At 74.0% G+C, this 40,513-nt stretch carries 35 protein-coding genes and 1 tRNA gene; 19 read left to right on the plus strand and 17 right to left on the minus strand.

Annotated features, from left to right (window positions below):
* Window positions 1-116 precede the first annotated feature (116 nt).
* From DT057_RS19390 to ubiG, 4 genes are all read right to left on the minus strand, one after another.
* Window positions 117-284: a YqaE/Pmp3 family membrane protein gene (locus DT057_RS19390; RefSeq protein WP_128563746.1), complete on the minus strand. Its 168-nt coding sequence runs from the start codon at window positions 282-284 to the stop codon at window positions 117-119.
* A gap of 159 nt (window positions 285-443) precedes the next feature.
* Window positions 444-1,418: an NADPH:quinone oxidoreductase family protein gene (locus DT057_RS19395; RefSeq protein WP_128563747.1), complete on the minus strand. Its 975-nt coding sequence runs from the start codon at window positions 1,416-1,418 to the stop codon at window positions 444-446.
* 87 nt (window positions 1,419-1,505) lie between these two features.
* On the minus strand, window positions 1,506-2,078 hold the full coding sequence (locus tag DT057_RS19400; RefSeq protein WP_128563748.1) for a YbhB/YbcL family Raf kinase inhibitor-like protein: 573 nt from the start codon (window positions 2,076-2,078) through the stop codon (window positions 1,506-1,508).
* 67 nt (window positions 2,079-2,145) lie between these two features.
* A complete protein-coding gene (ubiG, locus tag DT057_RS19405; protein WP_128563749.1) occupies window positions 2,146-2,913 on the minus strand; it encodes a bifunctional 2-polyprenyl-6-hydroxyphenol methylase/3-demethylubiquinol 3-O-methyltransferase UbiG in 768 nt (255 codons plus the stop codon).
* A gap of 252 nt (window positions 2,914-3,165) precedes the next feature.
* On the opposite strand from ubiG, the gene DT057_RS19410 reads away from it, so the two are divergent.
* From DT057_RS19410 to solA, 6 genes are all read left to right on the plus strand, one after another.
* Window positions 3,166-4,401 (plus strand): aspartate kinase, encoded by a 1,236-nt coding sequence (locus DT057_RS19410; RefSeq protein WP_128563750.1) that lies wholly within the window; start codon window positions 3,166-3,168, stop codon window positions 4,399-4,401.
* Between the two features lie 196 nt (window positions 4,402-4,597).
* Window positions 4,598-6,859, plus strand: coding sequence for a phosphoenolpyruvate--protein phosphotransferase (ptsP, locus tag DT057_RS19415; protein ID WP_128563751.1), 2,262 nt, complete (start codon window positions 4,598-4,600; stop codon window positions 6,857-6,859).
* 197 nt (window positions 6,860-7,056) lie between these two features.
* The gene (gene prfA, locus DT057_RS19420; protein ID WP_128563752.1) at window positions 7,057-8,136 is read left to right on the plus strand and encodes a peptide chain release factor 1; all 1,080 of its coding nucleotides are present in this window, start codon (window positions 7,057-7,059) and stop codon (window positions 8,134-8,136) included.
* Entirely contained in the window at window positions 8,133-9,035 is a 903-nt protein-coding gene (prmC, locus tag DT057_RS19425) for a peptide chain release factor N(5)-glutamine methyltransferase (protein ID WP_128563753.1), read from the plus strand. The genes prfA and prmC overlap by 4 nt, the downstream gene beginning before the upstream one ends.
* Before the next feature lie 399 nt (window positions 9,036-9,434).
* Window positions 9,435-10,478, plus strand: coding sequence for a DUF4167 domain-containing protein (locus tag DT057_RS19430; RefSeq protein WP_128563754.1), 1,044 nt, complete (start codon window positions 9,435-9,437; stop codon window positions 10,476-10,478).
* A gap of 69 nt (window positions 10,479-10,547) precedes the next feature.
* A complete protein-coding gene (solA, locus tag DT057_RS19435) occupies window positions 10,548-11,684 on the plus strand; it encodes an N-methyl-L-tryptophan oxidase (protein ID WP_128563755.1) in 1,137 nt (378 codons plus the stop codon).
* Between the two features lie 49 nt (window positions 11,685-11,733).
* On the opposite strand, the gene DT057_RS19440 is transcribed toward solA, so the two are convergent.
* A complete protein-coding gene (locus DT057_RS19440; RefSeq protein WP_128563756.1) occupies window positions 11,734-12,573 on the minus strand; it encodes a 3'(2'),5'-bisphosphate nucleotidase CysQ family protein in 840 nt (279 codons plus the stop codon).
* 163 nt (window positions 12,574-12,736) lie between these two features.
* On the opposite strand from DT057_RS19440, the gene chpT reads away from it, so the two are divergent.
* From chpT to DT057_RS19470, 6 genes are all read left to right on the plus strand, one after another.
* Window positions 12,737-13,396: a histidine phosphotransferase ChpT gene (gene chpT / locus DT057_RS19445; protein WP_128563757.1), complete on the plus strand. Its 660-nt coding sequence runs from the start codon at window positions 12,737-12,739 to the stop codon at window positions 13,394-13,396.
* A 328-nt stretch (window positions 13,397-13,724) separates the two neighbouring features.
* Window positions 13,725-16,478, plus strand: coding sequence for a hybrid sensor histidine kinase/response regulator (locus tag DT057_RS19450; protein ID WP_128563758.1), 2,754 nt, complete (start codon window positions 13,725-13,727; stop codon window positions 16,476-16,478).
* 34 nt (window positions 16,479-16,512) lie between these two features.
* Window positions 16,513-17,010 carry a chemotaxis protein CheW gene (locus DT057_RS19455; protein ID WP_128563759.1) on the plus strand — a complete coding sequence of 166 codons (498 nt, stop codon included), beginning with the start codon at window positions 16,513-16,515 and terminating at the stop codon, window positions 17,008-17,010.
* 13 nt (window positions 17,011-17,023) lie between these two features.
* Window positions 17,024-17,389, plus strand: coding sequence for a response regulator (locus DT057_RS19460; protein WP_128563760.1), 366 nt, complete (start codon window positions 17,024-17,026; stop codon window positions 17,387-17,389).
* A gap of 108 nt (window positions 17,390-17,497) precedes the next feature.
* Window positions 17,498-18,664, plus strand: coding sequence for a protein-glutamate methylesterase/protein-glutamine glutaminase (locus tag DT057_RS19465; protein ID WP_128563761.1), 1,167 nt, complete (start codon window positions 17,498-17,500; stop codon window positions 18,662-18,664).
* A 40-nt stretch (window positions 18,665-18,704) separates the two neighbouring features.
* On the plus strand, window positions 18,705-19,580 hold the full coding sequence (locus tag DT057_RS19470; protein WP_128563762.1) for a CheR family methyltransferase: 876 nt from the start codon (window positions 18,705-18,707) through the stop codon (window positions 19,578-19,580).
* Between the two features lie 262 nt (window positions 19,581-19,842).
* On the opposite strand, the gene DT057_RS19475 is transcribed toward DT057_RS19470, so the two are convergent.
* Together DT057_RS19475 and DT057_RS19480 are read right to left on the minus strand one after the other, a co-directional pair.
* A tRNA-Leu gene (locus tag DT057_RS19475) sits at window positions 19,843-19,927 on the minus strand.
* 132 nt (window positions 19,928-20,059) lie between these two features.
* Window positions 20,060-20,365, minus strand: coding sequence for a FliM/FliN family flagellar motor switch protein (locus tag DT057_RS19480; RefSeq protein ID WP_128563763.1), 306 nt, complete (start codon window positions 20,363-20,365; stop codon window positions 20,060-20,062).
* A gap of 96 nt (window positions 20,366-20,461) precedes the next feature.
* Here DT057_RS19480 and lipB point away from each other — a divergent pair, with 96 nt between their 5' ends.
* The 3 genes from lipB (at window position 20,462) to DT057_RS19495 (ending at window position 23,651) form a co-directional block, all read left to right on the plus strand.
* The gene (gene lipB, locus DT057_RS19485) at window positions 20,462-21,199 is read left to right on the plus strand and encodes a lipoyl(octanoyl) transferase LipB (protein ID WP_128563764.1); all 738 of its coding nucleotides are present in this window, start codon (window positions 20,462-20,464) and stop codon (window positions 21,197-21,199) included.
* Between the two features lie 162 nt (window positions 21,200-21,361).
* Complete coding sequence (locus DT057_RS19490) at window positions 21,362-22,519, plus strand: ATP-binding protein (protein WP_128563765.1); 1,158 nt, start codon at window positions 21,362-21,364, stop codon at window positions 22,517-22,519.
* Between the two features lie 184 nt (window positions 22,520-22,703).
* On the plus strand, window positions 22,704-23,651 hold the full coding sequence (locus DT057_RS19495) for a TIM44-like domain-containing protein (protein WP_128563766.1): 948 nt from the start codon (window positions 22,704-22,706) through the stop codon (window positions 23,649-23,651).
* A 108-nt stretch (window positions 23,652-23,759) separates the two neighbouring features.
* Here the strand turns inward: DT057_RS19495 and rsmA are convergent, their stop codons facing one another.
* From rsmA to lptF, 5 genes are all read right to left on the minus strand, one after another.
* Window positions 23,760-24,596: a 16S rRNA (adenine(1518)-N(6)/adenine(1519)-N(6))-dimethyltransferase RsmA gene (gene rsmA, locus DT057_RS19500; RefSeq protein WP_128563767.1), complete on the minus strand. Its 837-nt coding sequence runs from the start codon at window positions 24,594-24,596 to the stop codon at window positions 23,760-23,762.
* The gene (pdxA, locus tag DT057_RS19505; protein WP_128563768.1) at window positions 24,593-25,606 is read right to left on the minus strand and encodes a 4-hydroxythreonine-4-phosphate dehydrogenase PdxA; all 1,014 of its coding nucleotides are present in this window, start codon (window positions 25,604-25,606) and stop codon (window positions 24,593-24,595) included. The genes rsmA and pdxA overlap by 4 nt, the downstream gene beginning before the upstream one ends.
* A gap of 172 nt (window positions 25,607-25,778) precedes the next feature.
* Complete coding sequence (locus DT057_RS19510) at window positions 25,779-28,385, minus strand: LPS-assembly protein LptD (protein WP_238312704.1); 2,607 nt, start codon at window positions 28,383-28,385, stop codon at window positions 25,779-25,781.
* A gap of 44 nt (window positions 28,386-28,429) precedes the next feature.
* Window positions 28,430-29,518 carry an LPS export ABC transporter permease LptG gene (lptG, locus tag DT057_RS19515; RefSeq protein ID WP_128563770.1) on the minus strand — a complete coding sequence of 363 codons (1,089 nt, stop codon included), beginning with the start codon at window positions 29,516-29,518 and terminating at the stop codon, window positions 28,430-28,432.
* Between the two features lie 20 nt (window positions 29,519-29,538).
* Window positions 29,539-30,711, minus strand: a complete 1,173-nt coding sequence (gene lptF / locus DT057_RS19520) for an LPS export ABC transporter permease LptF (RefSeq protein WP_128563771.1) — start codon at window positions 30,709-30,711, stop codon at window positions 29,539-29,541.
* A gap of 265 nt (window positions 30,712-30,976) precedes the next feature.
* Here lptF and DT057_RS19525 point away from each other — a divergent pair, with 265 nt between their 5' ends.
* The 3 genes from DT057_RS19525 to DT057_RS19535 all read left to right on the plus strand — a co-directional run bounded on the left by DT057_RS19525 (window position 30,977) and on the right by DT057_RS19535 (window position 35,024).
* Window positions 30,977-32,488 carry a leucyl aminopeptidase gene (locus tag DT057_RS19525; RefSeq protein ID WP_128563772.1) on the plus strand — a complete coding sequence of 504 codons (1,512 nt, stop codon included), beginning with the start codon at window positions 30,977-30,979 and terminating at the stop codon, window positions 32,486-32,488.
* Window positions 32,485-33,216: a hypothetical protein gene (locus tag DT057_RS19530; protein ID WP_128563773.1), complete on the plus strand. Its 732-nt coding sequence runs from the start codon at window positions 32,485-32,487 to the stop codon at window positions 33,214-33,216. Before DT057_RS19525 ends, DT057_RS19530 begins: the two co-directional genes overlap by 4 nt.
* Before the next feature lie 95 nt (window positions 33,217-33,311).
* Window positions 33,312-35,024: an AMP-binding protein gene (locus tag DT057_RS19535; protein WP_128563774.1), complete on the plus strand. Its 1,713-nt coding sequence runs from the start codon at window positions 33,312-33,314 to the stop codon at window positions 35,022-35,024.
* 90 nt (window positions 35,025-35,114) lie between these two features.
* Here DT057_RS19535 and DT057_RS19540 read toward each other — a convergent pair whose 3' ends face one another.
* A complete protein-coding gene (locus DT057_RS19540) occupies window positions 35,115-35,351 on the minus strand; it encodes a hypothetical protein (RefSeq protein ID WP_128563775.1) in 237 nt (78 codons plus the stop codon).
* A 272-nt stretch (window positions 35,352-35,623) separates the two neighbouring features.
* On the opposite strand from DT057_RS19540, the gene msrP reads away from it, so the two are divergent.
* Window positions 35,624-36,598, plus strand: coding sequence for a protein-methionine-sulfoxide reductase catalytic subunit MsrP (msrP, locus tag DT057_RS19545; protein WP_128563776.1), 975 nt, complete (start codon window positions 35,624-35,626; stop codon window positions 36,596-36,598).
* Window positions 36,599-36,861: 263 nt separating this feature from the next.
* On the opposite strand, the gene DT057_RS19550 is transcribed toward msrP, so the two are convergent.
* The 4 genes from DT057_RS19550 to DT057_RS19565 form a co-directional block, all read right to left on the minus strand.
* On the minus strand, window positions 36,862-37,344 hold the full coding sequence (locus DT057_RS19550) for a nucleoside deaminase (protein WP_128563777.1): 483 nt from the start codon (window positions 37,342-37,344) through the stop codon (window positions 36,862-36,864).
* A 211-nt stretch (window positions 37,345-37,555) separates the two neighbouring features.
* Window positions 37,556-38,446, minus strand: coding sequence for a LysR family transcriptional regulator (locus DT057_RS19555; RefSeq protein WP_128563778.1), 891 nt, complete (start codon window positions 38,444-38,446; stop codon window positions 37,556-37,558).
* Between the two features lie 122 nt (window positions 38,447-38,568).
* The gene (trxB, locus tag DT057_RS19560; RefSeq protein ID WP_128563779.1) at window positions 38,569-39,573 is read right to left on the minus strand and encodes a thioredoxin-disulfide reductase; all 1,005 of its coding nucleotides are present in this window, start codon (window positions 39,571-39,573) and stop codon (window positions 38,569-38,571) included.
* Window positions 39,574-39,604: 31 nt separating this feature from the next.
* Window positions 39,605-40,513 (minus strand): mitochondrial fission ELM1 family protein (locus tag DT057_RS19565; protein WP_128563780.1); only part of this gene is annotated, 909 nt, incomplete at its 5' end.

The following is a 40,513-nucleotide window of genomic DNA, read 5'->3' on the forward strand; positions in this document are numbered from 1 at the left end:
TCACAGGTTCAAATCCTGTCCCCGCAACCACCGTCACGACAACGCCGCCGCCCGGACCCCGGGCGGCGGCGTTGTCGTGTCCGGTTCTCTTCGCCGGCTCCCTTGGCCCCGGCCCCTCAGTAGCCGCGGCGCGTGACCACCCAGACCGCGTGGATCAGGCCCGGGACGTAGCCGAACACGGTCAGCAGCACGTTCAGGAAGAACTGCAGCCCGAGCCCGACCGTGAACAGCACCCCGACCGGCGGGATGATGACGAGCAGGATGATGCGGATGAGGTCGCCCACGGGATCTCCGTTCTGCCGTGCGGGAAGAGGCTGCGCTTGGAACGGCGCAGCGCGGGATCTGTTCCCGCAGCGTCAGCGCGGCGGCCGGGGAGGGCCCCGTCCCGGCGGGACCGGGACGGGGTTCCTCCGCGGCGCCTCCGAGCCCCGGCCGGCGAGGTGTCAGGGCCGCAGCAGCACCTTTCCCATCGCCTCCCGTCGCGCCAGGATGCCGAGGGCCGCGGCGGCCTCCGCCAGCGGGTAGACGCCGTGCACCTTCGCCGACAGCTTGCCGTCGGCCACGAGGGCGAGCAGGCGGGCCTGGTTCGCCGCGTGCGCGCCGGGCTCGCGCTTGATGAAGGCGCCCCAGAACACGCCCTGGATGTCGATGCCCTTCAGGAGGGCGAGGTTGAGGGGGATCCGCGGGATCGGGCCGGCCGCGAAGCCGATCACCAGGAAGCGCCCCTTCCAGTTGAGCGAGCGCAGGGCCGGCTCCGAGTAGTCGCCGCCGACGGGATCGTAGACGACGTCGATCCCGGCCTCCCCGCCGAGGCGGCGCAGGCCGTCCCGCAGCGGCTCCTGGCTGTAGTCGAGGGTCAGGTCGGCGCCGTGGGCGCGGGCCACCTCGAGCTTCTCGGCCGAGGACGCGCAGGCGATGACCCGCGCCCCCATGGCGTGGCCGAGCTCCACCGCCGCGAGCCCGACGCCGCCCGTCGCCCCGAGCACCGCCAGGGTCTCGCCCGGCTTCAGGGCCGCGCGGTCCTGGAGCCCGTGCAGCGAGGTGCCGTAGGTGACGCTCAGGCCCGCCGCCTGCTCGTCACCGACGCCCTCGGGCACCCGCGTCAGGCCGGCGATGCCGACCACCACGCGCTCCCGGCAGGCGCCGTGCCCGAGATGCGCGATGACCCGCTCGCCGACCCGGAAGCCCTCGACCCCCGGACCCAGCGCCTCGATCACCCCGCAGGCCTCCGCCCCCGGCGAGAACGGCAGTTCCGGCTTCACCTGGTAGCGGCCGGCGATGATCAGCGTGTCGAAGAAGTTCAGGGCCGCCACCGTCACCCGCACCAGGGCCTCGCCGGGCCCCGGCACCGGATCGGGCAACTCCTCGATCACCAGGTCCTCGGGCCCGCCGAGCGTCTTGCACAGGAGCGCCTTCATGCCTCGTCCTCCCTCGCCGCCTCTGCCCCGGCGGCCCTCGCGCTCTCCTGGGACAGGCCGGGACGGCTGGCAAGCCGGGCCGGGGCGTCAGGGCCGCTCGTAGGTCCCGGTCAGCAATCCCTTCGCCAGGACGTGCCCGTGCATGGCCGCCAGCAGGGCGCCCCGGCCCGGCGCGCCGTCGAGGCCGAGATGCCGGTTGAGGGCGTAGAGCTGGAACAGGTAGCGGTGCGGGCCGTGGCCCGTCGGCGGGTCCGGCGGCAGGTAGCCGGCCTTGAGGAAGGTGTTCCTGCCGAGGTCGTAGCCGTCCCCGTCCGAGCCCGGCCCCGCCAGCGCGCCCTCGGCGAGGCCCGGCCCGTCCGCCGGCAGGTCCCAGGCGATCGCGTGCACGAACGGCTTCGGGGTCGGGCTGTCGGCGTCCTCGACCAGCAGCACCAGGGCCGCGGTGCCCGCCGGCACCCCGCTCCAGGCCAGGGGCGGCGACAGCCTGGCGCCGTCCTGCGTGAAGCGCGCCGGCAGCGGCGCCCCGTCCGCGAAGGCCGTGCTGGTGACGCTGAGGCCGGCCGGGACCGTGTCGAACTCGGCGTGGAAGGCCGTCTTCTCGACCCCGGCCTTGAGGCCCGACAGGGCCTCGCCGATCGCGTGCGGGATCTTCTCCAGCATGGGCTTCTCCTGGCTCGCTCATCCATCCCGGCCGCCCGCGGCCGGCCCGCCGGCGACGCGACCGGTCTCAGGCGTCCCGGGCGCCGGCCGGGCCGGGGCGCTCGGCCGCGATCATGTAGTTCACGGCCGTGTCGCGGGCCGCGCGCCAGCGGTCGGTGAGCGGGTTGTAGACCACGCCGGTGACGTCGGCGACGCTGAGGCCGCCGCCCTCCACCGCCCGGGTGAGCTCGCCCGGGGTGACGAACCTCTCCCAGTCGTGGGTGCCCCGGGGGAGCCAGCCCAGGACGTACTCGGCCCCCACGATCGCGAGGGCGAAGGAGCGCATCGTCCGGTTGATGGTCGCGGCGAACAGGAGGCCGCCGGGCTTCACCGCCCCGCAGGCCGCCCGCACGAAGGCCGGCATGTCGGTGACGTGCTCGACGACCTCCATGGCCAGCACCACGTCGAAGCGCGCGGACCCCGCCGCCACCGCCTCGATCGTCTCCGCCCGGTAGGTGACCGGCACGCCCGCCGCCTCGGCGTGCGCCCGCGCCACCCGGATGTTGGCCGGGGCCGGATCGAGCCCCGTGACCTCGGCGCCGAGGCGCGCCAGGGGCTCGGACAGGACCCCGCCGCCGCAGCCGACGTCGACGATCGTGAGCCCGTCGAGCGGCCGGGGCCCGAGGGGGTCGCGGCCGAGACGGCGGCAGGCGGCGTCGCGGATGTAGGCCAGGCGCACCGGGTTGAAGCGGTGCAGCACCCGCATGGGCCCGGCCTCGTCCCACCAGGTCGCGGCGAGGCGCTCGAAGCGCGCGACCTCGTCGCGGTCGATCGAGGGTCCGGTCGGTTCGCTCATCGGCGCGGATCTCTTCCGGTTCGGGGACGCGCGGGCGGCTCCGGGCGCGCCCGCCGGAGGACGTAGCGCACTCCGCCGGCCCGGCCAAATCCGGGCGGGGCCCGCGCCCGCCCGCCCGGGGGCGCGGGTCCCGGCCGGGGGGCGCGCCCCGCATTGACACCGCCCCGCCCCGCGGGTACCCGCCAGGCGGTTCGCGACGCCGCCGCCGCCGTCACCGGCGCGGCGCGGGCCACCCTGTCCGATCGGATCCCCATGCCCCGCCTGGTGATGAAATTCGGCGGCACCTCCGTCGCCACGGTCGAGCGCATCCGCAACGTCGCCCGCCACGTCGCCCGCGAGGTGCGCGCCGGCTACGAGGTCGCGGTCGTGGTCTCGGCGATGTCGGGAAAGACCAACGAGCTCGTGGCCTGGTGCCGGGACGCCTCGCCCCTCTACGCCCAGTCCGAGTACGACGCCGTGGTGGCCTCCGGCGAGCAGGTGACCTCGGGGCTCCTCGCCATCGTGCTCTCCGAGATGGGCATCCGGGCCCGCTCCTGGCAGGGCTGGCAGATCCCCATCGAGACCACCGACCAGCACGGCTCGGCCCGCATCCAGGGCATCGACGGGGCGCGCCTCGACGCCGGCTTCCGGCGCGGCGAGGTCGCCGTGGTGGCGGGGTTCCAGGGCATCCACCCGGCGAGCGGGCGCCTCACGACCCTCGGGCGCGGCGGCTCGGACACGAGCGCGGTCGCGGTCGCGGCAGCGATCGGGGCCGAGCGCTGCGACATCTACACGGACGTCGACGGCGTCTACACCACCGACCCGCGGGTGGTGACCCGGGCCCGGCGCCTCGAGCGGGTGGCCTTCGAGGAGATGCTCGAGATGGCCTCCCTCGGCGCCAAGGTGCTGCAGGTGCGCTCCGTCGAGCTCGCCATGGTGCACCGGGTGCCCACCACCGTGCGCTCCTCCTTCGACGATCCCGACGACGCCCGCCCCGGCACCCTCATCTGCGACGAGGACGACATCGTGGAACAGCAGATCATCACGGGCATCGCCTTCTCGAAGGACGAGGCCCAGATCACGCTTCGCCGGGTCAAGGACAAGCCCGGCATCGCGGCGGCGATCTTCGGTCCGCTCGCCGACGCCAACATCAACGTGGACATGATCATCCAGGTCGTGTCCGGCGACGCCTCGACCACCGACATGACCTTCACGGTCCCGGCCGGCGACTACGAGCGGGCCCGCGCGATCCTCGACGCGCAGGCCGGGATCGTCGAGTTCGAGCGCATCGAGGGCGCCACCGACGTGGTCAAGATCTCGGCCATCGGCGTCGGCATGCGCAGCCACGCCGGCGTCGCCGCCAAGGCGTTCCGGGCCCTCGCCGAGAAGGGCATCAACATCCGGGCCATCACGACCTCGGAGATCAAGTTCTCGGTCCTGATCGACGCGGCCTACACCGAGCTCGCGGTGCGCACGCTCCACTCGCTCTACGGGCTCGACAAGGCCTGAGGCGGCCCCCGCCCGCGGGGTGCCTCGGCCCCGGGGCCCCGAAGGGCCGGGGCCCGCGCGGCAGACGGTGCTTGCCCGGCGGGCACCCGACTCGCTATACGGCCTAAGAGGCTGATGCGTCGAAGGCCCGTCGCCGAAGCGCATCCCCGGTTGCGCCGCTCCGGGTCCGGCTCGCCACAGGGTGGAAGACGACACGATGCCCGCAGCGCCTGGAGGCCCGCGCCTGCTACTGCGCCGCCTCCGCGAGGCCATGGCGGAGCCCGTCGGCGCGCAGGTGCGCCTCGACCGCATCGTCGTCATCATCGCGGCCAACATGGTCGCGGAGGTCTGCTCCGTCTACGTCCTGCGGGACGACGGCATGCTGGAGCTCTTCGCCACCGAGGGCCTCAACCGCGAGGCGGTGCACCTCACCACCATGCGGGCCGGCGAGGGCCTCGTCGGCCTGATCGCCACCACCGCCGAGCCCCTCTCGCTCTCGGACGCCCAGTCGCACCCGGCCTTCTCCTACCGGCCGGAGACCGGCGAGGAGGCCTACCACGCCTTCCTGGGCGTGCCGCTCCTGCGCGCCGGCAACACGCTCGGCGTCCTGGTGGTGCAGAACCGGACCTACCGGGTCTATTCCGAGGAGGAGATCGAGGCGCTCCAGACCACCGCCATGGTGCTGGCGGAGATGATCGCCTCGGGCGAGCTCCAGGCCCTCTCGCCCGGCACGGTGAGCGCCTCGCGCCGCACCCTGTGCCAGGCCGGCGTGCCGCTGGCGGACGGCGTCGGCCTCGGCCACGTCGTGCTCCACGAGCCCCGCATCGTGGTCAAGAACCTCATCGCCGAGAACGTCGAGCGCGAGGTCGGCCGCCTGGAGACCGCCATCGCGGAGGTGCGCTCGGCCATCGACGACCTCGTCGAGCGCGGCGACGTCGCGGGCGTCGGCGAGCACCGCGAGGTGCTGGAGACCGTGCGGATGTTCGCCCACGACCAGGGCTGGCTGCGCCGGATGCGGGAGGCGGTGCTCTCGGGCCTCACCGCCGAGGCGGCGGTGGAGCGGGTCCAGTCGGACAACCGCGCCCGCATGCTGCGCCAGAGCGATCCCTACCTGCGCGAGCGCCTGCACGACCTCGACGACCTCGCCAACCGGCTGCTGCGCCAGCTCGTCGGCCGCGAGGGGCTCGGGCCCTCCGCGATGCCCGAGAACGCCATCCTGGTGGCCCGCTCCATGGGGCCGGCGGCGCTCCTCGACTACGACCGCGCCCGCCTGCGCGGCGTGGTGCTGGAGGAGGGCGGGCCCACCAGCCACATCGCCATCGTGGCCCGGGCGCTGGGCATCCCGGCGGTGGGCGAGGTCGCCAACGCCACCGCCCTCGTCGAGTCCGGGGACGCCATCATCGTCGACGGCGGCACCGGCGAGGTCCAGATCCGCCCCGGCCCCGAGGTCGAGGCCGCCTACGCCGAGAAGGCGCGCCTGCGCGCCCGGCGCCAGGAGCAGTACCGCTCCCTGCGCGACCTGCCGGCGCTGACCCGCGACGGCGTGGAGATCGGGCTCCACCTCAACGCCGGCCTCCTCGTCGACCTGTCCCACCTGCACGAGACCGGCGCCGAGGGCATCGGCCTGTTCCGGACCGAGCTCCAGTTCATGATCGCCGAGCGCATGCCCTCGGCGGCCGAGCAGCAGGTGCTCTACGAGGCGGTCTTCACCGCGGCCGGCGACCTGCCGGTGACGATCCGGACCCTCGACATCGGCGGCGACAAGGTGCTGCCCTACATGAAGGCGCCCGAGGAGGAGAACCCGGCGCTGGGCTGGCGGGCGATCCGCATCGGCCTCGACCGGCCGGGGCTCCTGCGCATGCAGGTGCGCGCGCTCCTCAAGGCCGCCGGCGGCCGGCCCCTGAAGATCATGTTCCCGATGGTCGCCACCGTGGACGAGTTCGTCCGCGCCCGGGCGATCGCGGAGCGCGAGAAGGCCCACCTCGCCCGCCACGGCTACCCGCTGCCCTCCGAGTGCCGCCTCGGCGTCATGGTGGAGGTGCCCTCGCTCCTGTTCCAGATCGACGAGATCGCCGCCGAGGCCGATTTCCTCTCGGTGGGCTCCAACGACCTGATGCAGTTCCTGTTCGCGGTCGACCGCGAGAACCGCCGGGTCGCCGACCGCTTCGACCCGCTCTGCGCCCCGGCGCTCCGGGCCTTCCGGCTCATCGCCGACCGGGCCAGCGCCGCCGGCACCCCCGCGACGGTCTGCGGCGAGATCGGCGGCCGGCCCCTCGAGGCCATGGCGCTGATCGGCCTCGGCTTCCGCACCCTGTCGATGTCCCCGGCCGCGATCGGCCCCGTGAAGGCGATGGTGCTCGGCCTCGACGCGGGCGCGATCCGGGCCTTCCTGGAGGCCGAGCTCGCCCGCACGAGCGACGGCGCGTCCCTGCGCCCGGCGCTCGCCGCCTTCGCGGAGGCGCAGGGCGTCCCGATCTGAATCCCCCGGACGGGCCCCGACGGCCGGCCCGCCCGGCCGGGCGGGCCGCCGGCGCGGCCCGGCGCCCGGTGCAGGGCGCCCCTCGCCCCGGGGCGACTCGTCACCGGCGGCAGACCTGCTATACGCGGGCCCGTCTCCGGCACCGGGCGCGGGCCGCCCCGGCTGAACCCGACCCCGCGCAAGCCCATATCCCGGTCATGATCGCGATCCCCTCCGACCGTCTCGACGCCATCCTGGCCCGCCACGACATCGTCACCGCCACCCTGAGCGCCGGCGAGGCCGATGCCGAGAGCTTCGTCCAGCTCTCCCGCGAGCTCTCCGACCTCGACGCCGTGGTGGAATCCATCCGGGCCTACCGGGCCGCCGAGGCGGAGGTGCGCGGCGTCGAGGCGATGCTGGAGGAGGGCGACCCCGAGATGCGGGCGCTCGCCGCCGACGAGAAGCCGGAGGCCGAGGCCGCCCGCGACGCGGCCGCGCGGGCGCTCCAGCTCATGCTCCTGCCCAAGGATTCCGCCGACGAGAAGAGCGCCATCCTGGAGGTCCGCGCCGGCACGGGCGGCGACGAGGCCGCGCTGTTCGCCGGCGACCTCTTCCGCATGTACGCCCGCTACGCCGATCTGAAGGGCTGGCGCGTCGAGATCATCTCGGAGAGCCCCGGCACGGTCGGGGGCTACCGCGAGGTCGTGGCCGAGGTGAAGGGGCGCGGCGTCTTCGCCCGCCTGAAGTTCGAGAGCGGCGCGCACCGGGTCCAGCGCGTGCCCGACACCGAGGCGCAGGGGCGCATCCACACCTCGGCCGCGACCGTGGCGGTGCTGCCGGAGGCCGAGGAGGTCGACGTCCAGATCAACGACGCCGACCTGAAGATCGACACCATGCGGGCGCAGGGCGCCGGCGGCCAGCACGTCAACAAGACGGAATCCGCCATCCGCATCACCCACGTGCCGAGCGGCATCGTGGTCTTCGTCCAGGAGGAGCGCTCCCAGCACAAGAACCGCGCCCGCGCCCTCGCGGTGCTGCGCGCCCGCCTCTACGAGCAGGAGCGCGGCCAGAAGGACGCCGCCCGGGCCGCCGACCGCCGGGCGCAGGTGGGCAGCGGCGACCGCTCGGAGCGCATCCGCACCTACAACTTCCCGCAGGCCCGCGTCACCGACCACCGCATCAACCTCACCCTCTACCGCCTCGAGGAGGTGATGGCTGGCACGGCCCTCGACGAGGTGATCGACGCCCTCGTCACCGAGCACCAGGCCGCCCTGCTCGCCGCCGAGGGCATGGCGTGACCGCCTCCCCCGGGCCGGTCGACGGCGCGACCACCCGCGCCGAGGCCCGGGCCCGCGCCGCCGCGATCCTGGCCCGGCACGGCATCGGGACCGCGGCCCTCGACGCCCGCCTCCTGCTCGAGGAGTGCCTCGGCCTGCGCCCCACCGACCTCGTCCTCGGCGCGGAGCGGCCGATCGGCGCGGAGGGCGCGCGGCGCCTCGCGCAAGGACTGGCGCGGCGCTGCGCCGGCGAGCCGGTCGCCCGCATCGCGGGCGCCTGGGAGTTCTGGGGCCTGCCGTTCCGGCTCTGCCCCGCCACGCTGGTGCCGCGGCCGGACACCGAGACGCTCGTCGAGGCGGCCCTCGCCCTCGCGCGGCCGGGCCCTCTGCGCCTGCTCGACCTCGGCACCGGCTCGGGCTGCCTCCTCGTCGCCCTCCTGAGCGAGTGGCCCCGCGCCACCGGCCTCGGGATCGACCGCTCGCCCGCGGCCCTCGCCACCGCCCGCGCCAACGCGGCCCGCAACGGCGTCGCGGCCCGGGCCGCCTTCGCGGCGGGGGATTGGGGCGCGGCCCTCGCCGGCGGGCGCTACGACGTCGTCGTGGCCAACCCCCCCTACATCGCGACGGCGCGGATCGACGACCTCGCCGAGGAGGTGCGCGCCCACGACCCGCACCTCGCCCTCGACGGCGGACCGGACGGCCTGGCGGCCTACCGGGTCATCCTGGCGCAGGCCGCCGGCGGCCCGGACGGGCCCGGGCTGCTCGCGCCGGAGGGCCGGCTCCTGGTCGAGATCGGCTACGACCAGGAGGACGCCCTGCGGGCCCTCGCACCGGCCGCCGGTCTGCGCGTCGAGGCGGTCCGCCGCGATCTCGCGGGCCATCCCCGGGTCGTCGCGATGGCCCGCGCGGAGGCCGGATGAGGCGGATTGTCGAGGTTTCTGATGCCGTTGCGTTCGATTTTACTTGGCTCGTCCGGCCAAACCCGCTAACGTCCCCCGGCAGATCGTGAACGGTCCGGAAAGACAACCAGGCTAGGTTCTCGGGCGCGACCCCAGCGTGGACCTTGGACGATCTCCCACCACCGGGCGGACCAATGAGCGCGCAGGCGGTCCGGTGACCTGAATCTGTGAATCGATGGGCGACTTGAACGCGAGAGAGCCCGCGGTTGCACAGGGCACGACGAACAGTGTCGCGGAGGCGGGACGGCCCGAACGGGCCGCCCGATGCCGGCGACCGGTTCGCTCCGCGCGTGAAGTCCGCCCTTCAAGTCGTCGAACGAGGGTCAGTCGAGACCGATGAGACCAAACCAGAACAGGCGTATGCGTGGCCGTAACCGGAGCAAGGGCCCGAACCCACTCACCCGGGCCTACGAATCGAACGGCCCCGACGTGAAGATCCGTGGAACGGCCCAGCACATCGCCGAGAAGTACGCCCAGCTGGCGCGAGATGCCCAGGCGAACGGCGATCCGGTCATGGCCGAGAACTATTTCCAGCACGGCGAGCACTACCAGCGCATCATCGCCGCCGCCAACGAGCAGTACCGCCAGCAATACGGCGGCACCTACGGCCGTCAGGCCTTCGACGACGAGGGCGACGAGGACGACGACGGCCCGCAGCAGAACGGCTACCCGGCCGGCCAGGACGGCCGCGGCGTCAACGGCTACGCCCAGAACGGCTACGGCCACGCCGACGACTACGCGGATCCCGGCCAGCAGCCCCAGCCCTACGAGAGCCGCGTCGAGTCCGAGCGCTCGGCACGCTTCGACCGCCAGGATCGCCAGGATCGCCGCGAGCCGCAGGATCGCCGCGAACGCTTCCAGGCCCGGAGCGACCGGCCGCAGCGGCCGGACCGCCCCGAGCGCCAGGATCGGCCGGAGCGCGTCGAGCGCCAGGAGCGCGTCGAGCGTCCCGAGCGCCAGGACCGGCCCGAGCGCGTCGAGCGTCAGGACCGCCCCGAGCGGCAGGACCGCCCCGAGCGGCAGGATCGTCCCGAGCGGCAGGACTTCGCGCGCAGCGAGCAGCCCCGGCAGGACGGATACCGCGAGGGCACCACCCGCCCGGACGCCGGCGGCCGGGCCGAGTTCCGCCGCGAGCGCCGCCGCGAGGAGCCCCGCGCCGAGCCGTCCCGCGTCGACGAGGAGCCCGGCGGCCTGCCGGCCTTCCTGACGACCCCGGTGCGCCCCCCGGCCGCGGTCGAGGAGGCCCCGCCGCCCGCGATCCCGGTCGACGCGGAGGCCGAGGCGCCCGCGCCCCGTCCCCGCCGCCGCCGCCGCACCCGCTTCGAGGGCACGGCCGGCGAGGCCGGGACCGACGCGGCGGGCGAGCTGTTCCCGACCTCGTCGGACACGCCCTCGGCGGAGTGAGGCGGACCGGCGGGGCGGGATCCGGCGCGCGAGCCCGGATCCCGCCCCGCCCGTGCCCGGGAGACGCGTGTGGCGCCCATCTACGACGTGATCGTGCTCGGTGTCGGCGGCATGGGCTCCGCCGCCTGCTGGCATCTGGCCCGGCGCGGACAGCGCGTCCTCGGCCTCGAGCGGTTCGACATACCGCACGCCATGGGCTCGTCCCACGGCGTCAACCGCATCATCCGCCTCGCGTATTTCGAGGACCCGTCCTACGTGCCGCTCCTGCGGCGCGCCTACGAGAACTGGCGCGACCTCGAGACCCGGTTCGGCGAGCCGCTGCTCCACGTCACCGGCTCGGTCGATGCCGGACCGGAGGGCAGCCGCGTCGTCGAGGGCGCGCGGGCGGCCTGCCGGGCCCACGACCTGCCCCACGAGGTCCTCTCCGCCCGCGACCTCAACGCCCGCTTTCCCGGCTACGGCCTGCCGCCGGGGCACACGGCCCTGCTCCAGCAGGAGGGCGGGTTCGTCGCCTCCGAGCGCGCGATCGTCGCCCACGTCGCCATGGCGCAGCACGCGGGCGCCGAGATCCGGGCCCGCGAGCGGGCGCTCGCCTGGGAGCCGACCCCGGACGGGGTCCGGGTGCGCACCGAGCGGGGCACCTACGAGGCCGGCCGGCTGATCCTCTCGGCCGGGGCCTGGATGCAGGACCTCGTGCCGGCGCTGGCCGGGCGGGCCGTCCCCGAGCGCCAGGTGCTGGGCTGGTTCCAGCCGCGGGAGCCGGACGCGTTCCGGCCCCGGGCCTTCCCGGTCTTCAACGCCCTCTTCGACGAGGGGCACTTCTACGGATTCCCCGTCTGGGGCCAGCCCGGGTTCAAGCTCGGCCTCTACCACCACCTGCGGGAGACCGGGCCGGCCGAGACCATCGACCGCGAGGTCCATCCTCGCGACGAGGCGGCGCTCCGCGGCGCCCTCGCGCGCTACTTCCCGAAGGCGGACGGGCCCACCATGGCGCTCCGGTCCTGCCTGTTCACCAACACGCCCGACGAGCACTTCGTGCTCGACGCGCTGCCGGGCCTGCCCCAGGTCATCGCGGCCTCGCCCTGCTCCGGCCACGGCTACAAGTTCTGCAGCGTCATCGGCGAGATCCTGGCCGACCTCGCCACCGAGGGGCGCACGCGCTTCGACATCGCCCTCCACGGGCTCGGCCGCTTCGCGGGCGCCTGACGTCCGGCCCCGGGGCGCCCGCGTCCTCCCGGGGCGCCCGCGTCCTGCGTCAGGCCGTCGCCCGCAGCACCAGCCTGTCGGCGAAGGCCGGGTCGCCCAGGGCCGCGAAGGGGCCGTTCAGGTAGCGGCCGGGATTGCGCCCGTAGGTGAACGGGCGGCCCTTCGGGCAGACGACGCAGCCGCCGGCCCGGGTCAGGATGTGGTCGCCCGCGGCCGTGTCCCACTCCATCGTCGGGCCGCCGCGCACGTAGAGGTCGGCCTCCCCGGAGGCGATGAGCCCGAACTTCAGGGCCGAGGAGGCGGGCCGGCGCCGGCCCACCGGCAGCGCCGCGAGGCAGGTCTCGTCGGCGGCCTCGCCGTGCCGGCGGCTGACCAGGGCCGTCATGCCCTCCCGGGGCGTCGGCCGGACCGCGATGGCGGCCGACGCGCCCGGCCGGCCCTCGACGATCGGCGCCTCGCGGGCGGCGGCGCCGGCGCTCCAGACCCGGCCGAGCGCCGGCGCCGCCAGGGCCGCCGCGACCGGGCGCCCCTGCGCCACGAGGGCGATGTTCACGCTGTACTCGCCCGTGCCCTTGAGGAAGTCCCGGGTCCCGTCGAGGGGATCCACGAGGAAGAACAGCGCCGCGGGCGCGGCCGTGGCGGCGGTCTCCTCGGCGATGACCGGGATCGCCGGCCAGTGCCGGGCGAGCTCGGCCACGATGTGCGCCTCGGCGGCGAGGTCGGCCTGGCTCGTCGGCGAGCCGTCCGCCTTGAGGTGGTGCTGGCAGGTGCCGCGCTCGAAGTGCCGCAGGATGACCCCGGCCGAGCAGGCGATCTCGGCCAGCATGCCGGCGACGGCGTCGCGCTCGGTCGGATCCGGGACGCGGTCCTGCGAGAGAGGAACTGTCATTCCCCCGTCATGCCGTGCCGCCGCGGGTTTGTCGATGCGGGCCCGCGCCGTTTCCCCGGCCGCCGGGACCGCCTTTCCAAACCCGCGGCGGGTCGCTATCCGTGCCGCTTCGACCGTGGCGGGTGCCGCCGCGACCCCGCCCGCCGGTTCCGCGGAGTGCGCCATGACCACCGTGACCCTCGATGCCCTCGACCTCTCGGCGCTGCTCTGCTCGCGGGTCTGCCACGACGTGATCAGCCCGGTGGGCGCCATCGTGAACGGCCTCGAGGTGCTGGAGGACGAGGACGACGCCGGGATGCGCGACTTCGCCCTCGACCTGATCCGCAAGAGCGCCAAGCAGGCCTCGGCCCGGCTGCAATTCGCCCGCATCGCCTTCGGGGCCGCCGGCTCGGCCGGGTCCAGCATCGATCTGGCGGACGCCGAGGGCGTGGCGCGCGGCATGTTCGGGGACGAGAAGACCCAGCTCACCTGGAGCGCGCCGCGGGCCCTGTTTCCCAAGAACAAGGTGAAGCTGCTCCTGAACCTGGTCGTGGTCGCCGCCACCACGATCCCGCGGGGCGGCGTCATCGACGTCGTGGTGTCGGGCGCCGCCGAGGCGCCGGACTTCGTCCTGACCATGAAGGGCAGCCACGCCCGCATCCCGCCCCACCTCGAGGCCCTCCTGGCCGGCGCGCCCGAGAGCGGCTCGGTCGACGCCCACGCCATCCAGCCGTTCTACGCCGGCCTCGTGGCCCGGGCGGCCGAGATGCGGGTGCACCTCTCGATCGACGGCGACACCGTGACGATCCGGGCCGAGCCGGCCCCCGCCGGCGCGGCCGCCTGAGGCGCCGGCCCCGCGCCGCGCCGGTTGCCGGCACGCGCCCAGCGTTGAGCCGCCGGCCCGGAGCGGCGCTCCGGCGGCCTGACGCAGGGTTCGCGGGCCGGAGAATCCGCGCCGGCCGGGGTTTCGACAGCATCGCACGGCGCCTCATCGGCTCGCGCGGCCCGGACGGATTCGGCGGCATCCTGGTTCACGTCCGCTGGACTCTCGCCCGACCGCGATCAAGCGGGGATCGCGCGGGATCTCGAGTCGATCCGGCAACGGATCTTAAAGGCTCCGGTGGCACCTTGGGGCCGCGCAGAGATCCTGCGTGGATCGACGGGTGCCCGCGATGGACGATTTGCTGCGTGAATTCCTGACCGAAACCGGCGAGCATCTCGACACGGTCGATCTGGAACTCGTCCGGTTCGAGCAGGATCCGAACAACCAGACCATCCTGCGCAACATCTTCCGCCTGGTACACACCATCAAGGGCACCTGCGGCTTCCTCGGCCTGCCGCGCCTTGAGGCGCTGGCCCACGCGGCCGAGACCCTGATGGGCAAGTTCCGCGACGGCCTGCCGGTGACGACGCCGGCCGTGAGCCTGATCCTGCAGACCCTCGACCGCATCAAGCTGATCGTGGCCGAGCTCGAGCGCACCGCCGCCGAGCCGGCCGGCGTCGACGACGACCTCATCGGCAGCCTCGAGCGGATGTCCGAGGCGCCCGTCCCGGCGCCCGCGCCCCGGGTGGACGAGGTGGTGCTGCCGCAGATCCTGGAGCGGGCCCTCAAGCCCGGCGAGGTCTCCCTCGACGACCTGGAGCGGGCTTTTCGCGATACGCCCGGGCCTGGGGCCGAGCCCGAGCCCGAGCCCGCCCCGGAGGTCGTCCGGCTCGACGAGGTGCGGTCCCAGCAGGCCCGGCCCCACCAGGACGAGGCCCGCCCGCCGGAGGCCCGGAGAGCCGAGCCCGCGCGCCAGGAGCCCGTGCGCCAGGATCCCGTGCGTCAGGAGCCCGCGCGCGCCGAGGCGGCGTCCGAGAGCGATGCCGGCCCGGTGAACAAGGTCCAGACCATCCGGGTGAACGTCGACACGCTCGAGCACCTGATGACGATGGTCTCGGAGCTGGTGCTGACCCGCAACCAGCTCCTCGAGATCGCCCGTCGCCACGAGGACGGCAACTACAAGGTGCCCCTGCAGCGCCTCTCGCACGTCACCGCCGAGCTGCAGGAAGGGGTGATGAAGACCCGCATGCAGCCGATCGGCTCGGCCTGGCAGAAGCTGCCGCGGGTGGTGCGCGATCTCTCCTCGGAGCTCGGCAAGAAGATCGACCTCGTGATGCAGGGGGCCGAGACCGAGCTCGACCGCCAGGTCCTCGAGGTGATCAAGGACCCGCTCACCCACATGGTGCGCAACTCCGCCGACCACGGCATCGAGTCCGGGGCGGACCGCCGGGCCGTGGGCAAGCCCGACAAGGGCACGATCCGGCTCAACGCCTTCCACGAGGGCGGCACGATCACGATCGAGATCGCCGACGACGGCAAGGGCCTCGACCTCCAGGCGATCCGCCGCAAGGCGGTGGAGCGCGGCGTCGCCGCCGAGGCCGAGGTCGAGCGCATGACCGACGCCCAGGTGGCGAAGTTCATCTTCCACGCCGGCTTCTCGACCGCCAAGGCGGTGACCTCGGTCTCGGGCCGCGGCGTCGGCATGGACGTGGTCAAGACCAACATCGAGCTCATCGGCGGCACCATCGACATCCAGACCGAGCTCGGCCGCGGAACCACCTTCACGATCAAGATCCCGCTGACGCTGGCGATCGTGGCCGCGCTGATCGTCTCGGCCCGCGACATGCGCTTCGCGATCCCGCAGGTCTCGGTCCTGGAACTGGTGCGGGTGAGGCCCGGCACCGACCACGCCGTCGAGCGCATCAACGGCTCGCCGGTCCTGCGCCTGCGCGACCGCCTGCTGCCGATCGTGCCGGTGGCCGGCATGCTCGGCCTCGACGCGCCGGGCGCGGCCTCGTCCTCCGACGAGGGCTTCGTGGTGGTGAGCCAGGTCGGGCGCCAGCGCTTCGGCATCCTGGTGGACGGCGTCTTCCACACGGAGGAGATCGTCGTGAAGCCGATGTCCACGAAGCTGCGGCACATCCCGCTCTTCTCGGGCAACACCATCCTGGGCGACGGCGCCGTCGTGCTGATCATCGACCCCAACGGGGTCGCCCGGATGGTCGGGTCGGGCGTGGCCAGCGGCCAGCAGGTCGAGGCCGAGGCGGAGGCCGAGGAATCGAGCGCCGACCAGCCGGTGACGCTCCTCGTCTTCAAGGGCGGCGGCGACGCCCTAAAGGCGGTGCCGCTCTCCCTCGTGACCCGCCTCGAGGAGATCGACGCGGCCAAGATCGAGTGGGTGGGGGGCCGGCCGCTGATCCAGTACCGCGGCCGCCTCATGCCCCTCGTCCCGGCCGATCCGGGCCAGGCGCTCAAGCGCGAGGGCGCCCAGGCCCTGGTGGTGTTCTCGGACGGCGAGCGCTCCATGGGCCTCGTGGTCGACGAGATCGTCGACATCGTCGACGAGGTGCTGGACGTCGAGCTGGTGGCGGAGCGCTCCGACCTGATCGGCTCGGCGGTGGTGCGCGGCCGCGCCACCGAGATCGTCAACATCGCCCACTACCTGCCGCTCGCCCACGAGGATTGGGGCCGGCCCTCGAACCGGGCCATGCCCCGCGCCCCGAACCTGCTCCTCGTCGACGATTCGCCCTTCTTCCGGGAGATGCTGACCCCGGTGCTGAAGGCCGCGGGCTACCGCGTGCTGACGGCCGGCAGCGTCGACGAGGCCCTCGGCCTCCTCGGCGGCGAGGGCCGGATCGACCTCGTGGTGAGCGACCTCGAGATGCCGGGCCGGTCCGGCTTCGACCTGATCGAGGCGATGCGCAAGGGGGCCCCGCACCTCGCCGCCATGCCGGTCGTGGCGCTCGCCGGCACGATGGCGCCGGAGGCGATCGCCCGGGCGCGGGCGCTCGGCGTCGGCGACTGCGTGGCGAAGTTCGACCGCAGCGGCCTCGTGGCCGCGCTGAACGAGATCACCAGCGATCCCCTCGACGTCGCCGCCTGAGCCTCACGCCAGCCCTCCGGAGCCGAGCCCCGCCATGATGGCCGCCAACACCAACACCGCCAACGGCACCACGCCCGCCGGCGAGACCACCGACTACGTCACCGTGACCCTCGGGGACGAGCTGTTCGGGCTGCCGATCGACCGCGTCCACGACGTGTTCATCGCCACCAACCTGACCGAGGTCCCCCTGGCGCCGCCGGAGATCAAGGGCCTGCTCAACCTGCGCGGCCGCGTGGTGACGGCGATCTGCCTGCGCCGGCGCCTCGGCCTGCCGGACCAGGCGGCGGACGGGCGCAACATGGCGGTCGGGCTCGAGCACGCAGGCGAGGCCTACGGCGTCCTCGTCGACCAGGTCGGCGAGGTGATGAAGCTCTCCGCCGACACCTTCGAGCCGAACCCGGTCCACCTCGACGCGCGCTGGCGCAGCGTCTCGCGCGGCGTGCACCGGCTCGAGGGCCGCCTGCTGATCGTCCTCGACGTCGAGGCCGTGCTCGCCTTCGGGGACGAGCGGATCGCCGCGACCGCGGCCTGACGAGGGGGATCGGATGAAGACCTGCCTGATCGTCGACGACTCCGCCGTCATCCGCAAGGTGGCACGCCGGATCGTGGAGGGCCTCGGCTTCCGGGTGGCGGAGGCCGAGGACGGCCGCGAGGCCGCCGCCCTCTGCGAGGCCGCCATGCCGGAGGTGATCCTGCTCGACTGGAACATGCCGAACATGGACGGCTACGAGTTCCTGCGCGCCCTGCGCCGCCAGCCCGACGGCATGCGCCCCAAGGTGGTGTTCTGCACCACCGAGAACGACGTCGCGTCGATCGCCCGCGCGCTGCATGCCGGCGCCGACGAGTACATCATGAAGCCCTTCGACCGGGACATCGTCACCGCCAAGCTTCAGGAAGTCGGCCTGACCTGAGCTCCTCCGGCGCCCCGGCGCCGGCCGCCGGCGCGCCCGGCGCGACGGATCCCGGCGGACGATCCGCCCACCCAAGGCCGCGCCCGCGCGCGAGCAGCGAGAGACAGCATGGCCGCTTCCGTCGCGCCTTCCCCGCCCCCGCCTTCCGCCGGATCGCGCGTGCGCGTCCTCGTGGCCGACGATTCGGTCGTGGTGCGCGGGCTCGTGTCGCGCTGGCTCGAGGAGGCGGGGTGCGAGGTCGTGGCCACCGCCTCGAACGGCCGCATCGCCCTCGACGCCCTCGACCGCGCCAACCCCGACATCGTCCTCCTCGACATCGAGATGCCCGAGCTCGACGGCACCCAGGCCCTGCCCCGGATGCTCGCCAAGCGGCCGGGGCTCCAGGTCGTGATGATGTCGACCCTGACCCAGCGCAACGCCGAGATCTCCCTGCGCTGCCTCGCCCTCGGCGCCATCGACTACCTGCCGAAGCCCGAGGGCAACCGCGGCGTCACCACCCAGGCGAGCTTCCGCGAGGACCTGATCCAGAAGGTGCGGATGCTCGGGGCCGCCCTGCGCGGCCGGCCGCTCGGGCGCCCGGCGCCCGTCGAGCGCCCGCTCGGCGCCGAGCGGGCGCCGCCGCCCACGCCTCCTGCGAAGCCGGCCTCGCCCGTGGTGCTGCGCCCGCGCCCGCTGCGCGCGGCGCCCCGCTGCCTGCTGATCGGCGCCTCGACGGGCGGGCCGCGGGCCGTCGGCGAGGTGCTCGAGGGGATCGGCGCCGCCGCCCTGCGGCGCCTGCCGATCCTGATCGTGCAGCACATGCCCCCGGTCTTCACGGCGGTGTTCGCCGAGCACCTCGGCACCCGGACCGGGCTGCCGTCCGCGGAGGCCCGGCACGGCGAGGCGCTGCGGCCGGGCACCATCTACGTCGCCCCCGGCGGGCGCCACATGGGCCTGGCCGGCGGCGGCCAGGAGGTCACGGTGCGCCTCGACGACGGGCCCGCGGTGAATTTCTGCCGCCCGGCCGTCGACGTCATGTTCCGCGACGCCGCCGAGGTGTTCGGGGCCGCGACCCTGTCGGTCGTGCTCACCGGCATGGGCTCGGACGGCACCAAGGGGGCCAAGGCCCTGATCGACGCCGGCGGCACCATGCTGGCCCAGGACGAGGCCTCCTCGACCGTCTGGGGCATGCCGGGCAGCCTGGTCAAGGCGGGCTACGCCCACGAGGTGCTGCCGCTGCCGGCGATCGGGCCGGCCCTGCGGGCGGCAATCACCGGCCCGGGAGCCCCCCACTGATGCGGACCCTCACGCTTTCCTCCGGCAGGGCGCCGCGCCGATGACCGACATCGAGTTCGAGTTCCTGCGCGGCTACCTCAAGCAGCGCTCCGGCCTCGCCCTGACGGCGGAGAAGCACTACCTCCTCGAGAGCCGGCTGATGCCGGTGTGCCGGCGCTTCAAGCTCTCGGGCTTCTCGGACCTCGTCGGCTGCCTGCGGCTGTCGCGCGACGGCGCGATCGAGCGCGCGGTGGTCGAGGCGATGACCACCAACGAGACGTTCTTCTTCCGCGACCGCACCCCGTTCGACCTGTTCCGCGACGTGCTGCTGCCCCAGGCCCTGGCGGCCCGGGCGGGCCAGCGCCGCCTGCGGATCTGGTGCGCCGCCGCCTCGAGCGGGCAGGAGCCCTACTCGCTGGCGATGATGCTGGCCGAGGCGGGCCCGCGGCTCGCGGGCTGGCGGGTCGAGCTCGTCGCCACCGACCTCTCGACGGAGGTCCTGGAGAAGGCGAAGCTCGGCCTCTACAACCAGTTCGAGGTCCAGCGCGGGCTGCCGGTGCAGCTGATGCTGAAGCACTTCGAGCAGGTCGGCGAGCAGTGGCGCATCGCGCAATCCCTGCGCGACATGGTGGATTTCCGGCCCCTCAACCTGCTGCACCCGTTCGAGCAGCTCGGCACGTTCGACATCGTGTATTGCCGCAACGTGCTGATCTACTTCGACACGGTGACCAAGGCGGACGTGCTGCGCCGCATCGCCGAGCAGCTCGCCCCGGACGGCGCGGTGCTGCTCGGCGCCGCCGAGACGGTGATCGGGATCACGGACACCCTGGCGCCCGATACCGACAACCGGGGCCTGTACCGGCACGGGCGGGCCCTCGCGGCCGGCGCCGCGGCCGCGCCCGCGTTCCAGCCGGCGGTGCGCCGGGCGGTGCGCTGAGGCGGCCGGCCCCGCGCCGCGGTTGCCGGCGCGGGGGAGAGCCCGGCCGCTCTCCGGCGGGGTCGATGCAGGCGAGAGATCGGGATGCCGTCCGGAGCGGCCCGCGCGCGGCGGGGCGGCGGCTCAGGGGCGGCGGCGCGAATGATCAGGGGCCGCTCGCGCGCCCGATCCCGCCCGGGGCCGGCGCGCGCGCCCTGCCGTCTCGATCGGCCCGGGGGCTGCGATCATGAGCGGCCACCGCGAGTCTCCGGGGAGATCGGGATGGTGCGGCCGAGAGGACTCGAACCTCCACTGGTTGCCCAACTAGCACCTCAAGCTAGCGCGTCTACCAATTCCGCCACGGCCGCGGAGTGCTCCGGGCGCCGGGGTGCCGGCGCGGCGGGGATGAAACCCGTCGAAGCGGCGCAGCGAATAACAGATCGATTCCGGGGCCACAAGCGCCCGGGGGGAAACGGGGCAAAGAATCTGCCGCGGCCGCGTCAGGGTCCGCCCGGCCCCGCCGCGAGCAGGGAGGCGGCGCCGTCGCCGATGCGGATGCCGGCCTCGCGCACCACCTCGGCCTTGCGGATCAGCTCGGTCACCTCGACCGAGATGCGGTTGCCCGTGACGACGATCTGCCCGCGGGCGATCGGGTGGTCGTTGGCGAGGATCTCGACCATATCGGTATCGATCGACTCGAGCTCGATCACCGCGCCGCGGCCCATGCGCAGCAGCATGTGGATCGGCATCCGGGCCCGCCCGAGCACGACCGTGAGGTCCACCTTGAGGTCTTCGAGAACCGCCACGTGCCCGACCCGCTCCTTCCGCCCGCGCCCGCCGGCCGATCCGGTCCCGCAGCGCCGTCCGCGCCCGCAAGAGCTTTCCGCCCAGATGGTGAAGCGTTGGTAAACGCGCGCCTCGCCGCGGCGCCGGAGGGGCTCCGCGCGGCCCCCGGTGCGCCGCCCGTCGCGTGGGCGGTGCGCGAGGGCCTGCTCGACTACCGCGCGGCGGAAGCCGCCATGGAGGCCCGGGCCGCCGCCATCGCGGAGGGCCGCGCCCCCGAGGCGGTCTGGCTCGTGGAGCACCCGCCGCTCTACACCGCCGGCACCTCGGCGCGGGAGGCCGACCTCGTGGCGCCGGGGCGCTTCCCGGTCCACCGCACCGGGCGGGGCGGGCAGTACACCTACCACGGGCCGGGCCAGCGCGTGGCCTACGTGATGCTGGACCTGAACCGCCGGCGCCCGGACCTGCGCGCCTACGTGGCGGCGCTGGAGACCTGGCTCATCGCCACCCTGGACGCCTTCACGATCCGGGGCGAGCGCCGGGAGGACCGGGTCGGCGTCTGGGTGCGGCGCCCCGAGAAGGGGCCGGGCGTCGAGGACAAGATCGCGGCCATCGGCATCCGGGTGCGGCGCTGGGTGACGTTCCACGGCATCAGCCTCAACGTCGAGCCCGACCTGTCGCACTTCTCCGGCATCGTGCCCTGCGGGGTGCGCGGGCACGGGGTCACCAGCCTCGTCGATCTCGGCCGCCCGGTGAGCATGCCGGAGGTCGACGGGGTGCTGCGCGCCCGCTTCGAGGACGTGTTCGGGCCGACGCGGCCCGGCGTGCCGGACGAGGCTGGGGATGGCGGCCCCTGATCGCGTCCGCCCGTCTGGTCAGCGCGCGAGCGGGCGGCTAGACTGCCGGGTGCGCCCCGCCGGCTGGCGGGCGTGCCGCAAGTCTCTGCCACCGCACGCCTTTGCGGAGTGTCCGGGTCCCGCGCCGCGCCATCACGGAGACCGCCCGTGTCGGATGTCCTCGTGCCAGTGACCGCTGCCGGGCCGGGGGACGATCCGACGCGCCTCCTGCGCGCGAGCCTCGCGGTCGCGCCGCTCCCCTCCCTGCTGCTGGATCCGGCCCGGCCCGGGTGCCCGGTCGCCTTCGCCAACCCGCCCGCCCTCGCGCTCCTGGGCCGGGGCCTCGTCGGGCGCGCGCTGCCGGAATTCGGCTGCGACGCCCACGGGGAGGCCGCCCTGCGCGCCCTCGTGGCCGCGGACGGGCCCGGCAGCGCCGAGGCGCAGCTGCGCCGGGCGGACGGGGCCACGCTCTGGGCGGTCCTGCACGTCTCGGCCGTGGACGGGGAGGGGACGGGCGGCGCCCTGCGGCTCGCGCAATGCGTCGACGTCTCGCGCTGCCGCGACCTCGAATCGGCCCTGGGCCAGGCCCAGAGGCGGGAGGCGCTGGGGCAGCTCACCAACAGCGTCGCCCATGAGTTCAACAACCTGCTCCAGATCCTGGTCGGCTACGTCGACGGCCTGCGGCGGCGGCTCGGGGATCATCCGGACCCGTTCGTGCAGCGGGCGCTCACCCGCTCGACCGACGCCGCGGAGCGCGCCTCGACGCTCACCCGCCACCTGCTGTCGTTCTCGCGCAAGCACCGGCCGGAGCCGCGCCCCGTCGATCTCAACGGGCTCCTGCGCGGCTTCGCGGGGCGGGCCCGGGCCGTGCTCGGCGAGGCCATCGGGCTCGACCTCGACCTCGCGGACGATCTCTGGATCGCCCTCGTCGACCCGATCCAGACCGAGCTGATCCTGCAGATCCTGCTCAGCAACGCCCGCGAGGCCATGACGGCGGGCGGGCGGGTCGCGGTCGCCACCGAGAATCTCGGCGGCGAGGGCGTGTCCTCCGACGGTACGGCCGGCCGCCACGTCGTGCTCACGGTCGCCGACACCGGGGCCGGGATGCCGCCCGAGGTGCTGGCGCGGGCGCTCGAGCCGTTCTTCACCACCCGCGAGCCCGGGCGCGGCACGGGGCTCGCCATCCTCAACGCTCTGGTGAAGCGCCAGAACGGCGCCGTGGCCCTGCGCAGCCATCCCGGGGAGGGCACGCTGCTCCGGCTCACCTTCCCGGCGGCCGATCCGCAGCGGACGCGCCGGCCGCCCGAGCGGGACGCCTTACGAAGTGATGCCGCGCAATAATCCCGCAGGACGCAAAAATTTCCCGCTTGGCACACCCCCTCGTCATCGGGGATTCTTCACGCCGCGAAGTTACGGGAGGGGCTGCGGACCCCGCGGTTCCTCTCTTCTACTGCGCGGGGACGATCCCCATATGTGCGTCGGGGCCGAACGCCCCTCCATGCTTTGCGCGAGGCGATACGAACCGATGATGACCACCTTCTCCCGCGGCCGCCGTACGGCGGTGGCCTTCAGCCTGGCGGCCCTGATGGCCGTGGCGGCGACGGCCGGCGAGGCGCGTCCCGGCGGCGGCTCTTCCATGGGCTCGCGTGGCTCGCGCACCTACTCGGCTCCGGCCCCGACCGCGACCGCTCCCGGCAGCGTGGCGCCGATGCAGCGCTCGATGACCCAGCCCGGCTCCCCGATGGGCAGCCCGGCGGCAGCTCCGCAGCGCCGCTTCGGCGGCGGCTTCTTCGCGGGCCTCCTCGGCGCCGGCCTCCTCGGCGCGCTCATCGGCGGCGGCTTCTTCGGCGGCCTCGGCGGCATCGCGTCGTTCATCGGCCTGCTGCTCCAGGTCGGCCTGATCGTGGGCCTCGCCATGCTGGCATTCCGGTTCTTCCGGCGGCGCCAGCAGGAGCCCGCCCTGGCGGGCGCCTACAGCCGCAACGGTCCCGCCCCGGCGGGGCCCGGCCCCCTCGGCGGCCTCGGCGGCGCGTCCGGTGGCGGCGCGGCCCGCCCGGCGCAGCCCGACCAGGTCGGCATCAGCCCGCAGGATTTCGACGCGTTCGAGCGCACCCTCGGGCAGGTCCAGCTCGCCTACGGCAACGAGGACGTCGCGACCCTGCGCCGCCACACGACGCCCGAGATGGCCGGCTACTTCACCGAGGAGCTCAAGGCCAACGCGGCCCGCGGCGTGGTCAACAAGATCGCCGACGTGAAGCTCCAGCAGGGCGACCTCGCCGAGTCCTGGCGCGAGGGTCCGGTGGACTACGCCACGGTGGCCATGCGCTACACCCTGCGCGATGCCACGGTGGACCGGGCCAGCGGCCGGGTCGTCGAGACCGGCGCCCCCGAGGCCACCGAGATCTGGACCTTCGCCCGCGAGCGCGGCGGTCCGTGGCTGGTCTCGGCGATCCAGCAGACCCGCGCGGCCTGAGCGCGGCTGCGGGGCCCGGCGCTGCCCTGGCGCCGCGGCCCGCCGGAGCCGCGGCGCCGGCCCGATCCACTCCCGCGGCGGAGGGCCTCGCGGCCCTCCGCCGCGTCGTCACAGCAGGCGCGCCATCGCCACGAAGCCGGCGACCGGCACCTCCTCGGCCCGCGCCGTCTCGGGGATGCCCGCACCGGCCAGGAGGCGGCCGGGATCCGGCGCCGCGGCCTTCAGGCTCTGGCGCAGCATCTTGCGGCGCTGGCCGAAGGCCGCGCCGGTGACCGCCTCGAGCGCGCCGACGCGGCAGGGCAGGGGTTCCGCCCGCGGCACGAGCCGCACCACGCTCGACGTCACCTTGGGCGGCGGCACGAAGGCCGAGGGCGGCACGTCGAACAGGATCTCGGCCCGCGTGCGCCAGCCGCACAGCACCCCGAGCCGGCCGTAATTCGCCCGGTCGCCCTCGTCGGCGACGATCCGCTCGGCCACCTCGCGCTGGAACATCAGCGTCAGCGAGTCCCACCAGGGCGGCCAGCCCGGTGCCGTGAGCCAGCCCGCGAGCAGGGCCGTCCCGACATTGTAGGGCAGGTTCGCGACGATGCGGGCCGGGCCCGCCCCGAGGAGCGGGCCGGGGTCGAAGGCGAGGGCGTCCCCCTCCACCACCTCCAGCCGCCCCGGGTAGCGGGCGGCGATCTCGGCGAGGGCCGGCAGCGCGCGGGCGTCCCGCTCGATGGCGATCACCCGGGCGGCGCCGTGCATCAGGAGCGCCCGGGTCAGGCCCCCGGGCCCCGGGCCCACCTCCACCACGGTGGCGCCCTCGAGGGGACCGGCCGCCCGGGCGATGCGCCCCGTCAGGTTGAGGTCGAACAGGAAGTTCTGGCCGAGCGCCCGGCGGGGCATCAGGTCGTGCGCCCGCACCACCTCCCGGAGCGGCGGCAGGCCGTCGGGCGCCGTCATGCCTGGCCCGGCCGGCCGGCGAGCCGCCCGGCGAGCCGGAGCGCCGCGATCAGGCTGTCGGGCTTGGCGAGGCCACGGCCCGCGATGTCGAAGGCGGTGCCGTGGTCCGGCGAGGTGCGCAGGAAGGGCAGCCCGAGGGTGACGTTCACGCCGTCGTCGAAGGCGAGGGTCTTGATGGGGATCAGGGCCTGGTCGTGGGTCGGCGCCAGGGCCACGTCGTAGGCCGCCCGGGCACGGGCGTGGAACAGGGTGTCGGCCGGGTGCGGCCCGGTGATCGCCACGCCCTCTTCCCGCAGGCGCGCCACGGCGGGCGCCAGCACGTCCCGGTCCTCATGCCCCATGCTGCCGGCCTCGCCGGCATGCGGGTTGAGGCCCGCCAGCACCAGGCGCGGCCGGTCGAGGCCGAAGCGCCGGCGCATGTCGCGGTCGACGATGCGGGCCGTCTCGACCACGAGGTCGACCGTGAGGAGGTCCGGCACCGCCCGCAGCGGCACGTGGATCGTCAGCGGGACCACCGCCAGGGTCTCCGACCACAGCAGCATCACCGGCCGCGGCACGGCCCCGCCCTCGGCCGCGAGCGCCGCGAGGTACTCGGTGTGCCCCGGGTGGCGGAAGCCGGCCGCGTAGAGCACGTGCTTGGCGATGGGGTTCGTCACGACGGCCGCGGCGGCGCCCTCCCGGACCAGGGCGACCGCCGCCTCGATGGAGGCGAGGGTGCCGGCGGCGCTCGCCGGATCGGGCCGGCCGGGCTCCGCCGCGACCGCGAGGCCGCCGGGCAGCGGCACCACCGGGAGCGCCCGGGAAAATACCCGGCCGGCCCCGGCCGGGTCGACGGCCTCGACCGGCACCGCGAGCCCGAGCCGCGCGGCCGTCCGCGACAGGAACCCCGGGTCCCCGACGACGAAGAACGGCGGCAGGCCGTGCGCCTCCCGGAGCGCCCAGGCCCTGAGGGTGATCTCGGGCCCGATCCCGGCCGGGTCGCCCTGGGTCAGCGCGAGGGCTGTGGTCATGAAGGCGTCGTCCCGTCCGCCGCGCACGCGCGCCGCCGGCGCGCGGCCGGCACGGCCTGCCCCATCGCATCCCGGCCCGCGCGGGGCAAGCCGCCGGCCGGCGGGGGCAAGCCGCCGGCCGGCAGAGGGAGCCGCCGGCCCGCGCGGGGCAAGCCGGCGGGCGCCGGCGCCGTCACCGCACCGTGGCGATGCCGTCCGTCGTCGAGGTGGTGGTGAGGTTCTGGCGGAAGTTCGCCTCGCCGAGGGTGCGCAGCTCGAGCCGCAGCAGGAAGGTCTGGTTGCGCTCGCGCAGGCCCGCCGCGGTCTCGATCGGCGACGAGATGTAGTTCAGCGAGACGGTCGTGCACTCGTCGCGGTAGCCGAAGCCGAGGCTCGAGGACGAGAGGTAGAACTTGCTCGGCTTCTCGTAGATCGGCGCCGTGCCGACCGGGTTCAGGAAGTAGGCCTGGGCGGCGTCGGCGTAGAGCTCGCGCACCTGGAGGTAGTGCGAGAGATCGACCAGCACCGAGCCCGACACGAACCAGTTCGGGGTGATGCTGTAGACGGCCGCCGCCTGCACGCCCTCGCGCCGGCGGTCGTAGCCGAGCTCGGGCTGGGCCTCGTAGCGGGCGTAGATCAGCGAGGCCTCGAGGGGCAGGAACGGCGACAGCTTGGCGGTGACGCCGCTCTCCAGGCGCTTGAGCGCGAAGGTGGCGTCGTCGAAGCGCGCCCGGGTGATGAAGCTGATGTTCTGGTTCGGCGAGACCTGGAGGCGCGTGACGAAGTCGGAGCGCGTGGTCTCGAGGCCGGAATCGCGCCCGACATTGGCGATGTCGCCGCGCCGGAACGAGTTGACGCCCGCGAGGGCGATCGACTCGCCGAACATCGCGTTGACGTAGAAGCCGTTGCGCGTGGTGATGGCGTACTCGGCCCCGATATTGGCACGCACCCCGCCCTCGACACGGTCGTAGCCGGAGAACTTGTCCCACTCGAACAGCGAGGTGTCGTCGAAGACGAGGCTCTGGGCGTCCTCGTTCGGCAGGCGCCCGATATGGGTCTCGCTCGGCCGGGCGATCACCTGGACGATCGGCGAGACCGTGTGCACGCCGAGGGGGCCGAAATCGGCCACGAAGGGGTAGCGGTACTCGAGGCCGACCGCTGGCATCACCCGGCCCGAGAAGTCCGTGTCGGGCGAGAACAGGTTGGTGATCTCGTTGTTCTGGTAGCTCGTCCGGCTCGGGTCGACGAAGAAGGCGTCGCCGCGCAGGTAGGCGAAGGGCTGCCACTGCTGGCCGAACTCGTCCGTGAAGGTGCGCCGCCAGGAGACCTGCGCGGTGGCGCGGGTGTCGACGCCCGCGAGCCCGCTCACCAGGCACTGCCCGCGCTGGAACACCGAGCAGGTGCTGTAGAGCGGGAAGGCGATGCCGTTGAGGCTCGGGCTGACGAGGTAGGTCCGGGTGCGCGGGATCTCCTGGTACTGGGTCGCGTCCCGGGTCAGGTTCTGGAAGTTGAACTGGAAGCGCACCTCGCCGCCGAGGGGCGCCGGGCCGTCCCGGCGCTTGTCGTAGTCGATCACCGGCGCGACGATCGGCTGCTGCTTCTGCCAGTCGTAGGTCGACAGGCCCTTGAAGTAGTAGGCCCTGGCCTCGAACCACGAGCGGTCGCCCTGGCCGATCAGGTAGGCGGTCGAGACCGCCTCCCGGAAGTAGTCCGTGGTGATGGTCTGGCTGCGGATGCGGTAGTTGTCGAGGAACCACTTGTCGGTGACGCCGACCACGTCCCAGCCGGTGCGCCAGTTCTGGCCGAGGTAGAACTGGCCGGCCGACTCGACCGAGCCCCGGAAGTTGCGGTTGCCGGGCCCGAGCGGGCCGGTCAGGAAGGCGCTCGGCGTCTCCTGGTAGATGCCGCTGACGCGCAGGTTGTAGAAGCCGTTGGCGAGGCGCTGGCGCCACTCGGCCTGGCCGAGCACGCCCTGCCGCGACAGGAAGGTCGGCTCGACGGTCAGGTCGTAGTCGGGCGCGATGTTCCAGAAGAACGGCACGCCGACGCCGGAGCCGAGCACGTTCGAGGACACGAAGTGCGGGGCGAGGAAGCCGGTGTCGCGGCGCACGCTCGGGTCGGGCGAGTAGAAGTAGGGCAGGTAGGCGACCGGCACGCCGGCCACCTCGAGGGTCGAATCCTCGTAGTAGATCCGGCGCTCCTCGTTGTTGTGGATGATCCGCGCCGCCTTCACCTGCCAGAGGGGCGGGCGCTCCGGATGGTCCTTGCAGGGCTCGCAGGCCGTGTAGGTGCCGTACTCGAAGGTCGTGGTCTGGCCCTCGACGCGCTCGGCCCGCGGGGCGGAGAAGCGCACCCGGGCCGGGCGGCCGCGGGGCTCGATGGTCTGCTGGATGCGCAGCGAGTCGATGAAGCCGGTCTTGAAGTCGTCCGTCAGCTCCATCCGGTCGCCGGTGACGACCGCGCCGGTCTCGTCGGTGAGGCGGACGTTCCCCTCGGCGAAGACCCGGCCGGTGTTGCGGTCGTAGCGCACGCGGTCGGCGAGGAGCGTGCGCGGGCCGTAATGCAGCTCGGCGTTGCCCACCGCCGAGACCGTGTTCCTGTCGTTGTCGTAGACGAGCTCCTTGGCCTCGACGAGCAGCCGCTCGCCGCCCGCCTTCTTGCCGGAGCCCGCGCTCAGGCGGTCGGCCAGGGTGCCCTGCGCCCGCGCGGCCGGGAGGCCGCCCGCGAGGGCGGCCGCCAGCAGCACCGTCAGGGAACCCGTGACCGCGATGCCCGCGGCCCTACGCACGACTCGACCCATCCCCGCACCCGCTGTCCCCGCGCCGTCCCGCCGGAGGTTGGGCATCAGCCGTCCTCCAGGTGCAGAAGCGCGAGCGTTCCGAGCAAACTCCCTACCACGGCCGGGAACCACGCCGCCACCGGGGCCGCGACCAGTCCCGAGGCACCGAGGCCCTCCATCACCTGCCGCGCCACGTAGAGCACGAACCCTGCCGCGACGCCGCCGAGCACCATCCTGCCGATCCCACCAAAGCGGAAGAACCTTAATGAAACGGAGGCTGCCACCAGCACCATGGCCAGGAACAGCACCGGGCGGGCCATCAGGACATCGTACTGCAGCCGATAGCGCGTGGCGTCGAGTCCCGCCCGCTCCGTGCGGGCGATGATCTCGTTCAGTTGCCAGAAGGGCACGGATTCGGGCGGGGTGAAGCGCTGGCGCACCTGGGAGGGGTCGAGCGTCGAGGCGATCAGGTAGGTGTCGAAGCTCTCCGGCTCGCTGTCCTTGCCCTGGACGCGGACGTCCTGCATCTCCCAGTAGCCGTCGTGCAGGGTGGCGCGGCTCGCCTGCATCTGCTGGGTGAACGCCCCGTCGTCGTCGAAGCAGAACACCGAGACGCCCGCGAGCGTCGTGGTGCCCTCGACGGCGGTCTCGGCCCGGATGATCGCCTGGCCGTCGAGGCTGCGCTGGCGGATCCACAGGTCCTTGCCGGAGGCGGCCTTGGCGGAGCGGGAGAACAGCTTCGCCTCGATCTCGGTCGAGCGCTGCTTCAGCTCGGCCGAGACCGGGTTGTAGATCCCGACCGTGAAGGCGCCGATGCCGAGCGCCACGAGGGCGCCGGGCTGGAGGAACTGCCAGGCCGAGATCCCGGCCGCGCGGGCCACCACGAGCTCGAGCTTGCGGCTGAGCTGGAGCAGGGCCGCCATGGCGCCGAACAGGATCGCGAAGGGCAGCACCTGCTCGGCGACCGCCGGGGTGCGGAAGAGGGCGAGGCGGGCCATCATCCCGGCCGAGGCCCCCTCGGCGTCGCCGGCCCGGCGCATCAGCTCGACGAAGTCCAGGGTGTAGACGAGGGCGAAGACCGTCAGGAACACGCCCGCGATCATGCGCAGGAAGCGCGCCGCGAGGTAGCGGCCGAGGGTGGCGCCGATCAGCATCGCGGGGGGGCCTTCCCGGATCAGCCCGCGCGCACGCGCAGGCGGGGGCGCGGCAGGCCCGCGGAGAGGCGGCGCAGGCGCGCCGCCAGGGCGGCGTTGAAGGCCCGGACCCGCGTGCCCTGGAAGGCGACGAGGAGCGAGAGCCCGATGGCAAGGAGCGGCGCGGCGTAGATCGCCGTCACGGCCGCCGGGCTGCGCACCGCCGCGCTCGCCGCGGCGAAGCCCGCGATGCGCAGGCCCACCACGGCCGCGACCGCGCCCGCGACGGCGAGCCCGCGCCCCTGCCGGGTGGTGCGGGGGTCGCCGAGCGCCGCGAAGGCGATCAGCCCGAGGGCCAGCGGGTAGAGCCAGGACGAGAGGCGGTCGTGCAGCTCGGCCCGGAAGCGGCCCTTGGTGAGCTTGTAGTAGGTCTCGTTGGCGTCCGGGAACAGGAGCTGCGTCGTCGAGCGCTCGCGGGGCTTGTAGACGGTGTCGGCGTCCGGGGGCGTGAAGGCCGCGAGGTCGACGGCGTAGCGCTGGAAGGTGATGATCGAGGAATCCCGGCTGTTGGGCTGCTGGCGGTGGACGCTGCCCTTCTCGAGGACGAGGTAGGTCTGGCCGTCGAGGTCGACCGCCTGGCCCCGCTCCGCGAGGTAGACCACGGTGCGGCCGGCCTCGCGCCGGTCCTGCATGAAGATGCCGAGCAGCGCGCCGTTCCCGGCCCGCTCGCGGAAGTGGAACGTGATGCCGTTGTCGAGGCTGGTGAACTGCCCCTCCTTGACCACGTTGGCGATGAAGTCGCCGCGCACCCGGGTGAGCACGTCGCGCAGTTCCTGGAAGCTCGACGGCATGACCTGGATCGTCAGGAACCCGATCCCGAGGCTGATGGCGAGCGCGAGCGTCAGGAACGGCCGCATCAGGTGGCGGGGCGACAGGCCGGCCGCGCTCATCACGATGAGCTCGGAATCGCCGTTGAGCCTGTTCAGGGCGTAGATCACCGCGATGAACAGGGCGACGGGCGCGATCACGGTGATCAGGGTGGGCAGCGACAGGCCGGTGATCAGGAAGAAGATCAGCAGCGTCTGGCCCTTGGCGGTGATGAGGTCGAGCTCGCGCAGGGCCTGCGTCACCCAGATCACGCCGGTGAGGCCGATCAGGCACGACAGGAAGGCGCCGAGGGCGATCCGGAAGATGTATCGCTCGATCTGCTTCATCGGCCGTCGCGGTCGGGCCCCCTTCCGCTCGATGCCTCGCTAGGCGTCCCCGACGGGGCGCACAAGCCTGCAGGCCCCTGAAGCACCGGAAGTGCGGCCTTTTTGCGGGCGGCCGCGCCCCCGGGGCCACAGGTCGAGGGACCGGCGGGGGCCGGGCCGGCCCTCCCGTGCCGGGTCGCGTTGCGTTCTCGGGCCCGCCCGCTACACAGGGGCGGAGCGGGCGCCGCGGCGCCGCGGTTGCGGGTCACGGGACGAAAGCAGCGCCATGGCGGACGGCATCAGCATCGAGTTCGAGTCCATCGGGTCGGCCAAGGCGGGTGAGGCCGGCGGCGACCTCGTCGTGTTCGTCGGCGAGGACCTCGCCCTGTCGCCGCGGGCCGCCGAGATCGCCGGCGCCGGCGCCTCCGAGCTCGTGGCGCGGGCCGCCGCGGTCGAGCGCTTCAAGGGCAAACCGAACAGCGCCCTCGTGCTCACGGCCCCGGCGGGCCTGCGGGCCGAGCGGCTCGTCGTGGTCGGGGTCGGGTCCGAGAAGGACGCGGCCAAGCGCGACTGGGCGGTCCTCGGGGGCGTCACGGCCGGCAGGCTCGGGGCCCGGGCCGGCGCGGTGGCGCTCGAGTGGCCCGGCACCACGCCGACCTCCGAGGAGGTCGCGGCCTTCACCCTCGGGGCGCGGCTGCGCGCCTACCGGTTCGATCGCTACAAGAGCAAGAAGCCGGCCGAGGGCGAGGAGAACGGCACCGGCGGACGCCTGACCGTGCTCACGCCCGAGAGCGGCGGGCTGAAGAAGGCGGTGCGCGCCGCCGAGGCGGTGGCGGAGGGCGTGATCCTCGCCCGCGAGCTCGTCAACGAGCCGCCGAACGTCCTCGACCCGGAGGAGTTCGCCCGCCGCACCGAGGCCCTGGAGAAGCTCGGCGTCGCGGTCGAGATCCTCGACGAGAAGGCGATGCGCAAGCTCGGCATGCGGGCGCTGCTCGCGGTCGCGCAGGGCTCGGCCAAGGAGGCCCGCGTCGTCGTCATGCGCTGGAACGGCGGCCCGGACCCGGCCGCGGCGCCGGTCGCGTTCGTGGGCAAGGGCGTGTGCTTCGATTCCGGCGGCATCTCCATCAAGGGGAGCGGCGGCATGGAGGACATGAAGGGCGACATGGCGGGCGCCGCCTGCGTGGTCGGCCTGATGCACGCGCTGGCCAGCCGCAAGGCCAAGGTCAACGCCCTCGGGGCGATCGGCATCGTCGAGAACATGCCCGACGGCAAGGCCCAGCGCCCGGGCGACATCGTCACCTCGATGTCGGGCCAGACCGTCGAGATCATCAACACCGACGCGGAGGGCCGCCTCGTCCTCGCCGACGTGCTCTGGCACGTGCAGCAGGACTACAAGCCGCGGTTCATGATCGACCTCGCCACCCTGACGGGCGCGATCCTGGTGGCCCTCGGCCAGGAATTCGCCGGCATGTTCTCGACCAGCGACGAGCTGGCCGAGCGCCTGAGCCTGGCGGGCGAGGCCACCGGCGAGAAGGTCTGGCGCATGCCCCTGACGCCGGGCTTCGACAAGCTGATCGAGTCGAAGTTCGCCGACATGAAGAACACCGGCGGGCGCCACGGCGGCTCGGCCACGGCGGCGCAGTTCCTCAAGCGCTTCGTCAACGACGTGCCGTGGATCCACCTCGACATCGCGGGCGTCGGCATGAGCGCGCCCACGACCGAGATCAACCGCTCGTGGGGCTCGGGGTGGGGCGTGCGCCTGCTCGACCGGCTGGTGCGCGACCACTACGAGGCGTGAGCGGCGCCGCCCGGCCCTGGAGAGCCGCGCTGCCCCTCGGGGCGGCGCTGGCCGCCGTGGCGCTCGCCGCCGCCGCCGGGCTGACGCAGCGGAGCGCGGAGGCGGCGGGCCTCGGTGCGTGGTTCTACGGCTTCTACCTCGACCGACTGCCCCTGTTCGCCTTCGCGGTCGTGTACGGGCTGGCGCGGGTCGCCGCGGCGTTGCCGTCCGGGCGCGAAGCGCTGTCCCGGCGCGGAGCGCTGTCCCGGCGCGGGGCGCCGGCGCGCCTCCTCGGCGCCGCGCTCGGCCTCGCCCTCGTCCTCGGCCTGTCGCTCTACCCGACCTTCGGGGGGCTCGTCCTGCGGGCCGGGTTCTCGGTCGGCGGCGTCGTCTTCCTGTCCGGGCAGCCGCTGCCGGTGGCGCACGCCCTCGGGGCCGGCGTCGCGGCCCTCCTGTTCGGGAGCGCCCTCGGCCTGCCGGCGCTCGTCGCGGGCGATCCGCCGCCCCGGGGGCGGCGCCTGCGCGCCGTCGGGACGGCGCTCGCGCGCTTCGCGGCCCTGTGGTGGGCCCTCGGGCTCCTGGCGGCCGGGCGCGGCCTCGGCCTCGCCGACTGGCCGCAGCGGCCCCTCGCCGGGGCGCAGGCCGGCCTCGCCGGCGCCCTCGTGCTCGCGGCCTTCCTGCCCCACGCCCTCCTGGTCGCGGCGTCGCGCCGGAACGCGTCGGTTGAATCGCCCGGGGCGAGACGCTAACCCCGAGGCGTCAGGTCCCGCGGGGCGGCGCGGCCCAGCGTCCGCCCGCACCCGCGCAACACGGCCCCGAAGGCGGGCCCCCGGGAGGAGAGCGGATGGGCGAGGCGTTGAGCAGGACGGCGGCGGAAGCCTCGGCGCGCCCGTGGCTGTCGGCCTACCCGCCGGGCGTGCCGGCCGAGATCGCGCCCGAGCGCCTCGGCACCCTGGTCGACCTCTTCGCGGACAGCACCCGGCGCTTCGCCGGGCGCCCGGCCGTCACCTGCTTCGGCGCCGGCCTCTCGTACGACGCCCTGCGGCGGGACGCCGAGGCCGTGGCCGGCTGGCTCCAGGCCCGGGGCATCGCCAAGGGCGACCGCGTCGCCATCATGATGCCCAACGTGCCGGCCTACCCGGTCGCCCTGTTCGGGGCGCTCATCGCCGGCGCCACCGTGGTCAACGTCAACCCGCTCTACACCCCGCGCGAGCTGATCCACCAGCTCGGCGACGCCGAGGCCCGCATCCTGTTCGTGCTGGAGAACTTCGCCGGCACGGTCGCGCAGGCCCTGCCGTCCCTGCCGGGCCTCGAGCAGGTCGCGGTCTCGGGCGCCGGCGACTGCATCGGGCTCAAGGGCGCGCTCATCACCCTGGCGGCACGCCACCTCAAGAAGGTGGTGCCCCCCTACAGCCTGCCGCCGGAGCGCCGCCTGACCTTCCGGGCGGTCCTGGCCGCCGGCCGCAGGGCCGGGTTCCGGCCGGTCCAGGTGGCGCCGGAGGACCTCGCCTTCCTGCAATACACCGGCGGCACCACCGGGGTGTCGAAGGGCGCGATGCTCACCCACCGCAACGTGGCGGCCAACGTCGAGCAGAGCCGGGTCTGGTTCGGCATGCGCGACGACGAGGGGCCCGGCCGGGTGATGGTGACGGCGCTGCCGCTCTACCACATCTTCGCGCTGACGTGCTGCTTCTTCTTCATGATCCGCCTCGGCGCCTGCTGCCTGCTGGTGCCGAACCCGCGCGACATCGACGGCTTCGTCAAGCTCCTGAAGGCGAACCGCTTCACCAACATGTCGGGCGTGAACACGCTGTTCAACGCGCTCCTCAACCACCCGCAGATCGGCACCGTCGACTGGTCGGCCCTCGAGTACGCCAACGCCGGCGGCATGGCCATGCAGGCGGCGGTGGCGCAGCGCTGGAAGGCGGTGACCGGCCGGCCGGTGATCGAGGGCTACGGCCTGTCCGAGACCGCGCCGGTGGTCACCGTGAACCTGCCCTCGCTGCCCGAGTGGTCGGGCACCATCGGCTACCCGCTCTCCTCGACCGAGGTGGCGATCCGGGACGCGGCCGGCGCCGACCTGCCGGCGGGCCAGCCCGGCGAATTGTGCGTGCGCGGGCCGCAGGTGATGGCCGGCTACTGGCGCCGGCCGGACGAGACCGCCCGCGCCATGACGCCGGACGGCTACTTCCGCACCGGCGACGTGGCGGTGCTCCAGCCGGACGGCCAGATCCGGATTGTCGACCGGATGAAGGACATGATCCTGGTCTCGGGCTTCAACGTCTATCCGAACGAGGTCGAGGACGTGCTCGCGGGCCATCCCGGCGTCCTGGAGGTGGCGGTGGTGGGGGAGCCCTCCCCGGAGACCGGCGAGGCCGTCGCCGCCCACGTGGTGCGCAAGGACCCGGACCTCACCGCCGAGGCCCTGCGCGCCTACGCCCGCCAGAACCTCACCGCCTACAAGGTGCCGCGCCGCTTCGTGTTCCGCGAGAGCCTGCCGAAGACCAATGTCGGCAAGGTGCTGCGGCGGGCGCTGCGGGACGAGTCTCGCGCCTGAGCGGCCCGCTTCGCGCGGGGGCGGGACTTCGTTCGCGCGGGGCGGGGCTTCGCGCGGGGGCGTGACTTCGCGCGGGGCGGGGCCGGCCGCTCAGATCGGCCGCACCTCGCCGGCGCGCAGCTTCAGGCGCGCCGCCAGGCGGTCGGACAGGGTGCCGCTCAGCTCGAACGCGGCCTCCGGCGGCGCCACGGCCTGCACGGCCAGGAGGGCCGTCGCGGCGTCGGGCGCCATCGCGACGTAGACCTTGAGGGCGACGGCGCCGCTCCCGTCCTCGACCGTGGACACCGCGACCGTGAAGGCCGCCTGCTTTGCTTTCTTCGACGGCATGGCCTTGCTGCGCGAACGCTCCGGATCCGGCCCGGGATGGTGGCTCTATGGCACGCGGGCGGCCCGGCGTCCCAGCCTTTCCGCCCGCGGCCGCGGCCGCACGCCGGGGTTGAGCATCCGGGCGGCGCATCTGGGCGGCGCACCTGGGCGGCGCATCTGGGCGGCCGCCCGCCGCGTAACCCGGGGCGCCTCCTCGCCGAAGCGTGATTTGCGCTGCCGGTGCCGGGCACCGATGTCCTCTCGTCATATGGCGAGGCCGCCAGGAGACTGCGATGCACATCAGGATCAAGCGTCCGTGGGAGATGCCCGAGCGCGCGGCGACCCCCGAATCGGTCTTCCTCGACCGCCGTGCCCTGCTCGGCGGCGCCGTCGGCCTGGCCGCCGCGTCCCTTGCCGGCGGCCCGGCCGCCGCGGCTCTCCCGGGCGAGGGCACGGGCGCCCTGAGGACGGCGGATCTCTACCCGGCCAAGCGCAACGACGCCTACGCGGTCGAGCGTCCGGTCACGGCCGAGCGCTACAGCGCGGACTACAACAACTTCTACGAGTACGGCACCAACAAGACGGTGACCCCGGGCTCCGACGCCCTCAAGGTCCAGCCCTGGAGCATCAAGGTCGACGGGCTGGTGGAGAAGCCGTTCGAGATCGGCTTCGAGGACCTGGTGCGCAAGATGGCGCTCGAGGAGCGGCTCTACCGCCACCGCTGCGTCGAGGCCTGGTCGATGACCGTGCCCTGGACCGGGTTCCCCCTCGCGGCCCTGGTGGCGCTCGCCAAGCCGATCGGCGGCGCGAAGTACATCCAGATGCAGACCTTCCTCGACAAGGCGATGGCGCCCGGCCAGCGCGCCTTCTTCTATCCGTGGCCCTACACCGAGGGCCTCACGCTGGCGGAGGCCAACAACGAGCTCGCCTTCGTGGTCACGGGCATCTACGGGAAGCCGCTGCTCAACCAGTTCGGCGCGCCGCTGCGGCTCGCCGTGCCGTGGAAGTACGGTTTCAAGTCGGTGAAGTCGATCAACCGGATCACCTTCACGGCCGAGCGGCCGAAGACCTTCTGGGAGGGCCTGCAGGCCTCCGAGTACGGCTTCTGGGCGAACGTCAACCCGGCCGTGCCGCATCCGCGCTGGAGCCAGGCGAGCGAGCGGGTGCTTGGCACCGACGAGCGGGTCCCGACCGTGATCTACAACGGCTACGGGGCGCAGGTCGCCGACCTCTACAAGGGCCTCGAGAAGGAGCGGCTGTTCGCCTGACCGCGCCGGCCCGCCTTCATGAAAAAGCCGGGTCCCTCGGGACCCGGCGAGGCTTTGCGTGGCGCACCGGCCGGAGGGACCGGCCACCATCCAGAGGGGATCAGCCGGTCGACGTCGAGACCGGCCCCGTCATGATCGCAGGCGGGCGCGGTGCGGCAAGCCGCGGGCCCGCATGTCAGCCCGGGCGGGATTGCATGGCGGGTGCGGGAACCAAGTTCCCGGCCCGCGCCGACGCCGCCCGCCGGCCCCGGCCGGCCCGGGCGTCAGTAGGGCACCCGGTCGGCCTTGGCGTGGTACTTCCTCCACACCTCCACGGCCTCGGCGCGCATGATCTGCCGGCCCGGGATGGAGCGCTCGGCCGCGGGTTTCCTCAGCTCCGCGTAGATCATGCTGTCGTCGAAATCGCCGTAGCGGAGCGCGTCCTCGTTCGTCGAGGCGTAGTAGACGCGCGCGATGCCGGCCCAATAGGCCGCCGCCATGCACATCGGGCAGGGCTCGGCGCTGGTGTAGAGCGTCGCGTCGCGCAGCTTGAAGCTGCCCTCCGCCTTGCAGGCCGCGCGGATGGCCTCCATCTCCGCGTGCCAGGTCGGATCGTTCTCGGCGACGACCCGGTTCGCGCCCTCGGCCAGGATGCGGCCGTCCTGCACGATCACGCAGCCGAACGCCCCGCCGGCGCTGTCGACGAGAGAGGTCCTCTCCGACAGGGCGATGGCGCGCTCCATGAAGGTCTTGTCGTCCTGCGTCATCCGGGATCCTCTCGGGCATTGGTCCGCGACGCCGGTTCCCCCCGCCCGGACCGGGGCGGAGCGGGCGCGCCGGCCCGCGCGGCTCACCCCTCGGGGGAGGGCCGGGGGTGGTGAGGGCGCGCAAAGCCGCGCCGCGCGCCAGCATGACGCCTGCGCGCGGAATCTCAAAGCCTCCCACGGCGCCCGGCGCCCTCGGGGCGCGCGCGCCCGCTCAGTAGGTCCAGCGCTGCGCCTTCGCGACCAGGAAATCGCGGAAGGCCTGCACGCGGGCGACCGTGCGCATCTCCTCCGCGTAGACGAGGTAGCTCTCGAGGTTCGGCATCTCGATGTCGCGCAGGATCTGCACGAGCTGCTGGTTCCCGTCCGCCGCGTAGTCCGGCAGGATGCCGATGCCCGCGCCCGTCTCGACGGCGAGCTGGAGGGCCGAGATGTTGTTGACCGTGAAGTGGATCGTGCGCCCCTCGCGCCCCTCCCGGCCCACCGTCGAGAGCCAGTGGGTCGCCATCAGGTAGGAGGGCTGGTCGCCGCCGAAGGAGACCAGGCGGTGCTTGTCGAGGTCCTCGATCGACTTCGGCTCCCCGAAGCGCTTGATGTACTCGACCGAGGCGAAGACGTGGTAGTGCACCGTGAACAGCCGGCGCTGGATCAGGTCGGGCTGGGCCGGGCGCCGCAGGCGGATCGCCACGTCGGCCTCGCGCATGGCGAGGTCGAGCTCCTCGTTGGTGAGGATGAGCTCGACGCGCACGTCCGGGTGCAGGTCGAGGAACTCCGCCACCCGCTGGGCGAGCCAGGCCGTGCCGAGGCCCACGGTCGTCGTGACCTTGAGGTCGCCCGAGGGGCGCTCGCTCGTCTCGACGAGGCGCGCCCGGGTGGTCTCCAGCCGCATCTTCATGTCGCGGGCGGCCCGGAACAGCAGGTCGCCCTGCTCGGTCAGGATCAGCCCGCGGGCGTGCCGGTGGAACAGGGGCGCCTTCAGCTCCCGCTCGAGCGCGCTGATCTGCCGGCTGACGGCCGATTGGCTGAGGCCGATGTCGTCGCCCGCCTTGGTGAAGCTTCCGGCTTCGGCGACGTTGAGGAAAATCCGGATCTTGTCCCAGTCCACGGCCGTACCCCTCGCCAGAGCCCCGGCCGGCGGGCTTGAATGCCGGTGGTTCCCGCGAACACCACACGATCGGGCCGGGACGGCGGGGCCTGGAGCCCCGGCCGCCCGCGGCGCCGTCCCACCTACTCGGCGGCGGCCTGCCGCGGCGTCTCGCCGATCGCCAGGTTCGCCAGGTATTTCTCCGCCTCGAGGGCGGCCATGCAGCCCATCCCGGCCGCGGTGATCGCCTGCCGGTAGACGTCGTCCGTGACGTCGCCCGCCGCGAACACGCCGGGGATCGCCGTCGTGGTCGTGCCGGGCGCGACCTCGAGGTACCCGCCCGCCCGCATCGGCAGCTGGCCCTCGAAGAGGCCCGTCGCGGGCTGGTGCCCGATGGCGACGAACACGCCGTCGGTCCTGCGCTCGGTGAGGGCGCCCGTGCGGGTGTCGCGCAGGCGCAGGTGCGTCACCGAGGGCGTGGGCGCCGTGCGGCCGCAGATCTCCTCGACGGCGTGGTTCCACACCACCTCGACGTTCGGGTGCTTGAACAGGCGCTCCTGCAGGATGCGCTCGGCCCGGAAGGCGTCGCGGCGGTGCACGACCGTGACCTTGGAGGCGAGGTTGGCGAGGTAGAGCGCCTCCTCGACCGCGGAGTTGCCGCCGCCCACCACCACGACCTCCTTGCCGCGGAAGAAGAAGCCGTCGCAGGTGGCGCAGGCCGAGACGCCGAAGCCCTGGAACGCCGCCTCCGAGGGCAGGCCGAGCCACTTCGCCTGGGCGCCCGTGGCGATGACGAGCGCGTCGCAGGTGTAGACGGCCCCGGAATCCGCCTCCAGGCGGAACGGCCGCTGCTTCAGGTCGACCCGGGCGATGTACTCCGAGACGATCCGGGTGCCGACGTGCTCGGCCTGGAGCCGCATCTGCTCCATCAGCCAGGGCCCCTGGATCGCCTCGGCGAAGCCCGGGTAGTTCTCGACGTCGGTGGTGATCATGAGCTGGCCGCCCGGCTGGAAGCCGGAGATCAGCAGGGGCTCGACCATCGCGCGCGCCGCGTAGATCGCGGCCGTGTACCCGGCCGGGCCGGAGCCGACGATCACGAGCCTGGCGTGCGTGACCTCGCGGTGGAGGGGCGTTGGGGTGGTGGACATTCGTGTCTCCGGGGCTGCCGTCCTGCGGTCCTCACGGGCCGGTCGGACGGGCGAGCGCATCGCGGTGCCTCAGGTAGGCGGCCGCCACAGCCTCTGCGATCGCGGGAGTCGAGTCTAAGGGCTTGTGGCGCAACGCTTCAAGACGCCCGTCGAAGGCATGCACAGCTCCGTATAGGCGGAGTGCGGCAAAGAACGGGCGGTGACGGATATAAGTACGCTCCGGCTCGAACAGGAGGACCGGCGCGCCGGCGGCGACGGCCTCCCCGACCATGTTGGCGGAATCCGCCGTCACCACGACGGCGTCGGCGAGCGCCAGCATGGCGAGGTAGGGGTTCTCGCCCGCGCCGTCCCACAGGAATCCGCCCCGTCGGGCGAGGAGGCCGGCGAGGGCCGCCCGCAGGGCCGGGGGCGTGCGCCGGGAGGCGGTGACCATCAGGCGCGCCTCGCCGGCCAGGCGGTCGAGCCCCGCGACGAGGCGCCGGACGTCCCCGGGCGTGTAGCGGCCGTGCCGGCTGTCGCCGCCGACCAGCACCGCGGCGCGGGGCGGCGGCAGGGGGCTCAGCCGGGGGTCGGGCGCCGCCCGGGCCGCCGCGAGGCGCGCCGCCGAGAGGCCGTGCGGCGCCGTCAGGCTCACCAGGACGTTGGGCCCCCGCAGGCGGTCGTGCGCCGGCACCCAGACCAGGTCGGCGACGCCGGCACCCGTGCGCGGGTCCTTGAGGAAGACCGTGAAGCTGCGCCCGCCCGAGAGGCGCTTGAGCGCCCGCAGGTAGGGCACGGCCCGCCGCCCGGTCGCGACCGCGAGGTCCGGCCACGGCGGCGCCAGGGGGCTGCCGGCCCGGCCCGGGCCCTCGCGCGGGTCGACAGGCCCCCGCGGCGCCAGCCAGGCGAAGGGCGGCCGGGGCGCCACCCGGCGCTCCTCGGGGCGCAGCCCCAGCGCCCC

Source organism: Methylobacterium crusticola (assembly GCF_003574465.1).
GTDB lineage: Bacteria > Pseudomonadota > Alphaproteobacteria > Rhizobiales > Beijerinckiaceae > Methylobacterium > Methylobacterium crusticola.

Coding starts and splice junctions, on each gene's coding strand:
- DT057_RS19440 (WP_128563756.1), bottom strand. CDS start 12,573: ATGACAGTTCCTCTCTCGCAGGACCGCGTCCCGGATCCGACCGAGCGC.
- lptG (WP_128563770.1), bottom strand. CDS start 29,518: ATGCTGATCGGCGCCACCCTCGGCCGCTACCTCGCGGCGCGCTTCCTG.
- DT057_RS19400 (WP_128563748.1), bottom strand. CDS start 2,078: ATGCTGGAGAAGATCCCGCACGCGATCGGCGAGGCCCTGTCGGGCCTC.
- DT057_RS19550 (WP_128563777.1), bottom strand. CDS start 37,344: ATGACGCAGGACGACAAGACCTTCATGGAGCGCGCCATCGCCCTGTCG.
- DT057_RS19410 (WP_128563750.1), top strand. CDS start 3,166: ATGCCCCGCCTGGTGATGAAATTCGGCGGCACCTCCGTCGCCACGGTC.
- pdxA (WP_128563768.1), bottom strand. CDS start 25,606: ATGACCACAGCCCTCGCGCTGACCCAGGGCGACCCGGCCGGGATCGGG.
- DT057_RS19450 (WP_128563758.1), top strand. CDS start 13,725: ATGGACGATTTGCTGCGTGAATTCCTGACCGAAACCGGCGAGCATCTC.
- lptF (WP_128563771.1), bottom strand. CDS start 30,711: ATGAAGCAGATCGAGCGATACATCTTCCGGATCGCCCTCGGCGCCTTC.
- ptsP (WP_128563751.1), top strand. CDS start 4,598: ATGCCCGCAGCGCCTGGAGGCCCGCGCCTGCTACTGCGCCGCCTCCGC.
- DT057_RS19455 (WP_128563759.1), top strand. CDS start 16,513: ATGATGGCCGCCAACACCAACACCGCCAACGGCACCACGCCCGCCGGC.
- msrP (WP_128563776.1), top strand. CDS start 35,624: ATGCACATCAGGATCAAGCGTCCGTGGGAGATGCCCGAGCGCGCGGCG.
- rsmA (WP_128563767.1), bottom strand. CDS start 24,596: ATGACGGCGCCCGACGGCCTGCCGCCGCTCCGGGAGGTGGTGCGGGCG.
- chpT (WP_128563757.1), top strand. CDS start 12,737: ATGACCACCGTGACCCTCGATGCCCTCGACCTCTCGGCGCTGCTCTGC.
- DT057_RS19525 (WP_128563772.1), top strand. CDS start 30,977: ATGGCGGACGGCATCAGCATCGAGTTCGAGTCCATCGGGTCGGCCAAG.
- DT057_RS19535 (WP_128563774.1), top strand. CDS start 33,312: ATGGGCGAGGCGTTGAGCAGGACGGCGGCGGAAGCCTCGGCGCGCCCG.
- DT057_RS19460 (WP_128563760.1), top strand. CDS start 17,024: ATGAAGACCTGCCTGATCGTCGACGACTCCGCCGTCATCCGCAAGGTG.
- DT057_RS19395 (WP_128563747.1), bottom strand. CDS start 1,418: ATGAAGGCGCTCCTGTGCAAGACGCTCGGCGGGCCCGAGGACCTGGTG.
- prfA (WP_128563752.1), top strand. CDS start 7,057: ATGATCGCGATCCCCTCCGACCGTCTCGACGCCATCCTGGCCCGCCAC.
- DT057_RS19470 (WP_128563762.1), top strand. CDS start 18,705: ATGACCGACATCGAGTTCGAGTTCCTGCGCGGCTACCTCAAGCAGCGC.
- ubiG (WP_128563749.1), bottom strand. CDS start 2,913: ATGAGCGAACCGACCGGACCCTCGATCGACCGCGACGAGGTCGCGCGC.
- trxB (WP_128563779.1), bottom strand. CDS start 39,573: ATGTCCACCACCCCAACGCCCCTCCACCGCGAGGTCACGCACGCCAGG.
- DT057_RS19540 (WP_128563775.1), bottom strand. CDS start 35,351: ATGCCGTCGAAGAAAGCAAAGCAGGCGGCCTTCACGGTCGCGGTGTCC.
- DT057_RS19430 (WP_128563754.1), top strand. CDS start 9,435: ATGCGTGGCCGTAACCGGAGCAAGGGCCCGAACCCACTCACCCGGGCC.
- DT057_RS19510 (WP_238312704.1), bottom strand. CDS start 28,385: ATGGGTCGAGTCGTGCGTAGGGCCGCGGGCATCGCGGTCACGGGTTCC.
- DT057_RS19465 (WP_128563761.1), top strand. CDS start 17,498: ATGGCCGCTTCCGTCGCGCCTTCCCCGCCCCCGCCTTCCGCCGGATCG.
- DT057_RS19495 (WP_128563766.1), top strand. CDS start 22,704: ATGATGACCACCTTCTCCCGCGGCCGCCGTACGGCGGTGGCCTTCAGC.